The following is a 57110-nucleotide window of genomic DNA, read 5'->3' as shown; positions in this document are numbered from 1 at the left end:
CATCGCGACGACGCTATCGAATTCACCGTCAAAGGCACGAAGGTAGATCGTGTCTGCCGGAAAGGGGCCGCTGCAGGCGATGCCCGTCTTCGCCGCGGCTTCGACCGTCGGCCGGATCATGTCGATCTCCTCACGGCCGAACAACCCGCCCTCACCCGCATGCGGGTTCAGCGCAGCGACCGCAATGCGCGGCGTCGCGATGCCGGATGCCCGCATCATGCGGTCGACCAGAACAATGGAATCGGTGATCGTCTCCGGATTGATGCAGCTCAGCGCCTCGCGCAGCGACTGATGGCCCGTCACGCGCGACATCCATTGCCCGTCGAGAACGTTCATTTCGGAGAAATAGCCCTGATGCCCGAGCAGGCTCGCAAACATCTTGTGCTCATCGGGAAACTTCCAGCCGCCGTCGAACATGGCCCGCTTGTTGAGCGGAGCGAAGGTGATCGCATCCACCTCCCCCGCCTTGGCGAAATCGATGGCACGCGACAGCGTTTCCCCGGTCAGCCGGCCGGATTCGGCGCTGGACTTGCCGGGCGGAAGTCGCGAAGGATCGGTATTCCCGAGATCGACCAGTTGCACGGCACCGCGGCGCCACGATGCCGCGGCAGGCGACGAGATCCGCTCAATGTCGAGATGCACGCCGGCCTGCGCCATGCCCATCTCGAGGACCCGCGCGTCGCCGATGACGACGAAACGGGCAACGGCAGCGAGGTGACCGTCGGCCAGGATTCGCGCGATCTGTTCGGGTCCAATGCCCGTGCAGTCGCCCGGCGTGAGCGCCACCACTGGCAGATCTGTGTTGATATCCATCATCTCACTTTGCAATTTCGAGTTGGGACATTTTCGCCGACCAGGTTCCGCGGTCGAACTCTCCGTCCCACTTCGCGACGACAATGGCGGCGACGGCGTTACCGACGGTGTTGGTGATCGCCCGGGCGAGCGACATGAACCGATCAATGCCGAGCAGCAGCGCAAGCCCTTCGGCAGGCAGGCCGGCCGCGAGCACGGTTGCGGCCAGCGCGGCGAAAGCGCCGCCTGTCACACCCGCGGCTCCCTTGCTGGTGAACAACATGATCGCGAAGATGCCGAGCTGCTGGGTCGACGTCAGCTCGATTCCATAGACCTGAGCGACGAACATCGTGCTCAACGGCAGGGTCAGAGCCACACCGTCCAGGTTGAACGAATAGCCGGACGGAATGACCAATCCCGCCACGGCACGGCCGACACCTGCCGCCGGCAACTTCTCCATCATCCCGGGAATGGCCGTCTCCGATGACGAGGTGCCGAGAACGACCAGCAGCTCCGTGCGCAGCATCCGCAGCAGATCGAGCAGGCGGATTCCGACCATGCGGCAGATCGCACCCAGCACCACGAAAATGAAGAACGCCATCATGGCCCAGGCGGTGCCGACGAGCAGCGCAAGCGCGTAGAGGGTTGCGACACCGAACTTGGCGACCGTGAACGCCATGGCGCCGAAAGCACCGATCGGCGCGAGCGTCACGACGACGTGGACGACACTGAACACGAGCTCGGTGATCCGTTCCATGCCCGAACGCAGCGGCTGGCCGCGCTCGCCCAGCAGCAGCAGACCAATGCCGCACAGCAGTGCAAGCACAAGCACCTGCAGCACTTCACCGCGGGCGAAGGCGCCGACAAAGCTGTCCGGGATCATGTGCTGCAGATAGGCAGACAGCGACTCCATGTGGGTCTGCGAATAGCGCGCGACAGCCTCGGCCTGTTGCGGCGTCGCGCGGGCGACGCCGACGCCAGGCTGTACCGAGCGTACGACAAAGAAGCTGAACATCAGACAGAGTGTCGTGACAATTTCGAAATAGACGAACGCCTTGATGCCGATGCGCCCCACCGCCTTCATGTCGCCGACCTGGGCAATGCCGGTCACGACGACCAGAAAGATCAGCGGCGCGATCGTCATCTTGATCAGCGAGATGAAGGCGTCGCCGAGCGGTTTGAAATCAACAGCGACCGCCGGGAACAGAGCGCCCGCGAGGGCGCCAAGGGCGGCGCCGGCGACGACCAGGACATACTGCTCGCGCCACAGCGGCTTGCGGCGCCGTTCCGATAGAGGCCGCGGCAAGGGCTCGGCGAGCGACGGTGTTGCAACCCGCAATTCGTTTCCCCCAAGGCTTTATGGCGCCATGCTGATAGCGCTTTGTTCTGATTTCTCGAGCCGGGTTACAATGGACCACCGCCCTTCCAGGCGCTAATGCCATATCGGAATGAATTGAGGACAAAACGGCATTATGGACTTGGTCTGGCTCGAGGATTTCCTGGCCGTCGCCGAAGAAGGCGGGTTCTCGCGTGCGGCCGAGCGCCGTCACGTGACCCAGCCGGCATTGAGCCGCCGCATCAAGTCGCTCGAGGAATGGCTTGGCGTTCCGCTCTTCGAGCGCAGCACCCATATCGTCAGGCTGACCTCCGCGGGCGAGAGCTTTCGCCCGGTCGCTGAAGACGTGCTGCGCAGGGTGCTGAACGGACGCAAGGAAGCGCTGGAAGCGGCACGGATCAAGGCCGAGACTATCCACTTCGCTGCAACGCACGCGCTGTCGCAAACCTTCTTCCCCGACTGGATCCGTCGGGTCGATCGCGCCCGGACCGACGCGGCCATTCAACTCGTCGCCTCAAACTTTGCCGGCTGCGAAAAACTGCTTCTCGATGCACAGGCGCATTTCCTGCTGGCGCACTATCACCCTTCGCTCGCCAGCCGGCTCGACCCCGATCGCTTTCAGCGCATTGAGCTTGATCGGGACGTGCTGATTCCGATCACCGCCCCCGCGTCGAAGAAGGCCGGGCGAAGTGCGCTCAAGCGCACACCGGCACCGCGCTATTGGCTGCCCGGCACGGACAATGCGCCTCTTCCGTACCTCACCTATCATCCGGGTTCGGGAGTAGGACGGATCGTGACGTCATTCTTGGCTACGAAGGAACCGGTCGCAGCGCTGTCCCCCAGTTTTTCGGCGCCCGTGATGCTGCTCGTCAACATGGCGCGCGAAGGGCGCGGCATCACCTGGGCGCCGCGCAGTCTGGTTGAGCAAGACCTTCAAAGCGGCCGGCTGGTGAGAGCCGGCACGAAGGATTGGGACATCAAGATCAGCATATGCCTGACACGCGCACGGGCCCGGATCACCCAAGCAGCCGAGGCCTTCTGGAGCACCGTCAGAAAGTCCACGGCGACCTCCTCCGATTGAGGTTCATGCACGTCAGCGAATAGATGCGTCAGTTCGCGCACCGCGCCTCGAGAGCGTCGATGAAAGAGCGATCCCATCGGCCCTCACGCATGGCCTGCATCGTGGCCTCTTCCCGGTCGCGCTGCGCGCCGGCCTTCTCGATCAGCGAGGCCGCCATGTCCGGCGCGAAGGCGAGCAGGCCGTCCTGATCGCCGACCACGAGATCGCCGGGCTGAACCACCATCCCGCCGACCGTGACCGGCACGTTGATCGCGCCCGGGCCATCCTTGTAGGGACCGCGATGATTGACCCCGCGCGCATAGACCGGAAACGTCCGCTCGCGGATTTCCGCCACGTCGCGAATGGCGCCATCGATCACCATTCCCGACAGGCCGATCGTTGCGCCATAGAACGACAGGATGCCGCCGATCACGGCGTTGGTGACGTCGCCGCCGGCATCGATCACCATGACATCGCCGGGACGGCAGAACTCGAATGCGCGCAGGATCGCGAGATTGTCCCCTCCCCGCGTGAGGACGGTGACGGCCGTGCCCACCAGCGGCGCCGGCCGGTGATAGGGCTGCAGTCCGACGGTACCGCGGTTGCGCTGCATATTGTCGCTGAGCAGCGCGACAGGAATGTCGCGAAGCGTCGCGATGATCTCAGCGGAGACCTGAGGTGCTGAAGGATTCTTTCTGATACCGGAGGCCTGCATGTCTTTGTCCTTCTGCATGAGATCAGCACAGCGCTGCGACGGCCCGCGCGATGCGCTCGACGCCGTCGGTCAGGGTTGCGATGTCGGTGGCGATCGAGAGCCTGAAATAGGGCGAGAGCCCGTAGGCCGTGCCGGCGACCAAGGCGACGCCGGCGCTGTCGAGAAAATACAGCACCACGTCGCCGTCGGTGGAGAGCTGTTTGCCGTCGGGCGTCGTCTTGCCGATCAGACCGCCACAGTTGACATAGAGATAGAAGGCACCGTCCGGCGCCTTGCAGCTCAGGCCGGGGATCGCGTTGATCAGCGGCAACGTCGCATCGCGGCGCTGCCGGTAGATCGCAACGCTCTCCGCGACGAAGCTCTGGTCGCCGTCGAGCGCAGCCGCCGCCGCGGCCTGGCTGATCGAGCAGCAGTTTCCGGCCGATTGCGACAGAAAGGTATTGATCGCCTGCACGAGATCCTTTGGACCGGCGATCCAGCCGAGCCGCCAGCCGGTCATGGCGTAGGTCTTGGACACACCATTGATGGCCAGCGTGCGGTCACGCAGTTCGGGGGCGACCGCCAGGAGGTGCGGCGTGGATGCACCGTCGTAGCGAATATGCTCATAGATGTCGTCCGTCATGACCATGACGTGGGGATGGTTTGCAAGCACGCCGGCGATCGCCCGATATTCTTCGGCCGTGTAGCTCGCCCCCGTCGGATTGCTCGGCGAGTTGATAACGAGCCAGCGCGTCCTGCGCGTGATCGCAGCCTCCAGCTGAGCCGCGGTCAGCTTGAAGCCTTGAGCCTCGTCGCAGGGCACGAACACCGGGACGCCATCGCAGGCCAAGGCCATGTCCGGATAGGACACCCAATAGGGCGCCGGGATGATCACCTCGTCGCCGGGCTCGAGAGTTGCGCCGAACGCGCTGTAGATGGCGCTCTTCGCCCCGTTCGTTGCGATGATCTCGTCCAGCGCATAGACGAGCCCGTTTTCGCGCTGCAGCTTCGCTGCGATCGCGCGCCGGAGATCCACCGTGCCGGCCATCAGCGTGTATCGCGTTGCCCCGCGTTCCATCGCATCCGCCGCCGCCCGGCGGATGTGCGCGGGCGTGTCGAAATCCGGTTCGCCGACGACCAGGCTGACGATCTGCCGGCCTTCCCGGCGCAATTCGTTGGCACGATCGGCGGCCGCTGTACTGGGGGACGGCTTGATGCGCCTGATCCGCCCTGCGATACGGGATGAGCTCACGATGTCCCTCGATGGTCGATTGCGGCGGGACGCTAGCCTCCGCTGCGCGGCAAGGCCAAGACGAGTTCGGTCTTACTCGATACAAATCTCTTATGGCTGGCGGGCGATTTGCGGGTATGTTTCTTGCTCGGACGCAGCCGAGCGGATCGTAGAAACGTCGACCGGGTGGTCGGGAGTCATCGGGTGAATCTCAGGCGCCTGCAGTATTTCGTGAAGATCGTCGATATCGGCAGCCTGACCCAAGCCGCCGACATCCTGCACGTTGCGCAGCCTGCGCTCAGCCAGCAATTGGCGACGCTCGAGGGCGAGGTGAAACAGCAGCTGCTGCTGCGGACCAAACGCGGCGTGACTCCGACCGAAGCCGGCAAGGTGCTTTACCGCCATGCCCAGCTCATCCTGCGCCAGTGCGAGCAGGCGAAGGTCGACATGAATGCCGCGGGCGGCGGTCTTTCGGGCGCCGTCTCGGTCGGCCTCGCGCCGGGGACCGCCGCGGCGGGCCTGGCGCTTCCCTTGCTGCGGACGGTGCGCGCGCGCCATCCGGGCGTGCTGCTCTACCTCAACGAAACCTATGGCAGCACGCTGTCCGAACTCGTGATGAACGGACGGATGGATCTGGCCGTGCTCTATGGCGGGCAAACCGCCGTGCACGGGCTGACGTTCATTCCGCTGATCAAGGAGCAGCTGTTCCTGATCGGGTCGCGACAGCTGATGGCGCCGCCCGAGCAGATACCGTTGCACATGATCGGCGAGCTCGAGCTCTTCCTCCCGCGCCCCTACAATGTCGTGCGCCGCATGGTCAACGACGCCTTTGCCGGGGCCGGAATGACGCCCAGGGTCGCCGCCGAGATCGAATCGGCCGGAACGCTGGCCGCCGTCATCGCCGATGGACTTGGCGCCACGATCCTTCCGGAATCGATGGCCCGCGAGATCGCCGCCTCATGCAACGCGTGGCAGTCGCGGATCATCGATCCTGTCATCGAAGCGCCGCTTGCGCTCTGCCAATCCGACCATTTGCCGCTCTCGGAACCTGCGCAGGCGATCAAGGATATCCTTCTCGAGCTCGTCGCGGCGCTTCCCGGCAGCGCGGTCGCCTCTCCGTAGGCGGACGGGGCTGGCGGGCCTGCTCGGCGGGCATCGGCAGCCTCATAAGAGCGCCTTATCGGGACAAAGCGATAATGTCTTTGTGCCGACAGCAGCGCATCGCTAGCTTTTTCGTCGTGGCTTGCGGGTCCGCACGAGGTGCTCAAACTCGGAATACGCCCTTGGAATTGAAGCAGATCAAGGCCTTCATCGACGCCATGGCGTCCTCCGATCTGTCTGAGCTCGAAGCAAGCAAGGACGGCTGGACGCTGAAGCTCGTGCGCCGCGCCGGCAGCACGCCAACGCCGCGTAGTTCGGCTGAGGGCTCGCCATCCTCCGAGCTTCGAGAGACCGAAGAGAGCGCCGCTGCATCCTCCGGCGAATCCGGCACCGAGGTGCGCGCGCCGCTCTACGGCCTCGTCTATCTCGGCCCATCTCCCGAGGCACCGCCGTTCGTCGTGGCCGGGCAGGCCGTCAAGGCCGGCGACATCCTGTGCATCATCGAAGCCATGAAGGTGTTCAACAACGTCTGCGCCGCGCGCGACGGCATCGTCGAGCGCATACTGGTCGAGTCCGGAATCGAGGTCGAAGCCGGACAATTGCTCATGCGCATCGCGTGACGGCATCATGTTCGACTCCGTCCTCATAGCCAATCGCGGCGAGATCGCACTGCGCATTCAGCGCGCCTGCCGCGGCCTGGGCCTCAAGACCATCGTCGTCCATTCCGAAGCCGATCGCGATGCGTCCTACGTGCGCCATGCGGACCAGGCGATCTGCATCGGGCCTGCGCCGGCCAGCGACAGCTATCTCAATCAAGCCGCGCTCATCATGGCCGCCGAGGTCACCGGCGCAGAGGCGATCCATCCCGGCTACGGCTTCCTGTCGGAGAACGCTGATTTCGCCGCGCGTGTCGCGCAGGCCGGTCTCGTCTTCATTGGCCCGAGCGCCGCATGCATCCGCGTGATGGGCGACAAGGTCGCGGCCAAGCGCGCGATGCGCGCGGCCGGGGTCCCTTGCGTGCCCGGTCCGGATGCGGCCTTGCCTGATGATCCCAGCCAGATCCACTATCTCGCGCGCCAGATCGGCTATCCCGTGATCGTCAAGGCTGCGGGCGGCGGCGGCGGGCGCGGCATGCGGGTCGTCGAGCAGGAGTCCGCCCTGCTCGGCGCGCTCGCGGTGACCCGCGAGGAAGCGCGCCGCTCATTCGGCAATGCCGAGGTCTATATCGAGAAATTCCTCGGCCATCCCCGCCATGTCGAGATCCAGGTTCTCGCCGACGGCTTCGGCCATGCGCTGTGGCTCGGCAGCCGTGACTGCTCGCTGCAGCGCCGCCACCAGAAGGTGCTGGAGGAAGCGCCCGCGCCGGGCATCCCGGACCGGCTGCTGGCGGAGGTCGGAGCGCGGTGCGTCGACGCCTGCAGGCAGATCGGCTATCTCGGGCTCGGCACCTTCGAATTCCTGGTCGAGGACGACGCGTTCTATTTCATCGAGATGAATACAAGACTGCAGGTCGAGCATCCCGTCACCGAGATGACGACCGGCATCGACATTGTCCAGCAGCAGATCCGCGTCGCGCGCGGCGAGCGGCTCACAGTGTCGCAGGCCGATATCGGTTGCCGCGGCCATGCCTTCGAGTGCCGCATCAACGCTGAAGACACCGAACGCTTCATGCCGTCACCGGGCGTCATCACGCGCTGGGAGCTGCCCGGCGGCTACGGCGTGCGTGTCGACAGTCACGCCAGCTCCGGCTATCGCGTGTCGCCCTATTACGACTCGATGATCGCCAAGCTGATCGTGCACGGCGATACGCGTGACGACGCCCTGGCCCGCCTGCGCATCGCACTCGACGAAATGCAGGTCGAAGGCATCGCCACCAATCTTCCGCTGCACCGCCGTCTGGTCCGCGACGCCGCTTTTGCCGCCGGATGCGTCGACATCCACCATCTGGAGCAGCGTCTGCAGGAAGGGTCGGGCGCGTGATCTCAGACCAGCCTCGCATCAGTCTGCTGGGGACCAGCGCGCTGCTCTTCGAGGCGCCGGGCGCGACCGAGCTCGCCACGCAACAACGCATCTGGGCGCTGGCCAGAGAAGCGGAGGCCTGGCCGGAGATTCGGGAGGCCGTGCCTGGCATGAACAATCTCATGCTCAGCTTCTCGTCCCCACCCCGACGGTGCGAGCCGATCGAGACGCGGCTGCGCGAGGCCTGGCAGGCGGCGATGCCGCTGCCGGTCGACGGCCGGCTGATCGAGCTGCCCGTCGTGTATGGCGGCGACGGCGGTCCGCATATGGCCGACGTCATCGCTCACACCGGCCTCGACATCGATCAGATCGTCGAGATCCACAGCGCGCCGACCTATGTGGTCTACGCGTTGGGAAGCCACCCCGGCTATTGTTACCTCGGCGGCATGGATCAGCGGATCGCGACACCGCGACGCAAGACGCCGGTCGTCAGCATTCCCGGTGGAGCGGTCTCGATCGGCGGAGCGCAAACCGGCGTGTCGGCGTCGGATGGCCCGAGCGGCTGGAATACGATCGGCACCACGGCGATGCAGTTCTTCGATCCGGCGCGCGACCCGCCGGCGCTGCTTCGCCCGGGCGACGCGCTTCGCTTCCGGATCGCCGAGGTGATCCGATGATCGAGATCGTGACGACCGGCGCGCTCGCCACCGTCCAGGATCGCGGCCGGGACGGCGCGCTCAAATGGGGCGTCGGCTCCTCGGGAGCGCTGGACGATCTCGCGCTGGCCGCGGGCAATATCCTGCTCGGCAACGACGAGGACGCCGCCGGCATCGAGATCCAGATCTTTCCGTTTCAGGCGCGCTTCACGGCAGACTGCGTCTTTGCGATCACCGGCGCCGATTGCGCCGCCACGCTCGATGACCTGCCGCTGCCGCCCTGGTGGCGGCAAACGGCGAAAGCCGGTCAGATTCTGAACCTCGGCCTCCCGCGCCAGGGCGCATGGTCCGCCAGCCGCGCCTATCTCTGCCTCGGTGGTGGGGTCGACGTGCCGCAGGTGCTGGGATCGCGCAGCACCCAAATGCGCGGCGCGTTCGGCGGCCTGGACGGCCGTGCGTTGCGCAGCGGCGACAGGCTGCGGGCGGGCCCGGCGAACAATGCGACGAAGCACGTGAGTTTCGGCCTCAGCCCGCCGGCTCTGGATCTGCCGCTGATGGCGGGCGATCTGCCGGCCGTCAGGGTGCTGCCGGCCGCCGAATATGACCAGTACACCGAGGCCGCGCATCACGCTTTGTGGAACGACGTCTGGCGAGTCACGCCGCAAAGCAACCGCTATGGCTATCGGCTGGAGGGAACGCCGCTGCTTCCCGTCACGCCAATCGAGACCCGCTCCCACGGAATCGTACCCGGGGTGATTCAGGTGCCGCCAAACGGACAGCCGATCGTGCAGATGCGGGATGCGCAGCCCTCGGGCGGCTACCCGAAGATCGGCGTCGTGATCGCGGCGGACCTCTGGCGGCTGGGTCAGGCGCCGATCGGCAGCCGCATCCGTTTCATCCGGACATCCTGGGACGACGCGATTGCCGCCGGAGAGCAGACCGCGCGCTGGCTTGCGGAGGCGCGCCGCCTGGTCGATCTCCACTGCGGCTGGACACGGAGCCACTGAGATGACCTTCGACCAGCTCCACGACATCACAGCCTGGATGGCCGACGCCGGCATCGACGAACTCGAATTGAGCGGCCCATCGTTCTGGCTCCGCCTCGGTCGCGGTCAAACGCAAGCACGCGACGGTCAAGCGTCCGCGCAGCCCCCTGGCGCCTCAAAGCCTCCCTGTCAGGTCGTCACCGCACCTACGGTAGGAGTGTTCCTGCACCGCCATCCTCTACACGCGGCCATGCTGGCGCCGGAGGGCGCGCGGGTCAAAGCCGGACAGGCCCTTGGATTGCTGCGGATCGGCTCCCTCCTGGTGCCGGTGACCGCACCGAGCGACGGAATCGCCGGGGCCATGCTGATCGCCCACGAGACGGTCGTCGGCTACGGAACGGCTCTCGTCGCACTTCATCCCCTCGAACGCTAGGTCAGACGGACGATGGACATCGATCTCAACGCCGACCTCGCCGAAGGCCTTGGCCCGTGGCGCATGGGCGACGACGAAGCGCTGCTCGACCTGCTGTCGTCGGCGAATTTGGCCTGCGGCTTTCACGCCGGCGATCCCCTGATCATGCTGCGCACGGTCAAGCTGGCCATGGCCCGCGGCGTCGATATCGGCGCCCATGTCGGCTTTCCCGACCGTCAGGGCTTTGGGCGGCGCGTCATGCACATCGACCCCGCCGAGCTCGCCGCGATGGTGATCTATCAGCTCGGCGCGCTCGACGGCATCACGCGTTCGGCTGGCGGACGGATGACGCATATGAGCTTCCACGGCGCCCTGGGAAACATGGTTGCAGCCGACAATGCGCTGGCCGCGGTGCTCGTCAGGGCGGTCGCGGACTTCAATCCTCGGCTGGCGATCGTCTCGTCCAGCAGCCGCGCCATCGAATCCGCCGCGGCCGATTGCGGCTTGAAGGTCGCGACGACGTTCCTGGCCGATCGCGCCTATGATGATGACGGCCTGCTGGTTCCGCGCCGGCTGCCAGGCTCCGTGATCCACAACCAGAAGGCTGTGATCGCGCGCGTTCTGCGCATGCTCGACCGCGGCGAGGTTGTGACCTACGGCGGCAACGCTCTCAAAATGCGGCCGCAGAGCATTCTGCTGCATGGCGACACGCCCGGCGCGCTCGAGCTTGCAAGAGCCGTTCGACAGGACATCGAGCGGAGCGGTGGGCGCATCGTCCCGGTATCCCGTCTGCTCGGCCAGGCCGCCGAGCTGCCTCAAGGCATAAGGGCATCTTATCCCGCCACAGACATTCCATCTTAGCGCACGGCTCAGCCGCTCGTTAACCTGCTGTCACAATCTGGACGCTCGCGATGCCTTTTTCCGATTACAAGACGGTTCTGGTCACGGGCGCCTCGTCAGGCATCGGCGCCGCCGTCGTCGAGCGCCTGCGGCGCGAGAACCTCGAGGTTCACGCGCTGGCGCGCAGCGCGAAACAGCTCGCAGACTTGTCGGAGCGCACCGGCTGCATTGCGCACGCGCTCGACGTGACCGACCTCGCCAGCATCACCCGTCTCACGCAGGAGGTGGCGTTCGACATCCTGGTCAACAATGCCGGCGTCGACCGGCCCAATCCGTTCCTGAAAGCCGAGGCCGCGGATATCGATCTCCTGATCGACGTCAATCTGCGCGCGGTGCTGCATCTGTGCCGGCTCGTGGTGCCGGGAATGGTCGCGCGCGATCGCGGACACGTCGTCAATATCAGCTCGATCGCCGGCGCCTATAATTTCGGCGGCAACTCCACCTATCACGCGACCAAGGCCGCCATCAGCATGCTGTCGCGCCAGTTGCGCATCGATGCCTTCGGCAAGCGCGTCCGCGTGACCGAGATCTGCCCGGGCCGCATCGCGACCGATATCTTCGCGCATGTCCATGGCGACACGCCGGAGGTTCGCGAGCGCTTCATCGACGGCTACGAGCTGCCGCAGGCGTCCGACGTCGCCGACGCGATCGCTTTCGCCATCGCAGCGCCCGTGGCCGTCAATATCGGCCACATGGAAATCACTCCGACCCTCCAGGTCCCTGGCGGGCTCTCCACCGCGAAACCGGCGACGCCGGCCAGCAAATCCTCCTGAGCCGGCCATGCAGGGTTTCGACGTCACCGCGATCCTGCTCAATCCCCAGCTTGCCGGGATGCTGGCGGACGGCTTTCTGGTCACGCTCATAATCGCGGCCGGCTCATGGGTCCTGGCGATGAGCCTCGGCATCCTGCTGCTCGTGATCCGCCTGCTGCCGAGCCGGATCGCGGAGCGCGCCGTCCGCGCCTACGTGTCCTATCACAGCAACGTCCCGACGCTGGTCCAGTTGATCCTCTGGTATTTCGGCATCTCCAGCCTGCTGCCGTCAGGTCTTCAGGAATGGCTGAGCGAGCACCACGCCGAGGCGACGTTCGCGATCATCGGCCTCGGCCTCTGCCAGGCGGCCTATTTCAGCGAGGATCTTCGCTCCGGCCTGCGCTCGGTCGCCGCCGGGCAAGAGGAGGCCGCGCGCGCCCTCGGGCACGGCTATCTCAGCGCGATGCGCTACGTCATGTTGCCGCAGGCGTTCCGCAACGCCCTGCCCGCTCTGGTCAATCACTCGGTCTCTCTGTTCAAGAACAGCAGCCTCGCCATGGCGATCGGCGTCGCCGAATTGACCCACGCCGTCAAGGAGGTCGACAACCAGAGCTTCCGCACCTTCGAGACGTTCCTGATCGCAACGATCGTGTATCTCGGCTGCTCACTGATCCTGATGGGGATCGGCGCATGGCTGGGCCGGCGCGCCAGTCCGATCGGAGCACGCTGATGCTGGCGCAGATCTTCTCGATCATCCAGGACGATTGGCTGCTGCTGCTGATCGGCCAATATCCGAACGGTCCGCTGGGCGGCATTGCGGCAACGCTGCTGCTGTCGGTGCTCGGCATCGCGCTGGCCTTCCCGCTCAGCGTCGTCGTCGCCCTGGCGAGACTTTCGCCCTGGCTGATGCTGCGCGCGCCGGCGACGGCCCTCGTCTACATCATGCGCGGCGTCCCTCTGCTGATGATCATCTTCTGGGGCTATTTTCTCGTTCCCCTCGTCATCGGAACGGTCGTGCCGGGTTTCGTCACGATGGTCGTTGCTCTCGTCATCTATGAGGCCGCCTTCCTGAGTGAGATCGTGCGGGCCGGAATCCAGGCGCTGCCTCGGGGACAGATGGACGCCGCCCGCGCGCTCGGCCATAGTCATATCGGCGCCATGCGGTACGTCATCCTGCCGCAGGCGATCTACAACATGACACCGAGCCTTCTCAGTCAGTTCGTCTCCACCATCAAGGAAACGACGCTGGGCTACGTGATCAACGTCCCCGAGCTCACCTTCGCGGCGAACCAGATCAACAATCGCCTGCTGACCAAACCCTTCGAGGTCTTCGCTCTCCTCGCAGCCATCTATTTCGTCGTCTGCTGGAGCCTGACCCAACTGGCGAACTGGCTCGAACGGCGCGTCGCCGCAAAACGGGCCGGCAAGGGTGGCGCCCACGCGCCGGTCAACAACGGCACCCCTCTGGCAGCAGAGCCCTGACCATGATCGATGACAGCGCTTCGGACCAGCCGACCATGATCGAATTCAAGCGTGTCAACAAGCGATACGGCGACTTCGACGCCCTCGTCGACATCAACGCCCAGGTTCGCAAGGGCGAAGTCGTGGTCGTCTGCGGGCCGTCGGGGTCGGGAAAATCCACCCTGATCCGGACCGTCAACCGCCTGGAGGAAATCCAATCCGGAGAGCTGCTGTTCGACGGTCAGAACGTTCATGCCAAGATGACGAGCAAGACCCTCAACAGACTCCGAAGCCGCATCGGCTTCGTGTTTCAGAGCTTCAATCTCTTTCCGCATCTCTCCGCGCTCGACAACATCATGCTGTCGCCGCTCCGCCTGCGCGGGCTGCCAGTTGCCGAGGCGCACGACAAAGCCATGCTCCTGCTCGACCGGGTCGGACTGGCGAGCAAGGCGCATTCGTTTCCGGCGCAATTATCGGGCGGACAGCAGCAGCGCGTCGCCATCGCGCGCGCGCTTGCGATGGAGCCGCCCGCGATGCTGTTCGACGAGCCGACCAGCGCGCTCGACCCGGAGATGGTCGGCGAGGTCCTCGCCGTCATGCGCAGCCTCGCGAGCGACGGCATGACCATGATGTGCGTCACCCACGAAATGGCGTTCGCGCGCGAGGTCGCCGATCGCGTCTGGTTCATGGACGCAGGCCGCATTCTCAGCATGGCGGAGCCGAAGAGTTTCTTCAGCAATCCGGAACACCCCCGAGCGCAACGCTTCCTCGCCGATCTACGCGACCGATGACCTTCGTTTCATTGTCTCTCAGCAGGAGTCGAACCATGTTGTCCCGAACGACCGCCCATCTCTTGTTGGTCGCTGTCAGCATCAGCAGCATCAGCTACGCCGCCCGCGCCGATCAGCTGCAGGACATCCTGCAACGGAAGGAACTGCGCTGTGGCACATTCGCGGACGTACCGCCCTTCGCCGCCCCTGATCCCAAGACCCGCGACATGGTCGGCTTCGACGTCGACCTGTGCGGCGCGATCGCCAAAGCGCTGGGCGTAACCGCCAAGATCACCCCGCTGTCGGTCGATGCGCGCGTGCCGGAAGTCAAATTGGGCCATGTCGACATTACCGTCGCCAACCTCGCTTATACGCTGAGCCGCGCCGAGCAGATCCAGTTCAGCGACCCCTATTACATCGCCAAGGAGATGCTCGCCGTGAAGGCGAGCGATCCCGGCACCAAGAAGGCGGACTTCACCGGAAAGCGGCTGTCCTCGACCAAGGGATCGACCTCCGAACTATCGATCAAGCTCAACGGCTCCGATCCCCTCACCTTCCAGGATACGGGCTCGGCCTTCATGGCCGTGCAGCAGAACAAAGCGGTCGGCATGGTCGCCAACACGATGACGATCACCAAACTGGTCAACCAGTCCAAGACCGGCGGCGTCGAGCTCAAGATGATCGACGAACCGATGATCCTTCAGCCGATCGGCATCGGCATGAAAAAGGACGAGCCGGCACTGCTCGCAAAGGTCAACGCAACGCTGCTGGCGCTCGACAGCAGCGGCGAGATCAATCGCATCTGGGACAAATGGCTCGGGGCCGGCACGGAATACAAGATGGTGCGCACCGACAAGGTCGTGCCGATCGGCGAACTGAAATTCACGCCGATTCCCTGACGACGTCGCGATTGCGACGATGCATGGCACCTTCAGCTGTTCGGCTTGTCAGCAAGGCCCGCGGGTCCGCCGACCCCGCGGGCCGTTTTGATATCCGCTGACGTATCGCGCAAGACGACGGCCGGCTCGCAACGACCCAACTGCAGCCGCATGATCGGGACATCGATCATGACGTAAATGTAGTAGCCGGCTAACACGCCGGGTTCACGATCCCTGCTCCGCATCGCACATTGGCGCGCGATGCGCGCCTCGATGCGGCAGCTTGCTTCCGTGTGGCACGTAGTGACGTCATTCGATGTCGCGCATGTCAATGTGGCTGGACAGTGCAGATGGCGATACGCGTTCAATTTGTCGCATGATTGATCGGCAACGTGATGAGTTCGGCTTTGCGCAATTGACCAACACGTATAAGGTCGGGCGTTACCAGCGTCGAGGAAGCGCTGGGACGTCGGGGACGTGAAACGCGAGCAAGGTGGTTGATGGGCCGACGTGGTCGCCCTCGCGTTCGCACGCGCACATATCTCCCGACATTTTGGAGGAATCAGGTTCGAACGGCTCGGACAATTTGACCGTTGCGGCGTGATCGGTGGCCGGTTTGCCACGACAGGGCATCCACAGCAGGCATTTGATCGCGGGACGTCGTGGGCAGCGGGCATCGACACGTTGGAGGAACCGGAATGGACCAACGGGACGTACGGGCTGCATGGCAAAAATTCGTCGAACGCGGCACCTTGTCGGGCGCGGTGAGATCGACCGTGGCTGCGTCGTGGCAGCGATCGCGGCAGCACAGCGTCACCGTCGATCGCGCGAAGGCACCGCTGGTCGCGGAGGCGGAACTCTTTCGCCAGCGCGCCAAGCATGCCGCGCTGCGCCACGCCGCCCGCTGCGCGCTGCAGAACTCCAAGACGTTCCTGAGCGACGCCGGCTCGATCATGATCCTCACCGATCCCACCGGCCTGATCATCGACACCCAGGGCGACGCCAGGGTCATCGATGCCGGCCGCGCGGTGCATCTCGAACATGGCGGGCGCTGGAGCGAGGCCGATATCGGCACCAACGCGATCGGCGCGGCGCTGGCTGACTCATGCCCGGTCCAGATTCACGGCGCCGAGCATTTCTGCACCGAGGTCCAGCGCTGGACCTGCGCCGCGGTTCCGGTTCACGATCCGAACGATGGCGAGCTGCTCGGCGTCGTCGACATCTCCGGCCCGGCCAGCACCTTCAATCCGCAGAGCCTGGCGCTGGCGGTGGCCGTCGGCCATCACGTCGAGAGCGTGCTGGCGCAATTGGCGCGGCAGGACAAGGAGCAGCTGCTGTGCGACTTCATCGCCAAGCGCGCCTCCTGGGCCACCGAGGAATGCATCCTGCTCGACCGCCGCGGCGCCATCCTCCATGCGACCGAGCGCGGGCTGCGCGCCATGAAGGACAACGGCCTCAACACCGATGGCGAGGCGCCGACGCGGTTCCTGAAAACTGTCGCGTTCGAGGACTGGCCGGCGAAGCTCAGGGAGCTGCTGCCCCATGCGAGCTTCGAGCTCGTCAAGAACGGCAGCACGGGTGTCGGCGCGATCGTCGTGATGCATGCCCGGCGGCGGGCCCCCGGAGATCGCAGTGCCGTGACGACACGCGGGCGCGACGGCACGCCCCCGGCGGCGCCGTCGCGCCACGCGCAGGCATCTCAGCCGCCGACGAAGCCAGCCGCCGCCAAGAGCCCGGGCTTCGTTGCCGAGGATCCGAACGTGCTCGCGATCGTGCGGCGCGTCGAGAGCGCGGCGGCGCGCAAGATGCCGATCCTGATCCGCGGCGAGACCGGCACCGGCAAGGAGCAGCTGGCACGCCATGCCCACGCTGCCAGCGGCCGCTCAGGCCCCTTCATCGCGATCAATTGCGCCGCGCTCCCTGACAGCCTGATCGAGGCCGAGCTGTTCGGCTATGCCGATGGCGCGTTCACCGGCGCACGGTCCGGCGGCGCCACTGGCCTCGTGAAAGAGGCCGATGGCGGCACGCTGTTTCTCGACGAGATCGGCGACATGCCGGTGGCGCTGCAGGGCGTGCTGCTGCGCCTGCTCGACGACTGGACCGTGCGGCCGGTCGGCGGCAGCGCCCTCAAGGTCGACGTCTTCCTGGTGTCCGCGACCAACGCCGCGCTCGACAAGGCGATTGCCGACGGGCGCTTCCGCTCCGACCTGCTGTATCGCCTCAACACGCTCGAGGTGCGGCTGCCGCGGCTGCGCGAGCGCTGCGATTTCGACGCCATTGCGCGGCAGCTGCTGCGCAAGATCGATCCGGGCTGCGGCATTACGGCCGAGGCGCTGGCGCGGCTGGCACCGAACCATTGGCAGGGCAACATCCGGGAGCTCGGCAACATGCTGGCGCGGCTCACGCTCGGCGTGTCCAACGGGGTGATCGACGAGGCCTGCGTGGACGCTATGCTTGGCCAAGTGATCGGCCAAGTGATAGGTCAGCGCCCGCCGCCGGACACTGGATCGCTGCAGGACGTCCAGCGCGCCCGCATCCTGATGGTCTACGCGGAGACCAATGGCAATGTCAGCGAGACCGCGCGCCGTCTCGGCGTCTCCAGGAACACGATCTATCGCGCGCTCGGCCAGCCGCGGCCGTAGTCCGCGGCGCTGCGCTCATGTCGCTACGGACATGGCCTTGGAGTGACCAACATCGAGTGACCAACACGGAGCACCAGAGCCGGGCACGGACACCCGGCTCACCTCCAGCGCAAGCCGGGTGGATCAAAGCCGCTCAGCGCCACCGCCCAGCGCCGGGCCGGCCGTCGGGTCGTAGTCATCCGGCTTCTTCGCGATCAACGTCTGCGTCGTCAGGATCAGCCCGGCGACGGAGGCGGCATTGCGCACCGCGCTGTAGCAGACCTTGACGGGATCGACGATGCCGGCCTTGACGAGATCGACCGAGGCACCGTTGCGCGCGTCGAGGCCATGACCGTTGGCGCCCTTCGCAACCTTGTTGACCTCCGCCTCGGCATCGAGGCCGGCGTTGGACGCGATGTGGAACAGCGGCCGGCTCAGCGCTCGCTGCAGCAGCTCGGCGCCCTGCCTCACGCTGCCGTCGAGGCCTTTGATGAGGTCGTCGAGCTTGGGCGCCGCCTTCAGCAGCGCAAAGCCGCCGCCGGGGACGATGCCCTCCTCGATCGCCGCCCGCGTCGCATTGATCGCATCCTCGATCAGCTGGGTGCGGCGCTTCTGCTCGACGGGCGTCGCTCCGCCTGCAAGGATCATGGCCGTGCCGCCCGACAGCTTGGCGATGCGCTCCTGGAACTTGTCGCGCTCGATGTTCTCAGGCGCCGCATCATATTGCCGCATCACCTGCTCGCGGCGGGCGGCAATCCTGTCCGGATCGCCGGCACCGGCCGTGATCAAGGTCTTGGAGGCGGAGATCCGCACCTGACGCGCGGCGCCGAGATCCTGCAACTCGGCCTTTTCCAACCGGCCGCCGAGATCGACCGAGATGACACGGCCGCCGGTGGTGATCGCGATATCCTCCAGCATCGCCTTACGCCAATGGCCGAACTCCGGCGGATGGATCGCGGCGACCTTGAAGTTGTTCTTCTCGCGGCGCGCCAGCAGCTGCATGATCACGACCGGTGCAACCTCCTCGGCGATGATCAGCAGCGGCCTGCCGCTCTTCTCCACCAGCGAGATCACGCCGGCAAGCTGCTCGCCGCTCTGGATCTTGTGGTCCGTCATCAGGATGAACGGATTGTCGAGCACGACCTGCATGCGCTCGACGTCGGTCACCATGTGATGCGAGAGATAGCCGCGCTCGAACGCCATGCCTTCGACGACTTCGAGCGTCGTCTGGACCGTGTTGCCATATTCGACCGCGACGATGCCGTGGGTTCCTGCGCGCTCGAACGCTTCCGCGACCATGTCGCCGAGCGCAGCATCATTTGCCGCGATGCTCGCGACCGCCCGCAGGCCTGCCGAACCCTGCAGGGCGATTGCCGACCGTTTCAGGTGCTTGATCGTCTCCGCCACCGCCAGCTCGAGGCCCTCGACCAGCTCGACCGGATTGGCGCCGGCCGCGAGGCTCTTCAAGCCGTCCTGCACCAGCACGTCGGCCAGCACCGTGGCCGTCGTGGTGCCGTCGCCCGCGGTGTCGTTGGTCTGCTTCGAGACCTCGCGCAGCACCTGCGCGCCCATGTTCTCGAACGGGCATTCCAGCTCGATCTCGCTGGCGATGCTGACGCCGTCCCGCGACACGATCGGCGTCCCGATCGGACGGTCCATGATGGCGTTCATTCCCTTCGGACCCAGGGTGCCGCGCACCGCCTTGGCCAGCTTGGCAACGCCCCGTCCCAGAGCGGCCCGCGCCGCTTCGTCATGCAGCATGATCTTCGGCATGTCCTCAACCTCCCATTGGCCTGGTCGTTCACCGCCGTCACGGCCGGCGCGACCGTTGTTGTTGTCCCCCGGCCAGTCAGGCCGAGGCGCGTGCTTTCGGAACGAATGGCGTCTCCAGATCGAACCGCACCGACAGCAGCCCGCGGCACAGCGCGCTGTTGAACTCGGCGTTGACGCCGACACGCCGCAGCCCTGAGACGTAGGCTGCAAAGCCGTCGGCGCGCAGCGGCGAGCCCGCAGCGTCGACGAAGGCCGGCATCTCGTCAGTCGCGGCCGACACGACGTCGCGCCGCTCGAGATAGCGCCGCCGCAATCTGTCGCCCTCGTCGTCGACGGGCAGGCTATGCAGCTCCGCCAAGGTGAGCGCCGTCAGCGTCTCCGGCGAATGACCTGTCGCGGTGAGATGATTGAGCAGCGCGACCTGACGGCGCTGGAACGCCTTGACGAGGAACGTCCGGCGCAGATCCTCCAGGTCGCCATCGGCCTCGACGCCGAACGTCTCCTGGAACGACAGGCCCAGCGCCAGCCCTGCATTGATCTTGTCGGCATACATGTGCTCGCCGAGCACCACGCTGACACCCGTCACCCAGTCCAGTGCCATCGCAGCACGACGCATGTCGTCGGCCATCAGGAACGAGAAATTCGCGGCACACCAATAGGTCGGTAGCCTGAATTCGATGTGGACACGGCTGCTCGCGTCCACATCCGCTTTGGTGACGAAGTTGAGATCGACCACGGACTCGTCCAGCTCCGGATCCATGACGCCGTGCAGGCAGGCCCACAGCTCGGCCTGCCTTGCGTCGACCATCCTCTGCTCCGCCTGCCGGTCGTGTGCCGGCAGGCTCCTTGCGCTCCGCCCGCTCATGGCGTTCACGCCGGCACGGGTTCAGACAGATGCGCGTAGCCGCCGCCGGCCCTGATCTTCTTCTTCTGGGCTTCGACGTCGATGCCATAGAGCCGTGCCGCGTTGAGGCCGAGGATCTTGGTCTTGTTCTCCAGGGTCAGCACCGAGCCGGTTTCCTTGGTGAGGTCCTCCGGAATCTCGAACGCCATGAACTTGTCGATCAGCCATTTCGGGGTCCAGATGCCGTAATCGCTGCCATAGAGGATCTTGTCCGGCCCGAGCCAGAACAACAGCTCCGACATCACATGGGCAAAATAACCGGGACGCGAATGGATGAACGGCAGCGCCACGGCGATGCCCGCATAGACATTGGTCTCCTGGGTCGCGATCCAGCAGAAATCATCCAGCCGCGGCAGCCCGCAATGCTCGACGATGAAGTTCAGGTCCTGGAACGAGGTCGCGACGTCGTCGATATCGGCGACATCGAACGCATCACGATTCAGCGGAATGATCGTCGGCCCCTTGTGGACGTGCACGTTCTTGATGCCGAGCTTCTGCGCCGCCTCGAGATATTTATAGGAGTCCTTGTCGGACAGCTTGTAGCCCTTGGACTCGCCGCGCCACTCCGCCGTGTACAGCTTCACGCCCTGGAGCTTATGCTTCTCCGCCAGCGCGTGCAGGTCCTCCAGCCCCTTGTTGCCGTCGCGCGGATCGAACGCGCCGTTGAGAATGAAGCGGTCCGGATGGCTCTTCTTGATCGCCGCGTTGCGCTCGGTGGTGTTGAAGCCGTTCTTGTAGAAATCGGTCAGATAGGTCGGCTGCAGGATCGCCATGTCGTCATAGCCCGACACGAACAGGTCCTCGAACATCGTCTTGGCGTCGTACTTCTCGAACTTCTCCTTCTCCCACTTCTCCGACGGCGGACTGAGGTTGGAGTGGTAGGCATAGAAGCACTCGATGAACTGCTTGCCGTGAATGTTCTTCTGGTTGGCCGGGCTGCCGTCCCAGAAATGGGTGTGCCCGTCGATCACGAAAATCTCTTCGCCCGTAGCTGTCCTGTACATCGCGTTTCTCCCGCTCCCAGACTGAGTGTTATGAGGCCCGGCATTGTTGGCAGAGCCAGGTTGGCCCGGCCGGCGCACGGCCAGCCGGGCGTCCTGCGCAATCCAGCTCAGACGATGTATTTCATCATCTCGTTCATGTCGCCGAACAGCATCACGGTATTGTCGTCGATCATGACCATCCGGCCGTAATGCGTCGACGTCGAAATCTCGAACAGATACGGCGTCATCTCACGACCGAGCTCTTCCGAGATTTCGTCCATCTTGAATTCCATCTTGCCGATGCCGTCGATCCGGATCATCGCCGGCATATAGGTCACGGTGATGTGGTCGTGCCGGCTCATGACGTCGGCGATGGCACGCGCCTCGACGCTGTCATTCATCGTGACCCCGCATTGATGGGACACCGTGTCCTCGAAGGTGATGTCCTTCATCGATTTGAAGATGTTCTCGGCTTCGTGCATCATGGTAACTCTCCTGACGGATTTGGATGAATGGCTTCGGCTACGAGGCAAGAGCGGTGGGGACCGTCAGGCCAAGCTCGGCGGCAATGCCCCTGATCCGGTTCTTGGCTTGCGACAGGGCCTCGTTGAACGAGACGACCTTGACGCGGGGCTGCGACCAGATCGGCTGCAGCCGGTTGGCCGCGTCGAGCGCCAGCTCAGCGTGCTTGGCCAACCACTTGTTGAACAGCGCGATGTTGTTCGCGCCATGGGCTGGGTCCGTGCCGAGGATGTGAAACAGCTCGACCGTGTTGGCGAGGTTGCGCTCGTAGTCGGCTTCCGCCGCCGAGACCACAGCCGGCGTGATGAAGTCGTTCTGCGCCGACGCCGCCTGCATCAGGAACCCGGACCGGAACAGCTCACCGACCAACGGCTCGAACACCACGTTGGTGGCAAAATACTGCTCGAGATAGTCATTCGAGCCCATCACCGACTCGATCGACTTGCGCACGCCCTGCCAGATCGGATCCTCCAGCCAATGCTGCTTGCCCGCATTGACGTCGAAGCCTGGAAGGTCGAGCGCGATCTCGCTCAGATAGAGCGTGACATCCTGGGCGAAGCGCAGCTTGTAGGACGAGTTGGTCAGGATGGCGTTGTTGACCATCTGGGTGTAGCCATAACGCTGCGCCTGCATCGTCGACGTCCCCAGCCCGAACTCCGCATGCTTGTAGGCGCCGAGATGGTTCTGCAGGACCTTCACCCAGGCGGGGTCGAAGCGCGCCGGCGCGCCGGACTTGCGGCCGTTCTCGATCGTGTTCTGCACCATGCCGCAGATCGTCGACTGCCGCTGATAGTGCGTCCGTTCCCATTCCTGATCGACCGCGCGGAACTTGTGCCAGTTGGAACTCTTGGCCGCCGTCCAATCCTTGCTGTAGGTCGGCGTTCCATCGGGGAAGGAGATGATCCAGTCCTGCAGCAGATAGCGCTCAGGATCCGGCTGAACGTCGACCGTCATATCCTCGTAGTGGGTCGCCTTGCGGCCCTTCGGATCGAAATAATTATACTTGCGGCTGTCGGAGCCTGGAAACACCGCCGCTCCCGCCGCCCCCGATTTGGCAACCGTGGGCTCTGCGGTCGCTGTGTTCGCTTGTGCACTCATGACGTCCTCCCTCTTTTGCTGTTGTGTTGCGACGATGTCCGAACGCCGTCATCGCACCGCCGGCGTAAACTTGTCGAAATAGATGTGATCAGGCTCGACGCCGTTGACCTGCAGGATCGGCAGCACCGCGTCGATCATCGGCGTCGGACCACAGGCATAGGCGTCGATCGCCCCCGGCCAATTCTCCTGCCGCAGGTGCCGCGCGACCACCTCGTGCACGAAGCCAGTCTCGCCGTCCCAATGGTCGTCAGCCGTGGCATGCGACAGCGCGGGAACGAATTTGAAATCCGCAAGCTGCGCGCTGATCGCCGCCAGTTCGTCGAGATAGAACAGATCGGCACGCGTCCGGGCGCCATAGAAGAAGCGGATCGGCCGCTGTTCGCCGCTCGCGATATGATCGGCCAGGATCGACCACAGCGGCGACATCCCCGACCCGCCGCCGATCAGCAGCATCGGGCCGGGCCGCTCCTCGCGCCGGAAGCAGGTGCCGTAGGGCCCCTTCACCATGACCAGATCACCGGCGCCAAGGCCGCCGTCGAGCCGCGAGGAGAAGGCGCCATTCGGATATGTCTTGATGATGAAGCAGAGCCGCGTTCCCTCGCCAGGCGCATTGGCCATCGAGAAGGCCCGGGTGATGCGGCCGTCGTCGATCGTCAGGTCGACATACTGGCCAGCCCAGAACTTTATCGGCTTGTCGATCTCGATCTCCAGCCGACGGATGTCCGCCGTCAGCGCCGTGATGGCGGCGACGCGGCCGCGAAACGTCTTGACCGCGATCGATCGCCTGAGCAGATCCTCGTCGTAATTGAGCAGCTCGAAGCTGACATCGCTATAGGCGTGGGTCCGACACAGCAGGACGTGGCCGTTCTCGCTCTCATAGTCCGGCAGGGCGAACGTCGAGTATTTCAAGAGCTCGATATCGCCGTCGACGAGCTTCGACTTGCAGCTTCCGCATTGGCCTTCCTTGCAGCCATGCATCAGCGAGATGCCCTGACGAAACGCCGCATCGAGCACGGTCTCGCCTTCCTCGACCTCCATCTCGATTCCGACAGGCTCGAACCGAACCTTGTGAACCTGCACGTCCGTCACGGCAGCCTTCGTAACAACCGACATCGACAATCTCCCCGACACGCCCAAGCCTAAGATCGCAGGGAGCCGGCCAACCGGCCCCCTGCTCTCGCATCGTCAGTGGCAAGGATTGATGGTGAAGCCCTTGCGATAGTCGGCGACCGCAACCTCGCGCTCGATCGGCGAGAGCGCGCGGAAGCCGCGCAACGGACTGCCGAGCTGGTGGCCGCGCACGTGATCGAGCGTCCACATGTCCTTGGCGTCGAACCGCAGATGCGGCTGGGCCGTCAGGGTCTTGCCGTCCGGACGGACGAAGCCGAGATCCTTGATGGCGTCGGCGATGTCCCAGCCGTGATAGCAGTCTTCCCATTCACGGCGACCGCTGAAGCGGCCCATCGCCGGCGTGGCGCGGCCTTCATACTCGGCGGCAAACGCCACCTTGTGGGTCCAGCGGCAGCCTTCCGAGCAATAGGTGTACATCTTGCCGTCGACCTCGTCGCACACGAAGTCCTCGCGAATCAGGCACGGCACCATGCAGCTCCAGCAGCGGTGCGGGTAGACGTAGCCCACGTCGCTGTTGAAGAGAATGTTGGTCTCGCCCGGCACGCTCAGCTTTGCATACCACTTCCAGAAGTCGCCGAACTCGGCGTACCAGCCAGGATATTTGTGCTCGAACCACTCGAAATCCTTCTCGGTCTGGGCCTCGATGCGCCAGAAGTTCGCCGACCAGCCGACCGCGAAGAATTGCGCGGTCTTGTGGACGTAGTTCTTCTTGACGATCCGGTCCCAGGCGGCGGCGACGTCGTCGTGGTGGATCTTGATGCCGTATTTCTCCAGCGGCAGCATGTAGGTGCGATAATAGTCTTCATAGATCCAGCGGTGCCAGAGCTCCGCATAGGACTCCTTGTTCTTGTCGCGGTTCGTGGTGCCGTACTCGATGAAGGTGCCGATCGCGGCGTCGACGATCGCGTGGTTCTGCCAGAACGCGTATTTCAGGTCGCGCTCGAGCAGCTGGTGGTTCGACGGATCGTTGATCATCGCCATCAGCATCGAATGGCCGTTGCCGATGTGGCGCGATTCATCCGACTGCACCGAGAGGAACACGGTTGGCAGCGCATAATCGCCGTTGCGGGCGGCTTCTGACGGCATCGCCACGAACAGGGTGTTCGTGAAGGCAGTCTCCGCGACCACCGTCAGGTAGACGTTGGCTGCGGTGATCGCGTCGCCCGTCAGGAACCCCTCGGCGAACTGGCGCCCGATCGTAGTGGCGTAGCACTTGCCGAACGCGGCCTCGGTGATGTCGAACCCGGCCGGATCGATGTAGTTCTCCATGTACCACTTCTTGAGATTCATCTGGATCGTCGAGTGCCGGAACTCGTCGACCATCTGCATCGTGAAGCCGGTACGCAGCTCCTCGCCCGGCGCCAGCCGGCCGACCATCGCCATCGACCGCGCCGCGGAGATCTCCGGGAACGGGATGATCGCCAGGAACAGCTTCATCCACTCGACCCAGCGCGGCTCGACATTGCGGAACATGTCGCCACGCAGCGCCGCGTCGAGCGCGCCGTAGACGCGGTTGTCCTTCTCCTCCTGCATCGGGAAGTACGAGCGCAGGACCTGCTTCATCGGGTCGCGGGGAGTCTTCGAAATCTTGTAGTCGGTGGGGAACGTCATCGCCTCCTGGACATAGCTCGGCGTCCAGCCGAGGTCCGCGACGCGATTGGCTGCCTCGGCAATCGTGATGCCCTTCTGGGCGGTAATCTTATTGAGCGTCAGACTTGCAGACATTTCCTTCTCCTTTGAACGTTGCATCAGCTTCTTGGATTCAGGCCTTGATCGTTCGATCGAAGGAGCTTCCGGCAGATGGCGGCTCCCGCGAAGTCTCCTGCAAATTCACGTCTGCCCATCAACTTTGAGGTCCGAAAATTGACTTTGACTCCCGCAATGAATTGGCATTTCAGACCGGCTTGGCGGCGCTCGCCGCCTCGCCTGCTTCGGCGCCGCGGCTGACCAGAGGCCGGCCCTCCGCGACGAACTTCGCCGCCAGCACCAAGGTGCCGATGGCAAACTCACTGCCGTGCTGCGCGATCATCGCCTCGGCGAGTTCGCCGACCTGCGCGAAGAACGCGTCCTTCGAGCGGTCCTCCTCTGTCGGCTCCGCTGGCGACGGCTGTGTTTCACTGCGCGCCGGCGGCACCGCCGAGACAGGCCCGCCGGGCTTTTTGAAATTGAGCCTGCTCATGTCGACCTTGCTCATCATGCATGTCCCGTCCGTTTGTGATCGTCCTCGGTGGGTGTGCTGTCGAATTCCAACAAAGCGTGATTGAGCCATTCGCGCTCGGCGACGAGGCGCGCGTGCTCGTCGCAAAGCTGGCTCAGGCGCTCCGTCACCCTGTGGAATTCGTCCCGCGCTGCGCCTCCGCCTTCCGAGCGTGAGAGGTCGCGCCGCGCGCATTCCAGCTCGATCTCGGCGCCGCCGCGCGCGCTCTCGTTCCTGAGCTGCATCTCGTTGTTGCGAATGATGCCCTCGATCAGCTTGTGCCGGGCGATCATGCGGTCGCGGGCGAGCTGCAGCTGGGCAGCTTCCTCGGCCGTGATCTGTGGTCCATTGTCGCTGGACTTCGTCACCCGCATCACTTTCGTTCGATGATTGGGATGGACACCGAGCACTGGCGGCGCACGCGCTACGGGATCAGCACCGCGCGTCCATGGATGCGCCCATGGTGCAGATCATGCAGCGCATCATTGGCCTCGCTGAGCCGGTATTCCCTGGTGTGAAGGTTCACCAGGCCGCGGTCGGCCAGCGCCATCAGCTCGACCAGTTCGGCATACGTACCGACGAGGTTGCCGACGATGGTCTTCTCGGTCGTGATCATGTCGATGGTCGGCAGGTCGATCTTGCCGCCATAGCCGACGATGTAATAGGAGCCGCCGTTCGCGGTCATCGCCAGCCCCTTGGCGATGGCATCGCCCTCGCCGACGAAGTCGATGACGGCTTCAGCGCCGCGGCCGCCGGTCAGCGCCAGCACGGCTTCGACGTCGCTGTCACCTGCCTTCACCAGGTGATGCGCCCCGCATGTCTTCGCCAGTTCGAGCGACTTCTCGGAGCGGTCAACGACGATGATCTCCGCCGCACACAGCGCCGCCAGAACCTGGATGCCGATATGGCCAAGGCCGCCGGCACCGATCACCACGGCGTATTCGCCCGGCAGCAGATGGCGCGACGCCTTCTTGGCCGCACGATACGCCGTCAGGCCGGCATCCGTGTAGGGCGCGACGTCCTTCGGCGCCAGCGACTTCGGCAGCTTGATCAGCGAGCGCTGCCCCGTCAGCAGATATTGCGCGTAGCCGCCATTGGCATTGATGCCGGGGAAGGAGCTGTCGAGCGCATGCATGTCGTTGCCGCGCCGGCACGCCAGACAGTGACCGCTGGTCACCAGCGGGTGACAGATGACGCTGTCGCCGACCTTGACGCCTTCGACGCCTGGGCCGACGGCCTCGACCCAGCCCGCGTTCTCATGACCCATGATGTAGGGAAGCTTGACGTCGACCTTGGTGCGCCAGATGCCTTCGACGATGTGCAGGTCGGTGCGGCAGACGCCGGCGCCGCCGATCCGCACGATGACATCCATCGGGCGCGAGATCCTGGGATCGGGGACCTCCTCGTAGCGGACGAACTCCTTCGCCGTCAGCTGTTCATCGAATGCATGGAGAACCGCGGCCTTCATTTCACTCCCCCGGATATTTTTTGTTTCGACGTCAACATGACGCAGCCGTCGTTGACCATGGTTGAGCAAGAGCTATGCCAGCGAGCTAACAAGCTGTAATTCCGCGGGTTATCGCATGCGCGAAAACTGCTGTTCGGTCCGCCGCGGATCAATGCCGACGGCGCAACTGTTCCGAGACGGAACAGTTTTCGAAGGCGCGACGCGATGCTCGGCTCTGCCGAGGCAATTTGGATTCCCGCGCGATTGCTCTATGATCCGCGCAGCAGCGACATAAGTAACAACACACAGCTGCGGCGACGGGGACGACGCCAAGCCCTCAGAGCGGGAGGATGGACGATGCTGCCAGCCAGCCGGCGTCTCGATGGCGCGTGGATGAAGCTCGACGATCAGGGGCATCTACCGGCCGATCAGTTGTCGGCCGACATCTACGACAGCTGGATGCGCTGCATCACGCTCGGACTCGATGCGCTGCGTCCGCCCTCGCCTGAGTTCGTCGACGCAGCCGTGCTGCGGCAGGAGCAGCAGCGCTGCTCGCTGGTGCGCGGGCTCGCGCTGGCCGAGATGCACACGCTGCATCAGCAGATCGCCGGCTCCAATTTCATGATCGCGTTTGCGACCGCGGAAGGCCTGCTGCTCGACATCATCTCCGATTCCAGCTTCAGCGACGCGTCGGATGCGGCCTGCATCCGCGCCGGATCGATCTGGACCGAGAGCATCTGCGGCACCAACGGCCTCGGCACGGCAGCCTATCTGAAACGGCCGATCGTCGTACATGGGCGCGAGCACTTCTTCGCCCGCTACAACAATCTGACCTGCGTGGCGGCGCCGATCTTCGCACCCGACGGCGAGGTCGCCGGCATCCTCGATGCGTCCTCCGACTGCATGTCGCGCCAGGCGCACACCCAGGCGCTGGTGGCGATGGCGGCGACGCAGATCGAGAACGGGCTGTTCCGCGAGCAGCATCGTGGCCATATCCTGATCGCCTTCCACAATCGCGGCGAATATCTGCACACGCTCAGCGCCGGCCTGCTGGCGGTCGACAGAGACGGCCAGATCCTCGCCGCCAACCGTGCCGCGCGCGTGCTGCTGCACGGTTTGCCGGCCTCGGCGGGCCGCCGCTTCGGCGACGTGTTCCGCGCGCGCTTCAGCGACTTCGTCGACGAGGGCCGGCGCCACGAGCGCCAACGGCTCGAGGACGACGTCGGCAGCCAGTTCGTCGCGACGATCGAGAACACCAGGCAGTTCCCGATGACGCATCGTGTGCTGACGCCGCGGCCGCCGCCAGCGAAGGACACGACGGCGCCGTTCGTCTCCGCCGATCCGCGGATCGCCGCGATCGTTCAGCACGTCGCCGTCGCCGCTGCGCGAAAAATGCCGATCCTCATTCGCGGCGAGACCGGCACCGGCAAGGAGCAGATGGCGCGGCATGCGCATGCGGCGAGCCGGCGCACCGGATCGTTCGTCGCGGTCAATTGCGCAGCGCTTCCCGACAGCCTGATCGAGGCCGAGCTGTTCGGCTACACCGAAGGCGCCTTCACCGGCGCCAGGAAGGGCGGTTCGGCCGGCCTGTTCAAGGAGGCCGATGGCGGCACGCTGTTTCTCGACGAGATCGGCGACATGCCGGTGACGTTGCAGGCGGTGTTGCTGCGCTTCCTTGACGACTGGACGGTGCGGCCGGTCGGCGGCAGCAAGCGCGAGGTCGACGTGCTGCTGGTGTCGGCCACCAATGCCGATCTCGACGCTTCCATCGCCAAGGGCCGCTTCCGGTCCGACCTGCTGTTTCGCCTCAACACGCTCGAGGTGACGCTGCTGCCGCTGCGCGAGCGCAGCGATTTCGCCGACATCGCGCGCCATCTGATGCAGAAGATCGATCCGTTGATCGCGCTGTCCGATTCTGCCATTCAGCGGCTGGCGCAACGGAGTTGGGACGGCAACATCCGCGAGCTCCGCAATGTTCTGGCGCGGCTCTCGCTCAGCGAGACCGGCCCCGTGATCGGCGCCGCCGCCGTCGACGCCGTCATCGGGCTCGTCAGCCCTGAGCGCATGGCAGCGAAAGTCACGATGGAAGACGGCGGACCGGCCGACCTGCACGAGATCCAGCGCGCCCTCGTGCTCAACACCTTTGCGGAAACCGGCAACAACATCAGCAGGACCGCACGGCGGCTCGGCATCTCGCGCAACACCGTCTATCGCGCACTTCGCGGCAAGCCGGCCTAACGCCGGCGCCGCGAGGATTCACTCATGCAAGGGAGGCCACGATGTTCGAACCGGAGAACAGTCTCGAAGCGCTGATGCAGGCGGCCGGCCGAGATCCCGCGATCATCCCGCGGTTCTACCGCGCGCTGCTCGAGGCCGAGATCTATGTCCTGACACCGGAGGCTCCGATCGAGCCCGGGGAGCGCCGCTCGCTTGCGCGCCAGGAGCGGGTCAACGTCGCGACGGTCGAATTCCAGGGCCTGACCTGGCTGCCGGCATTCACCTCCAGGAAGCGCATCTCCGACTACGTGAAGGAGCCGGAAGCCTGCCTCGGCGCCCCCGCCCGCAATCTGTTTGCGATGCTGCCGAACGCGAACTTCTGGTTCAACCCGCTATCCGAATGCCAGAAGCCGATGCCCGCCAGCGAAATCGCGCTGCTGATGAACGGGGCGATCTTCGAAAAGCTGCAGACCGCGGACGCGGCTCGGCACGATAGCCGGTGACGATGCACACTGGACACCTGAGCTTGCGCACCGTGCGACGATTGCACGCTTGACGCCGCGCATGTGCGTTCAGGGCACCGCGGCGTTGATCCCTCCTTTGCTCCACCTTCCAAGCGTCGGTGGTCGCGCGGAGGCGCAACCATCGATATGGCACCGCCCGCTGTCTCGATGATCGCGCGCACCGGAGCTGAGCGATCCGGACAGCAAGGGGCAATCGCCGATTGCACGAGCCTGAAGGACATCTCAGGCACAGAACATCAATCAATCTGTCATCACGGTGACAACCCGCCGATGGTATCGCGCCGCCTCTTTCGACACATTCGAGGAGGATCGACCCATGACCTTTCGCTCACTGGCGGGCGCCATCGCGCTTGGATGCGCCGGACTGCTCGCCACGCCGCTGCATGCGGCCACGGGCAGCTTCAGCACGCTGACCTACAACGTGGCGGAGACGCCGACCGCCTATAACGGCGGCAGCGACGCGCATTCGCGGCTGATCAGCTGCTATCTGCGCGAGTTCGGCATCGTCAACGTGCAGGAGGATTTTCTCTGGCACGCCGCGCTGTACGACACCTGCGACGATCACCCCTATCGCACGCCGACCTCGGGAACGGCAGGCATCGGCGACGGGCTGAACACGCTCAGCCGGACCTGGTTCGACGATCTCGACCGCGTCACCTGGAACAAGCGTGCCGATTCCGATGCGCTGACGCCGAAGGGCTTCTCGCTGGTCCGCACCCGCCTCGCCGAAGGCGTCTACCTCGATTTCTACAATCTGCACGCTCAATCCGGCACGTCCTCGACCGACCTTGCCTACAGCGAGTCCGACGTCGTGCAGATCCTGAGCTACATCGAGGCGAACTCCGCCGGCAACGCGGTCATGGTGATGGGCGACACCAACACCCGCTACACGCGCGCCGGCCAGAACATGTGGGACTTCCTGCGTCACGGCTTCAGCGACGCCTGGATCGAGACGATCCGCGGCGGCAGCGTGCCACCGATCGGCGATGCGCTGATCTGCGGCGATACCCAGACCGCGCGGCCGGACTGCGAAATCGTCGACAAGGTGCTGTGGCGCAACAACGGCTTCCTCAATCTGCAGGCCTCGTCCTATGTCGACCGGCAGGACGCGCTCGACGCGACCGGCGCGCAGCTCTCCGACCATCATCCGATCGAGGTCAATTGGAGCTTCACGACCGCGGCGAACCGCCGGCTGAGCGATCAGTTCGGCGGCCCGCACGGCACGAGCTACAACGACGTCGCCGCGCTGCCCGCCGATCCCTCCGTCAGCAAGCTCTCGATCCGCACCGGCAGCCGGGTCGACCAGGTCGAACTCACCCTCTCCAACGGCACCGTCTACAGCCATGGCGGCAGCGGCGGCACGGCGCAGAGCCTGACGCTCGGTGCCGGCGAGGTCCTCACCTCGGTCAGCCTGTGCAGCGACCAGTATCAGGGCCACACGCGCATCTTCCGGATCGCGTTCGGCACCAGCGCCGGCCGCACGCTGTCGGGAGGCACCTCGACGTCGAGCTGCACCAGCTACACCGCGCCGAACGGCTGGCAGATCGCCGGCTTCCACGGCCGCTCCGGCGACGGCATCGACAAGCTCGGCGTCGTCTACACGCCGGTCTCCACCGCTGCGGCGTCGCGCCAGCCGTTCCGTATCGTCAACCGCACCTCGGCGCTGTGCATGGACGTCAATGGCGGCACCATGGCCGACGGCGCCGCGGTGATCCAATGGTACTGCACCGGCGCTGCCAACCAGACCTGGAGCTACGACGACGCCAGCGGCATGATCCGCAGCATGCAGGACCCGCATTACTGCCTGGACAACAACGGCACCTATGGCGACGGCGCGCAGTTGATCATCTGGACCTGCACCGGCAACAACAACCAGCGCTTCCGCTACGATGCCGCGGCCGGCACCATCGCTGTGCGCAGCTATCCAAGCGAGGTCGTCAGCCAGAACGGCACCTCGGTCGGCAACCAGCTGCTGACCTCGACGGCGTCGGCGGCGGGCTCGCAGCTGTGGACGCTGGCGCCCTGATCGCACGCCATGATCAGACCAGGGCGGCTGCGGCCGCCCGGGTCGTTCACCGCGGGGCGAGCCGTCTCACGCCGGCCCGGTGAGCCCCGAGAGAACGTCTGTCAAACCACCGTCACGAAACATAAACAAAAGGACATGGTCGCGGCGCGATCGCGGTGCCCCGGACCCCCGATCCCAAGCTCGGTGCTGCCGCCGGCACGGCGATCAGCACGGCACGACGGATCGACAAAACCGCAGGGACCGAGCCTTGACCGAAGCGCTTGATGCAGGCCGGCGCGCGGCCGATCTGATCACGGAGACGCATGGCGGCTCCGGCGCGAGCGCCGCCGGCGGGAGCACGGCGCGCGTGCTGCCGATGCAGCTGCTGATCGCGGCGTCCGGCCTTGCCGGACTGGGCTACGAGATCGTCTGGACGCGCCAGCTCGCGCTCGCGCTGGGCACCGAGATGATGGCCGTGCTCGGGGCCATCGCCGGCTTGTTCGCCGGCCTTGCACTCGGGGCCTTCGTCCTGGATGGGCGGATCCGCCGCGCCGCGCGGCCGCACCGCGTCTACGCCGTCCTTGAAGCCGTGATCGGCCTGTGGGGCGTGGGCGCGATCTGGCTGCTGCCGGCGAGCGGACGCGCGCTCGCGCCGCTGCTGGGCACCGCGCCCTCGCCGCTCTTGCTGTGGAGCGCGAGCTTCCTGCTTCCGACGCTGGTGCTGCTGCCGGCCACTGTGGCGATGGGCGGCACGCTGACGGCGCTGGAGCGCATGATGGCGGCGGCACGGAGCCATGACGCGGTGAGCGCCGGTGTCTACGGCGCCAATACCGCCGGCGCCGTCGCCGGCACGCTGCTGTCGACCTTCGTGGCGATTCCGGCGTCCGGCCTCGCAACGACGCTGCTCTGTCTCGCCGCGGTGAACGCGGCCTGCGCGCTGGCCGCACTTCGGCTCGGCCGGGCGCTGCCGGCCAGGCCGCGCGCCGGCGATCGACGCTCCGCCGGCACGCCCGGCCTCCGCCTGACCGGGACGTTGTTCGTCACCGGTCTCATCGGCATCGCGTTCGAGGTGCTGGTCGTGCGGCTGGCTGCGCAGATGATGCAGGACACCGTATTCAGCTTTGCCTGCCTGCTGGCAGCCTATCTGCTTGGCACCGCCGCGGGCGGGCTGATCTGGCAGCGGCTCGCGCGAAGGGGCCTCGCCCGCAACACCGCGCTGCTCGCCGGCACCGCCCTCGCCTGCCTCGGCACCGCCCTGCTCGCGCCGGTGATGGCCGCCGCTGCCGAACGGGTGGCAAGCCTCGGCGTCGCCGGCGAGCTCGGCGTCGCGCTGCTGCTCTTCCTGCTTCCGTCGATGGCCATGGGCGCGCTGTTCGGAGCGCTGATGCAGGAGGTGCGCGACATCAACGGATCGGTCGGCTGGGCGGTCGGCATCAATAGCCTCGGCGCGGCCATCGCGCCGCTGTTGGCGGCGCAGCTGCTGATTCCGGCACTCGGCAGCTGGAAGGCGCTGGTTCTGGTCGCGCTCGGCTATCTCCTGCTGCTGCCGCCCGGCTGCGCTGCGCTGTGCTGGGCTCTGCTGCCCGGCCTGCTCGGACTCGTGCTGATAGCGGGGCCGGCGCCGACGCTGGTGAAGGTGCCTCCCGGCGGCAAGCTCCTGGCCTTGCGTGAAGGGCCGATGGCGACGGCAAGCGTTGTCGACGACGCATCCGGCGCCCGCTATCTCGAGGTCAACGGCCATTTCCGCATGGGCGGCACCAGCTCGGTGCGCTCCGATTTCCGTCAGGCCATGCTGCCGCTGCTGCTGCATCCCTCGCCGCGCAACGCCCTGTTTCTCGGCGTCGGCACCGGTGCGACCGTGCTCGGCGGCGCGCAGATGCCGGGCCTCGACGTGCGGGCGGTCGAGCTGTCGGCGGAGGTCGTAGCACTGCTGCCATGGTTCGACAATCCGGCTGCAAAGCAGACCATGCCGCCGGTCGCGATCGCCGATGCTAGACGCTTCGTCGTCGCCGATGACGGACACTACGACGTTGTCGTCGCCGACCTGTTCCACCCGGCGCTGGACGGCAGCGGCGCGCTCTACACGCGCGAGCATTTCGACGCGGTCAGGCGCCGGCTGAGCGACGACGGCGTGTTCTGCCAATGGCTGCCGCTGTACCAGCTCGATGCGCCGTCGCTGCGCGCGATCATCAGAAGCTTTCTCGCGATCTTCCCCGATGGCGCGGCGTGGCTGAACCATTACAGCGTGCGCACGCCGATGCTCGCGCTGATCGGCGCGCGCAGCCCAAGGCCGGTCGACCCAGAGCGGCTCGCGGCCAGGCTCGCGGACCCGCAGCTTCGCCCGCTGCTTCTCCCGCTCGGCCTCGACCAGCCGATCGACCTGCTCGGCCAGTATGTAGCCGGCGCTGCGCAGCTGGCGCACTTCGCAGGTCCGGGACCGCACAACACCGATGATTTTCCATTCGTCACCTTCGATGCCCGGCGCAACGTCGGCGCGCTCGCCGCGCCGCCATGGGAGTTGCTGCTCACCGTCCTGGCCCAGGCCAGGACCGATGCGGCCGAACTGATCGATCCGGCCCAGCGCGCGGCCTGGGACCAGCGCCTCGACCGCTACTGGCAGGCGCGCGACCGCTTCATTCAGGCGGGCGCCGCGCTGTCAGGCGAGCCGCGCGGAGCGGCGCTGATCGCGGCCGCGGCCCCTGGCCTCCTCGACTCGATCCGCCTCAGCGCCGAGTTCGAGCCGGCCTATGCGCCGCTGATCAGCATGGCCCGGTCGCTGCTCGGATCGGATCGCGCGGCGGCCGAACGTCTGCTCCAGGCGATCGATGCCGCCGCACCGTCGCGACGCGAGGCGCGCGAGCTGCTGTCGCAGGAGTTCGGACGATAGGCTCGGATTCGGGTCAGGTGCCGAAGCTGACGCGGTAGCCCCAGCAATCGAGATGATCGGGGATCGCGTTGAAGGCGATCGTGATGCGCTGGTCGCCCTGATTGCGCGGCACCTCGTGATAGAGGTAGCTCGGGAATAGCACGAGATCGCCCGGCTCCGCCTCCGGCAGCACATACTTGCCGGCATTGAACGGACCGACCGCGGCGCTGCGTGTATGATGACGGAATGAGAAGTCGCTGCCGCCGGGCGGGCGCACGAACACCGTGCGGCTGCCGGGATGCGACGGCGTCAGATAGAAGATGCCGGAGATGAAGCTGTTGGCATGGGCGTGCAGAGTCTGGTTGCCGCCTGTCTCCAGCATGTTCGTCCACATCTCCTTGACGTTCCATTGCAGCCTTTCGCCGAACAGCAGCTCGCCGAAATCGACCAGCTTCGGCACGGCCAGCGCCGCGATGGTCTGAAACAGGGTGTTGGCGCGGGGGTCGGCGACCTCGGTGTGGAACAGCTGGCCGGAGCGCAGATTGGTCTCGATCTTCGCGCTGCGGATCGCCGCCACGGCGGCGTCCTTCAGCTCCGCATTCAACAAGGCAGGCGAACGCATCAGCGGAATCGGGAAGAGAGCTTCGATCTGGTCCATGCCTTGACTGCCTTGCACGATACTGCCTTGCGCATTTCGGAACGGCGCCGACAATGTGCCGAGTTGGATGACACAAGGATGACAGCGGCGCTCAGCGCGGCGGCAGCTCGTCGGCACGGAGGATGTTCAGCCGCTCGCCAGGCTTCAGGCTGTGCGGCCGCTCCCGCACCTCGAGCGCTGCTTGCTCGGCCTTCTCGACACAGTCGTCGAACTCGCCATTGCCGGCCTCGACCAGCGCCTGCTGGATGTCCCGCTCGGCAAAATAGCGCGACACGTCGTCGGCCGGCAGGCTCGCTGCCAGTGCCCGTGCCTCGGCCACAGCGGCGTCGCAGGTCTCCTGCGTCGGCTCCTCGTCGTGGGCCGAAGCGCTGGCAACCGAGAGAACGAGCGCGATGGCGATCGTACTGAGCAGGCGCGACATCAGATGAATCCGGATCAAGCACGTCTCTCAATGAGACGGCGTCGGCTCGCAAACCGGCGCCGATCGCGATGGCAGGTCCGGCGGGCCGGTGTCGCCCCGCCGGATCAATGCGGATCAATCAGTCGCGGTTGAAGGCCCAGCGACCCCAGTGGCCCCAATGACCCCAATGATCCCAATCGTGCCAGTGGTGATGCTCGAACGCCAGCTTGCGGGCGAGCTCCTTGTTCTTCTCGACCAACAGCTCGGGCGTGCCGTGGGTCCGGATGAAGATCGGGTTAGCGTAGAACCAGACGTTCGACCAGGCCTGCACGTCGTTGGTGACCTTCTTGACGCCGTTGACCGTTCCGAGGTGCGACGGGCACGCCGCATCGGTGCAGCTCACATTGACGTTGTTGAGGTCGAGCAGCGGGTTGCCGGCGCTGTCGGAGACGTTGGGAGTCGCCGGCGGAATGCTGGTGCCGCGAGCGCGGATGTAGAACGGCTTCGCACTGGCGACGAAGGTGGTCTTGAAGCTGAGCCGGGTCGACCCATCACGCAACTTGTAGCTCTGCATCTTGGTCGCCTGGATCTGCTTCGCGATCTTGGCCGACGCATTGTAGATGATGTCAGCACCAGCGGTGCCGCCGGCGTTGGCGACCGCATAGCCCGTGGCTCCCGGCGCGATCGGACCGGTCACGTCACCGGTGATCAGATCGACGTGGTCGAGATAGGGCTTGTTGAGCGGCTGCTTGATGCCGACCGGCAGCAGCAGCGGGTTGTTGAAGCTGTAGGGGCTGTTGTTCGACGCCGGGACGGTCATCTCCATCTCGAGCACGATCTTCTCGCCGGGGCGCACGACCAGCGTCTCGCCCATCGTCTTCCAGTCGTCATCCCACTCGCCCTTGGCGCGGAACACCATGTCGGAGCCGATGAGCTGCGCGTTCACGGAGTAGGAGTTGCCCGAGCGCATGCCGTCGATGATCGACTGCTGGTTGAAGCGGCGCTCGTTCGGCACGTAGAGGCGGGTGTACTCGCCGGGGATGAAGTCCGCGGTGGTGCTGGCATCGCGCGCACCATAGACGCCGCGGCTATGCCAGTCGGAGCTCTGGAACACGAAGATGTTGCGGCCTTCGCCGAGCAGGCCGTCCCACAGGCCGCCGACCTTGGCGGTGTAGACGCCGTGCATGCCGTAGGTGCCGCCGCCGACAGCGTTCGACTTGTACGAGCCGGAGCCGCCGGTGAGGCCGCCTTCGGCCATGTGGCCAGGGGCCTCGATGCCGAATGCGACGGTCGGGCCGGCATTGTTGAAGTCGCGGAAGTGCTCGATGTTGTAGCCTGCCGTGCCGGTCGGGTTGAACGGTCCCTGGCGCTCGGTATGGGTCGGGATCGCGTAGGACTGCAGCGGATAATTCGCCTGCAGCCAGGTGATGCCGGCGAGAGCCTTGCCATGACCGGCAGAGCCGGAGTTGTTGACATTGTCCTTGCCGGTCCAGATCGGATTGCTGCTGGCGTCGACCGGGCCGATCGCGTCGGTGTCGGCGCGGTCGAAGCGATATTCGAACTCGGCCATCTTGTCGGCATTGCCGTAGCCGCGGGGATTCTGGCCGGCGATGACCGCGACGTCACCATGCTCGTGGCCCGGCAGGATCCACTCCAGGCCTTCGACCAGCACCTTGTTGTACGTCGCGCTTCGGGCGACGATGGTCGGGTACTCGATCTCCTGGATCGACTGCCAGCGCCACATCGTGGCGCCCGTGCCGGTGCCGTTCGGGGTGCCCTTCAGGCTCGAGATGGTGATGCCGTCGATGGTCTTGCCGAGCGTCTGGCTCCAAGTGGTGGTGGTGTTGTCACCCGGAATGTTGGCGCTGGCGTCGCTGAAGCGGCAATCGCGATTGCCCGAGCCGCCGTGGTTGCCGAGCGTGAACCAGTCGAGGTCGAAATTGTTGCCGCCGGCCGCCGCGGTGCCCTTGCCGACCGCGCGATCGATCGAATAGCCGGCCGCCACCGAACCGTCGGTGCAGGTGTTGTGGTTATGCATGTCGCCAGCGACATAGGGATTGTTCTTGCTGGTCTCGCCCCAACGCTCCCCGGCGTCGGCGTTCTGCGACAGAGCCAACGACACCGAGGCCGCCGTCAGCAGGATTTTCTTGGCAGATGGAACCATGTCGTCGCCCCTGAAAAAATTCGATCGTGGTCTAACCGTGATGACAAGGCGACTGATGCGCCATCGTCTTATCGCGCGGCGACCAAACCAAAACTCGGAGACAGTTTGTTGAAGGATTTATTTTTCCGGACGTTGCTCCACGACCTTCGCAACCCCGGAGCGCTTGCGAATTTTTTGTGACAGCGCCGATTGCACGGTGACAACGGCAAGGGCGGCGTTGCATATACGCGCCGCGCGACGAGCGCGGTATCAAATGTAACGAAGAGATGTCAGCTCCTGTCATGTCGAACGCGGCGCAGACCTTCGAGAGCGCCTCTGCAGGCTCCCATCCGCGAGATGGACATAGCGAGCTGCACAGCGGGAGCGATGCGGCGTCACGGTCGCGATCCGGCATCCTGCGCAGGCTGGCCGGAGAGCCGCTGCTGCACTTCCTCGTTCTCGGCGGGCTGATCTTTGCAGCGGATGCGATCCTGCATCCGCCGGCCAAGGACGAGAAGGTCATCACCGTCACCAAGGCGCTACGCCAGTCCTTCATCGATACGTTCGACGAGGACAAGCAGCGCACGCCGAGCGCGGCCGAGCTGCAGAAGATGGTGGAAGCCTGGGTGGCGAGCGAGATCCTGTATCGCGAGGGCAAGGCGCTCGGTGTCGACCGCGGCGACGAGATGATCCGCGACCGCGTCGCCTTCAAGCTGCAATATCTGATCTTCGACCAGGTGCGGGTGCCGCAGCCCAATGACGAGCAGCTGCGCGCCTGGTTTGCCGAGAATCATCAGCGCTTCGACGAGCCCGAGCGCGTCAGCTTCTTCATGACCCCACCGACGGATGAAGCGACGGCGCGGCGCTCCCTCGACGACATCAGCGCGCAGCGCGAGTCCGAGGAGCTGCGCGACCAGACGCGCGCGATCCTCGACCGCCCGGTTCCGAGCCTCGCCGATGCCTTCGGCGACCAATTCCGTGACGGCCTTCTCAAGCTGCCGCTGCAGGAATGGGCGCTGCTGCACTCCAAGGAGGGCTGGCATGTGGTTCGTCTCGACGCGCGCAAGCCCGGTGCCCCGGCCAGCCTTGAGGATATCCGCGCCGAGGCGGCCAAGATCTGGCACACTGAGGAGACGCGCAAGCAGGCCTGGGAGGCCGTGAGCCGGCTCAAGGCCAACTATACCATCCGGTACGAGCCGTGAGCGTCTGGCGCGCGCTCATCCTCGTGCTGCTCGTATTCGCCGCGCCGCTGCTGGCGCGGCCGGCGTCAGCGCATCAGGCCACGCTCGGCGTGCTCGAATTCCGCGAGATGCGTCCCGGCATGTATATCGGGCGCTGGACGACCTTGCCGAAGGACGGCGACAACCGAATCGAACTGCGGATGCCCGCGCATTGCTTCCTGCGCCTGCCGGAGCTCAATTGCGGCGACAAGGGCCTCGTCGGCCAGATGACCATCGCCAATCTCGGCGAGGACATGTCGGCGGCCATCATCCGGATCACATCGATCCAGGACGATACCAGTAGCTACACGATCTCCGCGGCCAATCCGGTCGTCACCATCATCGGCACCGGCGCGCCGACGCTCGAGACCTGGCTCGAACTCGCCAAGACCTACGTCAATCTCGGCATGGACCACATCCTGCTCGGCGCCGATCACCTGCTGTTCGTGCTCGGCCTGATCTGGATCGTGCAAGGCGGCTGGCGTCTGTTCAAGACGATCACCGCCTTCACGATCGGGCACAGCGCCTCGCTGGCGGCGACAGCGTTCGGATGGATCGGCGTTCCGGAAGGACCGCTCAATGCCTGCATCGCGCTCAGCATCGTGTTCGTCGGCGTCGAGATCGTCAGGCAGCAGCGCGGCGAGATCGGCCTCACCGCCCGCTATCCCTGGGCCGTCGCCTTCAGCTTCGGCCTGGTGCATGGCATCGGCTTCGCGAGCGCGCTCGCCGGTCTCGGCCTGGAGCGGCGCATCCTGCCCGCGGCCCTGCTCTTCTTCAATGTCGGCGTCGAGATCGGGCAGATCCTGTTCGTGATGCTGGTGCTGGCGCTGATCTCCGCGCATCGCCGGCTCGGTGCTGTCATGCCGCGCTGGAGTGCCGAGCTGCCGGCCTATGCGATCGGCTCGGTGTCGATGTTCTGGTTCCTGGGCCGCCTGGCGCGGGTGCTGGCCGCAGCATGACAAGCGAGGGATCGATCATGATGGGGCGCAGGATGCTGCAGACCGTCGCTTCGGTCGCGCTGCTGTCGGCTGTGAGCATCAGCCCGTCGCTCGCGCATGAGCAGAGCGGCGTCGGCGGCGGGCTGGCCAGCGGGCTGCTGCATCCGCTGACCGGGCTGGACCATCTCATCGCGATGGTCGCGGTCGGCATCTGGGGCGCGCAGCTCGGCGGCGTGGCGATCTGGGTGCTGCCGGTGGTGTTTCCACTGGTGATGGCGCTCGGCGCGGTCGTTGGCATCCTCAAGATCGGGCTGCCCGTCCCCGAGCTGGTGATCGCGCTGTCGGCGCTGATCCTCGGGCTGGCCGTCGCGCTGCGCATCCGCGTCCCCTTCGCTGCGGCGGCTGCGATCGTCGCCGTGTTCGCCATCTTCCATGGTCATGCGCATGGCGCCGAGCTGCCTTCATCGGCAAACCCTCTCGCCTATGGCTGCGGCTTCGTGGTCGCGACCGGGCTGCTCCATGCCTGCGGCATCACGCTCGGCGCGCTCGCGCGCTGGCCGGGCGGCGAGCGCATCATCCAGGGCGTCGGCGCGGCGATCGCCGCGCTCGGGGGCTACTTCCTGGTCACGAGCCTCGGTATGACGGCATGAACCCGCGTCTGAGAACTGCCCTGCTTACGGCCCTGCTGCTGTTCGCTCAAAGCAAGATTGCCGACGCGCATATCGTCTCCGCCCGGCTCGGCGATTTCTACGCCGGAGCCCTGCATCCCCTGCTTACCTTGCAGGACGTCATCATGTGGGCGGCGCTCGGCCTGCTGGCCGGCTCGCTGGGCGCGGCCAGCGGCCGATGGCTCATCCTGGTGTTTCCGCTCGGACTCTGCAGCGGGCTTGCGCTGGCTACGCTATCGAATCTCCCTGCAGTGTCTCCGCTGATCGATGCAGTGACGATTCTCGTGCTCGGATTGCTGCTGGCGACCGCGCTGCGCATTCCCATGACGCTGTTGTGCATCATGGCCTTTGCGCTTGGTGTGATGCGCGGCGCCGTGAACGCCGGCGAGCTGATGCCGCAGACCGACCGGCTGCTCTATGCGGCCGGTCTCGCCAGCGCGGGCTATGTCGTGATCACGCTGATCATGGCGCTGGCGCTCAGCTTCCGGCGCCCGGAGGCCGCGCCAGTCTCGAGCTGGCGCGGGATTGCGGTCCGCGCCGTCGGCGGCTGGGTCGCCGCGATCGGGCTGATGATGGCGGGACTGTCGCTGGCGAGCTGAGCGCATCCATTCTGTTCGGCCTGGGCCGCCGTCTTCGGTCCTCCGGGCCGCCCGACGTGTGTGGATCCTTCCTCAGCGCGCCCGCCGCGCCATCCGGTCGCGTGCAGCCGGCGCCGCCGGCGCGGGCGCATCCTCGGTGAATTGCCCGAGCTGCGGCATCGGCAAGGTCACGATCTCCAGCTCCCGCCGCAGCGTCACCTCGCGCGGCTTCACGGCATCGAGCAGCCATCCCTCATGCGAGGCGCCGACGCGCAGTCGCAGCGACTTCTGCGTCGCAGGATCGACGAAGATGCCGAAGCTCTCCTCGTCACCGATCACCGTGCCCACGAGCTGCAGTGTCGGACGCTCCGGCTCCCTCGGCGGCGGTGGCGGCGCACGCATCACTGTGACGGGAGCCACGACCGGTGGCGGCGGCCGGCGCGACGCCGAGAAGATCGGACGGTCGCGCGTCGCCGACAGCGCGTCGAGCGGAACATCCCATAGCGGATTGGCGCTGCCAGCCGCTGTTCCCGCGGCGGCCGTTCGAGGTGACGTCATCGAATCGACGGTCTGCGGGTCGCCATCATGACTTGCGGACTCGGCCTGCGCCGGCCCCCTCGGCTCGAGCGCATCGCTGTCCTCACCACGGGCGTGGCCGAGCGCACCGCCGAGCACGCAGGCCATCACCAGTGCGACGGCGCTTGAGTTGACGAATGATCGCATCACATCTGTCCTTGCCATTGTCCGGAGACGGTGACCAGCACCCGCAGGCGCCCGGCTCCGCCCGTGGCCTCCGCCAGCGATTGCTGAACATGCAGCTGATCGACGAAGAGGAACGGCAGCCCGGCTTCGAGATCGTAGAGCAGCTGCTGCAGCGCCGGCTGCTCGAGCTCACAATTGGCGACGACGCTGATGACACTCGTGTTGGCCCGCGCGGCCGGCAGATCGACCTGGGTCGACAGCACATTGCCGCCGGCCTTGGCGACCGCCTCCGTCAGGCGCTGGACCAGCGCGGCGCCCGCGATCGTGACGGTCCGTCCTTCGACGAACACCGACCCGCCCGGCGTCGCCACGGCGCCTGCCGCCGTTGATCCCGGCCGTTTGCGCCCAGCGAACTGCGCCAGTTGCGCGCTGGCGTCACTGAGCTGCTCGCGCTTCGCCGCGAGATCGGCGACGGCCGCCGCGCCTGCCCAGATCAGAGCGATCATCGTCACGACATAGAGCAGCGCCGCACCGGCCGGCGAGCCGACGACGATGCGGCGCAAGGGTGTCAGCCAGCTCATGCCCGGTCTCCGAAATAGGCGTTGATGCGCGCCTCGATGTGGAAGCGCTCGCCCGCTTCGCCTGGGGACCGCGTGGTCGGCGCGAAGAACGTGGCGCGGCTGAACTGCGGCGACTGCTCGATCAGCCGGATCAGCGCCGGTGCGTCCTGGGTCAGGCCGGAGATCTGCAGCCGGTCATTCTCGACATGCAGCTCGGTGACGTAGGTGCCGTCGGGCAGGATCTTCGACAGCGTGTCGAGCACGATCACGCTGGCCGGGCTTGTCTGCTTGCGCCTGGCGAGCAGCCCGTCCGCCGCCGAAGCGCCGCTGATCGCGGGCCGCAACGCCGCGCGCAGCCGCGTGACCTGCGCCTGCACGTCTTCGATCTCACCGTCGAGATAGCCGCCGATCAGCGTCGCCGCGACCATCAGCACGGCGGCCGTCGCGGCCAACGAGATCCAGCCGAGCTTGAGCACGCGCCCGAGATCACGGCCGCCCGCGAGCGCCGAGCGCAGCGCGGCCTTGAAGATCTGGATCGGAGCGCCGCCAAGCGAGTCGTCCTCGGCGAGGACGACGATCTTCGCCGCTCCGACTGTATCAGCGAACGCCAGCAACGGCTGGAGCATGGCGCGTGGGGTTGCGGCAAGGGTGAGCGAAATCCGATCACCGGCCGCAGGCTGCGGAGCGCTGAATCCATACAGCGCCTGATCGAGGGTCCATGGCGTGAACCTGCCGATCTGCGCCCGGATCATGCCGTCCAGAAACGGCTCGGCCTGCTTCGGAAAGTCGAGCGGCCGGAGCAGGACGGTGGCGGCAGCCATGCGGATCTCGAGCGCGCAGCCGCGGAGCAGCCGCAGCCATTCGGCCGGAATCTGGCCGCGCGCGTCCGTTGCGGAAAGGTCGACCGTGGCCGGCGGCAATGTCGGCTTGCCCTTCGGCGCCGCCTGCACCGTCAGCACGAGATCGCCAGGCCCATGATATCGGATGCAGACCCGCGAGCGCCGGAGCTGGCGGTCGGCGCCCGCCTCGATCGCAGTCGCGACCGACGCCGTCCAGTCCGTCAGTCCTCGTTCGATGGCCTCGGTCAGCTTCATGGCGTCGATCGCGCCTGCCGCGCGCCCCTCGGTTGCGGTCCCTCGTCCTGCCGTGCGAGCAAGCGGTATGGCTGCTCGCCCTCGCCCGGCACGATCACAGCCGTCGCCGCGTGATGCAGCCCGCCGGCCGGGCCGACGACGATGTGCAGGCGCACGGCCTTGCTGTTGCCCTTGGCTGCATCCTTCGCCGCCGGTCCCAGGATCTTGGCCAATCCATCCGCATCCTGTGACAGCGACGCGCGCGAGCCGAGAAAGTCCTTCAGGATGAGCGGCGTCATGCCCGGCAACGCCGCGACCAATTCGGTCGCGGCAATGGTCGGATCGATGCCGGGCGAGCCGTTGAAGACGGTGACGAGGGGCAGCACCCGATCGACCAGCGACGCCGGCAGGCCGAGCACCAACGCGAGCTCACCGACATGGGCGAAGGGCGCCAGCCGCGGCACCCGTTTCAGCCCGGCCGCGGCGTAGCGCGCCTCTTCCGCCTGGGCCTTCGCAGCGTCCGACGGCTTGGACCGCCACGCCACCACCCGCTCGGCATGCTCCTTGGCGGCATCCCGTTCAGCGCCCACCACGACGAACAGATTCTCCAGCATCTCCTGCGAGGCCGTGTTGAGATCGAGCCGCGCGGCCTCGCTCACATAGCTGACCGCGATGTCGTTGCCGCCGAGCAGGAGGCGGAAGCCGCCCTGCTTCGGCCGGTCCTCCTCCTTCGACAGCAGCAGACGGTAGGCCGACAATTCGATGCCGGCCGAGATCAGCGCGTCGGCCTCGACCGCCTCGTCTTCGAGCCGGAGCAACCGCGCCGAGCTTGCCATCTGCTGCGCCACGATCACCACCAGCGCGGCGAGCGCCGCAAGCATCCACAAGACCGCGACGAGGATGAAGCCGCCCTGCGTAGCGCCCCTGTCGTTCGGCACATGATGAGGACAACGCGGTCGCATCAGTCGATCGGCTCGTTCTTGGGCGGTTGCGGCGATTCGGCTGCAGCCGGCGTCCGGTTCGTAGTGCCACCACCTGCGCTGTCGACGGCGGCGCCGCCGGGCGTATCGACCTGAATGCGCACGGCGCTGACGAGAACGGCGGCACCGCCGCGGCTGTCATCGTGAACGGTCATGCGCACCGCAAACGGCAGCTTGTTCGCATCGCGCCACTCGCTCGTCCACGCCATGGTGCGATCGGCATAGGCGAACGACATCCGGAACGGCGCTGAGAGCAACACCACGGGATCGCCGAACCGGAACCGGTCGGCCGCGGACTGGCCGATCGGCGCCGGCTCGAACGGCGCGCGTGCACGCAGCACGGCCCGTTCGTTGCGCGCGCCGTCGTCGCCGATGCGCACGACATCGAGGCCGTGTCCGGCATTCGGCCCGAGCTCGCCGCGCACGAACAACGCCGAGAATTCCTGGCCGATGAACAGCGGCCCCTTCTGCTCGCGATTGAGCGAAACGAACTGCGCGGCGGCAAAGTCATCACCGGCCCGGCGCAGCGCCGCCGCGACCATCTCGGCCCGCTGCATGCGGTCCAGCCCGCGCTTCCAGGCCGGCAGCCATTGCGCGGTCACCGCCAGCAGCGCCGACAGCACGATCCCGGCAATGGCCAGCGCGCCGAGCGCCTCGATCAGCGCAAAGCCGGCCTGGTGCGAGCGAGCGGATCGGTTGCTCATTCGCGCCGCCCCTGCACCAGCCGGACCGTCTGCACATCGGCGGCCGCGCCGGAGCCGGTCTTGATGCGCAAGGTGACCATTTCCGGAATCCAGCCCTGCTGCCCGGCCGGTTGGCTCCAGTCGCCGCCGAGCGGCGTGATCTGCAGCCCGACCGCGCCGGAGCCGGAGCGCTGATCGATGCTGCCCGGCTTCAGACGGCTGCGATCCGACAACGCCGTCGCCAGCGCCAGCCTGGTGTCGGCGACCAGCGTGACGTGCTGCTCGATCTTGCGCACGCTGGCCGCATTGCGCGCGACCACGGCGCCGATGGCGACGAGCGACACGCTGACCACGGCGAGCGCGACGAGCACCTCGATCAAGGTGAAGCCGGCCTGGCTCCGATCTGCTCCGCCGCGATCAACCATGGGCAGGCCCACGCGGGACGATGTCGATCCTCCCGGTCAGCCAGTTGACCCGGATTTCAAGGCTCAGATCGGCGCGCGACAATGTGAGCGCGCCACCGCAGGACAACCCATCGGGAAAGAAGCTGATCGCGGCCTGCACCGGCCGATGCTGGCAGCTGCGCGGCAGCGTCGCCTGGAACGCGACATCGTCGGGCAGTTGCAGCGCAGCGCCGCTGCCGGCACGGATCAGCCGCCGCGAAATATCGATCCGCGTATCTATTCGCGCCCCGCTCCGCATCGATGCGGCGCGGTCGGATTTCAGCAGCGTCACCGCCTGCAGCGCATAGGCCTGCAGCCGCGGCCGCGACGTCTGTCGCGGCACAAACGGCAGCGCGACGGACGACAGCAGCGCGACGATCGCGAGCACGCAGACCATCTCGAGCAGAGTGAACCCGCGCTGCCGCTGGTCACTCATTGCGCGCGCTCGTCTGCGTTCCCAGCACGATGTCGGCTGCGGTGCCGCTGCCACCCTCCTGGCCATCGGCGCCGTAGGATAGGATGTCATAGGGACCGTGATCGCCCGGCGCGCGGTAGACATAGGCCGTATTCCACGGATCCTTCGGCACCGCCCCGCCCTTCAGATACGGGCCGTTCCACGTGCTCATCCCGGCCGGCCGCTGCGCCAGCGCCGCCAGCCCCTCCGAGGTCGACGGATAGCGGCCGGCGTCGAGATAGAACAGATCGAGCGCGCTGGAGAAGCTCTGCAGCTGAATCCGCGCCGCCTTGGTCTTGGACTCGCCGAGATAGTTGAGAACGCGCGGCCCGATCAGCCCCATGATCAGCCCGATGATGGTGATCACGACCAGCATCTCGACCAGCGTGAAGCCGCGCTCATTGTCGCGCCGGGACGTCGTGGCCGTTCTGGCCTTGATGTTCGAGCTCATGTGATTCTCCTTCAATACCGGGGTCAGCCGACGAGTTGCGTCACCGAGAGCAGCGCCGTCATGATCGAGACGATCAGGCCGCCGACCACGACGCTGATCAGCAGAATGGCGGCAGGGCCGACGATGCCGACCACGCGGTCGAGCGCGCGCTGCAGCTTGGCTTCGTAGAATTCGGCGATGCGTGTCGACAGCGTCGGCAGCTGGCCGGTCTCCTCGCCGAGACGGAGCATGCGCAGCGCCATCGCCGGCAGCATGTTGTCGGCCGACAGCGCCTGGGACAGCTTGCCGCCGTGCCGCACGCGATCAGCCGCGGCCGACCATGGCGCGCGCTGCGAGGTCTCCGCCATCACGTCGACCAGGATGCGCAACGCCGCGCTCAGCGTGACGCCGCAGCCGAGCAGCAGGCCGAGATTGCGACAGAACAGGCTGGTCCGATAGAACATCAGGATGCTGCCGATCCCCGGCAACAGCGCCAGGCCGCTGGTCAGGGCGGCGCGCACCGCGGCCTGCCGCAGCAGCCACCAGCCGGCCGCGAGCAGTGCCGCACAGCCGAGCGAGATCACCGCCGCATGGTCGCGCAGCATGTCGGACAGCGACATGAAGAAGCCGAGCGCCGTATCGGCGCGGCCGCCGAAATCACGCAGCACCGCGGAGAAGTTCGGCAGCACGGCGACGAGGAAGAACAGCATCACGGCGATCGCGGCGAGGAAGACGAAGGCCGGATACTGCATTGCGTCCGTCAGCTTGCGCCGCGTCGCCTCGGAGCGCTCGCGCTCGCCGGCCAGCGCCGTCAGCACCTGGTCGAGCGTTCCGGACGCCTCGCCGACACGCATCAGTGCGACATACATCGGCGAGAACAGCAGCGGCTGCGCAGCGGCGGCGTCGGCAAAGCTCTCGCCGGCCATGATGGCCGCGCGCAGGCGCGCGACCACGGGGCGAAGACGGCCGATGTCTGAATCGTTCGACAACAGATCGAGCGCGTCGTCGAGCCGCGCGCCGGCCTTCAGCAGCAGGGCCAGATCGCGGGTGAAGGTCGTCACCTCGGCTGCGGACGGACCGCCGAACGACAATCCTCCCGCCGCGGCGCCTGCCTTCTTCTCCTCGATCGTTTCGATCGGCAGCAGTTGGAGATAGGAGATGCGCCGTTCGACCTCGCTGCGCGACGGCGCGACGAGGGATCCGACCACGACCTCACCAGATTGCGTCAATGCGCGATAGCGGTAGCTCGGCACGATCCACCTCAACGCGCGACAAGGACACGAAACAGCTCGGACACCGAAGTGACGCCGGCGCGGCATTTGGCAACGCCGTCGTCGAGCATCGTCATCATGCCCTCCTGGATCGCACGCCGGTCGATCGCAAGCCCATCGGCACTATCGGCGATCAGCTCGCGCAGGCTGCTGCTCAGCTCGAGCAGCTCGAACACGCCGACCCGGCCGCGATAGCCGCTCTGGCCGCAGCGTTCGCATCCCGCCGGATGCCAGGTCACCTCGCCGGCGGCGAGGCCGACATGGCCGAAGCGCGGATCATCACGACAGGTCGCCGCGTCGAGCGGCCGCGCCGTCTTGCAATGTTCGCAGAGCTGGCGCACCAGCCGCTGGGCGATGACCGCGCGCAACGTCGAGCGCAGCAGATAGCCTTCGACGCCGAGATCGAGCAGCCGCGGCACCGCCGCCGCCGCCGTCTCGGTGTGCAGCGTGGTCAGCACGAGATGGCCGGTCAGCGCCGCATGCACGGCAACATGCGCGGTCTCGCTGTCTCTGATTTCGCCGACCATGATGACATCAGGATCCTGGCGCACGAAGGAGCGCAACGCACTGGCGAATGTCAGCCCGATGGCGGGCTTGATCTGCGACTGGTTGATGCCGGGGATCTCATATTCCACCGGATCCTCGACGGTGAGGATCTTGCGCTCGGGCGTGTTGAGCATCGACAGGATCGTGGCCAGCGTCGTGGTCTTGCCGCTGCCGGTCGGCCCGGTGATCACGATCATGCCGTGCGGCAGCGTGATCAGGCGCCGCAGCGCCACATCGTCGCGCCCGGACAGGCCGAGCCGGCTCGCCACCAGCTGTGAGCGATCCTTGGGCAGGATGCGCAGCACCGCCGACTCGCCGGCCTGCGTCGGCATGATCGCGACGCGGACATCGATCTCGGCGCGTCCGGCGCGAATCCGGGCGGCGCCGTCCTGCGGCAGGCGCCGCTCGGCGATGTTCAGCCCGGCGACGATCTTGATGCGCGAGATGACCGCCTGCGGCAGCACGCCCACCGGCGCTGCGATCGGGCGCAGCAGGCCGTCCACTCTGAGCCGAACGACGAGCCCGGTCGAGAACGGCTCGATGTGGATGTCGCTCGCGCGCATCTCGACCGCCTTCTCGATCAGATCGTTGACGGCGCGCACGACCGGCGCGCCACTGGCGAGATCGCGGAGACTCTCGATGTCGTCCTCGCGCAGATCCTGCGCCGCCAGCACCTCGGTCTCGCCATCCTCAGTGCCGCCGAGGCGCTGATCGAGGACGACGGCGACGTCCTCGTGCGACGCCACCTTGAAGACCGTGCCAGCACCGAGCACGAGCTCGGCCGCCCGGCGTACCGCCTGATCGGTCGGATCGGCCATCGCAAACGCCGCCGCGCCATCGGGCGTCTGATAGGGATAGCCGAGCACCTCGCGCAAAAAGCGGTCGGAGAACTCGCTGGCCGCGGGCACGGCCGCCATCAGCTCACGCAGCGCGACGCGCTCCAGCCCGGTGAAGCGCGCGGCCTCCTCGGCAAAGGCGTCGGCGCTGAGCCCGAACCGGTCCCAGGGCGCGACCTGGGCGTCGCCTGCGGCATCGCGATCACCCGCCTGCGGATGACGCTGCCGAAGATAATCATGGAACTGGGTCGACAGTGTACCGCTCATGGCGTGATCCGGGTGGCGCCGGTGCCGGCACTTCGTCTCGGCACCCCGCTACTGGCTGCCGACGTTATCGATCGCGAACATGACGGCTGTACGAAAGCCGATCAGTTGACATTTCCGACACACAACCCGTCCAAAGACAGGCCGGGGTGCGCGGATATACATAAGTGTCATATTGCATCGCTATGCAGATCGGGCGGTCCCGACGAAGCGTCCTCTCGTTGCGGCCGGTCAACACGAGTAGATCGGCAAGTCCATGTTTCGTATCGGCAATCGAAGCCACTCCGCTGCGGTTGTCCGTCAAGCCTCGTTGCTTGCGTTCGCCCTGTTGCTCGCCTCCTGCAACATGACGACGCTCAGCTCGCAGGCCAGCGCTCCGGCGGATGTCGACGTCATCGACAAGGTCCGTTCGCTCGACATCCTGCCCCGCGACAACGCGGCGGTCGGCTCGATCCAGGGACGACCGGAGGTCGAGCGCGCGACCGCACGGACCTATCAGGGCACGATGATCCAGGACGTCGCCGAGATCAGGCCGCAGCCGGCGGCCGACGGCCGCGGCTACGACTTGAATTTCGAGAACACGCCGATCGCCCAGGTCGCAAAGGTCGTGATCGGCGACATCATCGGCGCCGGCTATTCCATCGATCCGCGCGTCCAGGGCAGCATCAGCCTGGTCTCGGCCCGGCCGGTGCCGAAATCCGACATCCTGTTCGTGCTCGAAAGCGCGCTGCGCCTGTCCGGCGTCGTCGTGGTTCGTGAAGGTTCCAACTACAAGCTGACGCCGCTCGGCGACGCCATCGGCGGCGGACGGGTGGACAGCGAGGCGGCCCGCGCCGAGCCCGGCTACGGCGTGTCGGTGGTGCCGCTGCAATATGTCGGCGCCCAGACCATCCTGAAACTGATGGACAGCTTTGCCACCCGCGCCGGCAGCGTGCGCGCTGATCCGACGCGGAACATGCTGCTGATCCAGGGCACCGGCGCCGAGCGGCGCTCGGCGATCGAGACGGCGCTGAGCTTCGACGTCGACTGGATGCGCGGCCAATCGGTGGGCATCTTTCCCGTCAGCAATTCCGCCCCCGAGCCCCTGATCGCCGAGCTCGAGAAGATCATGGATACCGGCGAGAACGGCCTCAGCCAGAACCTCGTCAAGCTGCAGGTCGTGAACCGGCTCAACGCGATCATGGTGGTGACGCGCAAGCCGGCGCTGCTGCAGAGCGCGGCCACCTGGATCCGCCGGCTCGACCAAGCCGATTCCGGGCGCACCAGTGTGCACGTCTACCGCGTCCGCTACGGTGACGCGCGTCAGCTCGCCAGGGTGCTGACCGACATGTTCGGTGGCGCCAGCGCATCGTCGTCCGACAGCGCCGACGGGCAGACCGCGCCGGGCTCCGACGGCACGACGACATCGGTCGCCGACCGACTCTCGTTCAACACCAATGCGGCCGGCGCGTCGAATTCCAGCGCCAATCCTTCGAGCCGGACCCAGGGCGGTGGCCTGACGGGCCTGCAGTCGTCGAGCACGCCGTCCTCCGGCAGCACGCCCTCCTCGACCGGGCTCGAGCCGCGCAGCGGCGGTGCCGGCGGGGGCCAGGCCCTGATGCCGAACATCCGCATCACGCCGGATACCGTGAACAACTCGCTGCTGATCTATGCCGACCGCGAGAACTACCGCATCATCTCCAGCACCCTGCAGCAGCTCGACCAACCGGTGCTGCAGGTCGGCATCGACGCGACCATTGCCGAGGTGACGCTCACCAACGAGCTGTCCTACGGGGTGCAGGCATATCTTTCGAGCAAGGTGCTCGGCCTCGGCACCGACAAGGGCTCGATCACCAATACGCAGGCGACCTCGGTGGCCACCGCGACGACATCGGCGGCGACATCGGCCCTGATCAACCGCGCTTTGCCCGGCTTCAACTTCCTGATCGGTCACGAGGCATCGCCCAACATGATCCTCGATGCGCTCCACACGGTCACCAGCGTCAAGGTGCTTTCCAACCCGTCGCTGGTCGTGATCAACAACCAGACCGCCACCTTGCAGGTCGGCGACGTCGTGCCGGTGTCGACCGGGAGCGCCACCGTGCTGTCGTCGAGCAACACCGTCGTCAACACCATCGACTATCGCAACACCGGCATCATCCTGCGTGTCGTGCCGCGCATCGCCGCCAACGGCAATGTCCGGCTCGAGGTTGAGCAGGAGATCAGCAACGTGGCGGCGCAGTCGAGCGCGAGCCTGACGCCGACCGTCTCGCAGCGCAAGGTCAAGAGCGCCATCTCCGTCGCCAACGGCCAGACGGTGCTGCTGGCAGGCCTGATCAGCGAGCAGCAGACCGGCAATCGCAACGGCATTCCCGGCTTCGACGAGATTCCCATCCTCGGCGACACGTTCTCGCACCAGGACAAGAAGGGAACGCGCACCGAGCTGATCATCTTCATCAGGCCGCAGATCATTCGCGACGGCAGCGATGCTCATCAGGTGGCCGAGGAACTCCGTTCCAAGCTCCGCGGATCGGTCGGAGCGAGCATCACGGATGATCTGCGTGTCCACACCAGCCGCTAGCCCCCGCCGAATAGCCAGGCCGGTCGTGCGGCGCCTCGCTTTGGCTCTCACCGCAGCGAGCCTGATGCTCATCGCGCCAGCGTCTCAGGCCCGCGCCGACTCGATCAGTTCGGCGCGCGCGGCCTATGCGCGCGGCGATTTCGTCCGGGCCGTCCGCGTGCTGACCCCGCCTGCGCTGCGCGGCGACGCGCGCGCGCAGGCGATGCTCGGCTTCATGTATGAAAACGGGTTTGGCACGCCGCAGGCCTATGAGGTGGCGAGCGATCTCTATTGCCAGGCCGCCGCTTCAGGCAATCCCTTCGGCCAGGCCATGCTCGGGCTGATGTATGACAAGGGACACGGCGTTCCACAGGACGTCGTGCTGGCCTACAAATGGCTCAACCTTGCGGCAGGGCACGCGGCACCGGCGCAGCGCAGCTATTTCCTGCGGCTGCGCAACGCCGTCGCCTCGAAGATGTCGACCGGCCAGATCGCGACGGGCCAGGCGCTCGCCCTGGACTGGCGGCCCGGACAGCCCTGAGGCTTCAGCAGCGCCCGCACCGGTGTTCGTCTCGACGTCGTTCTTGCTCGGCCAGCGCAAGCTGCGCCGACGCGCGCGCAATTGATGTCACCATCACTCCGAAGCGGGCGCACTGATCACCACCGTCACAAAACCGCATCGAGACCGACACTCCGTTGCAATTTGTTGCCGCGATAGTTTGTCGCAGGCACAGCGCAACAGAACGGTGCGCGTACGCCGGCCACCTCGCACTCCGTCCGGAGATGTCCATGACCAGAACAGTCACACGGTCCAAGGCGCTCGCGCTCGCGACCACTGCCGTCTTCACTGCAACAAGCGTCGCGCCGGCCTTTGCCGGAGCGGCGACAACAACGCCGATCGAGCACGTCATCATCATTGTCGGCGAGAACCACACCTTCGACAATCTGTTCGGAACCTACAAGCCGAAGGCCGGACAGAGCGTCGACAATCTGCTCAGCAAGGGCATCGTCAACGAGGACGGCACGCCGGGTCCGCATTTCAGGAAGGCGGAGCAGCGCATCGGCCGCGACGAGGTACGCTACACCGCGGAGACCGTGTCCACCGCCGCCTACACGACGCTGCCGCAGCCGTACACCACCTATGGAATCGGCCTGCCGCAGAACGTCCTCGACAGCCGTTTCCCGGCCAATCTTCCCAACGGACCGTACCAGATCTCGAAATACGTCTCCTACGCCGCCTACACCGGCGATCCGGTCCATCGCTTCTTCCAGATGTGGCAGGACATCGATGGCGGCAAGCACGACAAGTTCGTGTGGGTCGAGCAGAGCATCGGCACCGGCTCGAACGGACAGCCCTATCCGGCCGGCGGATTCAATCCGATGGAAGGCGCCATCTCGATGGGCTTCTACAACATGAACCCCTTCACCGACGCGTCCGGCAAGGCTCAGCCCGGTGACGCGCCGTTCTTCAAGCAGCTCGCCGACGACTATGCGATCAGCGACAATTATCACCAGGCGATCATGGGCGGCACCGGCGCCAACTTCCAGTCGATCGTGACCGGCCACGCCGCGTTCTTCACCAATCCCGAGACCATGAATGGCGCGCCTGCCGTGCCCTACGCCAACCAGATAGAGAACCCCGATCCGGTCGCCGGAACCAACAACTACTACAAGCAGGACGGCTACAGCGGCGGTTCCTACGTCAACTGCTCCGATCCGTCAGCGCCGGGCGTCGCCGCGATCAACGAGCAGCTGTTCAAGAATGGCGTCCACAGCAACAATTGCGCGCCGAACCACTACTATCTGGTCAATAATTACAGCATGTTCTGGAATCAGACCAGCGCGAAGCCGAATGCGCTCGGCTCCGACAAGTTCGTGCTGCCGCCGCAGAGCGCGCCGACCATTGCCGACGTGATGACGGCGAAGGGCGTGTCCTGGAAATATTACAGTGCCGACCGCGGTGACGATGCCACGACGTTCGCCAAGAGCGTCGACGGCGTGCCGCTGCTGTTCCATTCCTATTGCGGCATCTGCGACCCGCTGACCGGCTTCCTCAAGATCATGACAACGCCGAGCGAGGAAGCCAAGCTGCAGAACTACGGCGCCTTCGTGAAGGACGTTCAGAACAACACGCTGCCGGCGGTGTCGTTCGTGCGCCCGTTCGAAGCGCTCGCCGGACATCCCGCCGATTCGACCACCGACCTCTATGAAAAGTTCCTCGAGGCGCTGATCAATCGCGTCAAGGCCAACCCGCAGCTCTGGGCCAAGACGGCCATCTTCATCACCACCGACGAAGGTGGCGGCTATTACGACTCCGGCTACATCCAGCCGGTGGACTTCCTCGGCGACGGTACCCGCATCCCCTTCATCCTGGTGTCATCGCTGGCGAAGAAGGGCCATGTCGATCACACCTATTACGACCACGTCTCGCTGCTGAAGTTCATCGAGCGCAACTGGCGGCTTCCGACAATCTCGGCGGTCAGCCGCGACCGGCTGCCCAACCCGATCCATGATCGCGACGACAACCGCTATGTGCCGAAGAACCGTCCGGCGATCGGCGACCTGATGAACCTGTTCGCCTTCGGCGACGACGACGGCGATCATGACGGCTGGCACCATCACGATCACGACCATCGCGGCGACGGGGACGATCGCTGATCGATCTGCGGCATCCGCCATCGTCAAGACGTACAAGCCCGCCGCAACCGCGGCGGGCTTTCGTTGCTGCAGCACCGGGGCCGTGCCCGATGTGCATCATCGTCAATCCGTCAGCGGATTGTCAGCGGTCCGTCACGTCCCCGTTAACGGGGCTCCGCATCGTTGCGCCGCCGCTTCCCTGCAAGCGGCGTGATGCAACCGAGGTCTTGGGGGATCTTGCCAATGCGATTTCGACCGTCATTCAAATCAGCCTTTCACGCGCTGCTCGCTTTGTCCGCGACATTGTCGGCGCTCTCGCTCGCCGCTATGGCGCCGAGCCTTGCGCATGACGATCGCGACGACGACGACGACACCTATGCGATCGGCCTGTGGGGCGACCTGCCCTATTCCACGCTGCAGGCCACCGTCGGCGTGCCGAACCTGATCGCCGACATGAACGCGCACAAGCTGAAGTTCACCGTCCACGACGGCGACCTCAAGCAGGGCTCCAATTCGGCCTGCGACGCCGGCCTCTATGCGCAGGCGCTCGCCTTCCTGAACAGCCTCGAGGCGCCAGCGATGTTCACGCCAGGCGACAACGACTGGGTCGACTGCGACCGGCCCTCGAATGGCGGCTTCAACTCGCGCGACCGGCTCGACTACGAGCGCAAGCTGTTCTTCTCGACGCCGTTCTCGCTCGGCCAGCGCAAGCTGCGCCAGGAGGTGCAGACCGACGCGCTCTGTCTCGGCGCCAACGGCACCAAAGTCGGCTGCGTCGAGAACCGCCGCTGGACGGTGGGGCGCGTGACCTATGCGACCCTGAACGTCCAGGGCTCCTGCAACAATCTCTGCGACACCAATCCCGATCCCGACGAATACAACGCCCGCAATGCGGCCGTCATTCTCTGGATGCAGCAGACCTTCGCGGAGGCCAAGAAGCGCAATTCGGCCGCGGTGATGTTCATCTCGCAGGCCGATCCGGGCTGGGACCTCTCGGACGCCACCCGCGCGCCGCTGCGCGATCCCAAGACGCTCGCCGAGACCGATGGCCAGCCCGATGGCTTCGCGAGCTTCCTGTCGGCGTTGCGTAGCGAGGTCGAGGCCTTCCGCAAGCCGGTCGCCTATGTCCACGGCGATTCGCACTACTTCCGGATCGACCAGCCGTTCCTCAATACGACCGGCCAGCGGCTGGAAAATTTCGTCCGCGTCGAGACCTTCGGCGACAACCAGGGCAACGGCAACAACGATGTCCGGTGGGTCAAGGTCACGGTCGATCCGCGCAGCCGCGACGTGTTCTCCTATCAGCCCGTCACCGTTCCCGCGAACCGGACGGCCGTCCCGGCGCCCGAGCGTCATTGACCGCCAACCAGGCAGACCGCCCCGCCAGACATGGTGGGGCGGCGGCGAAAGCGCCGTCCGACCGCGGACGGCGATCCCCACCGGCCTGCGCGGAACGACGATTTTCATCAGCAGATCCAAGCTGATTTGGCCTGTCCAGTCCTTCCGCGAAAAATAAATTACTTTCGTTTTTTCTGAATATGTGATTGTCTAGCGCCATCCCGGCCCGCGAGAGGGGCGCTTCGCGATCGTCACGAGACGTTGGGCTGGGGATGCGGTGGCCGCGAGCCGGCTGCAGCGGGTTTCGTGCCCGCCGACGAACGGCAGCTTGCGGACGTGAAGACGCGTGGTCCTGGCGCCCCGAGGCTGGCGCCAAGTCTTTCGGTGATGATGATCCGGAAGGCGACGGTGGCTAAAGGCCGGACACCGGGGAGAGCGCGACATAAGCGTGAAAACCATCGCGCGGGGAATGC

General features: G+C 66.0%; 53 protein-coding genes (1 of these 53 running past the window's edge). 26 read left to right on the top strand and 27 right to left on the bottom strand.

Translation table 11 applies throughout. The features are described from left to right. Positions 1-813: the 5' portion of a PdxA family dehydrogenase gene (locus QQL87_RS05065; protein ID WP_284416800.1), read on the bottom strand. It extends 222 nt beyond the left edge of the window; 813 of the gene's 1035 nt are visible here — the first part of the coding sequence; the start codon lies at positions 811-813; the stop codon falls past the left edge of the window. Positions 814-817: 4 nt separating this feature from the next. After that, positions 818-2131 carry a cation:dicarboxylate symporter family transporter gene (locus QQL87_RS05060; RefSeq protein WP_284416801.1) on the bottom strand — a complete coding sequence of 438 codons (1314 nt, stop codon included), beginning with the start codon at positions 2129-2131 and terminating at the stop codon, positions 818-820. 133 nt (positions 2132-2264) lie between these two features. Between QQL87_RS05060 and QQL87_RS05055 the strand changes: the two genes are divergently transcribed. Further along, the gene (locus QQL87_RS05055; RefSeq protein ID WP_284416802.1) at positions 2265-3209 is read left to right on the top strand and encodes a LysR family transcriptional regulator; all 945 of its coding nucleotides are present in this window, start codon (positions 2265-2267) and stop codon (positions 3207-3209) included. Positions 3210-3237: 28 nt separating this feature from the next. Here QQL87_RS05055 and QQL87_RS05050 read toward each other — a convergent pair whose 3' ends face one another. Next, positions 3238-3921: an RraA family protein gene (locus QQL87_RS05050; protein WP_284416803.1), complete on the bottom strand. Its 684-nt coding sequence runs from the start codon at positions 3919-3921 to the stop codon at positions 3238-3240. Positions 3922-3925: 4 nt separating this feature from the next. Continuing rightward, entirely contained in the window at positions 3926-5134 is a 1209-nt protein-coding gene (locus QQL87_RS05045; protein ID WP_284416804.1) for an aspartate transaminase, read from the bottom strand. A 183-nt stretch (positions 5135-5317) separates the two neighbouring features. Between QQL87_RS05045 and nac the strand changes: the two genes are divergently transcribed. The 13 genes from nac (at position 5318) to QQL87_RS04980 (ending at position 17630) form a co-directional block, all read left to right on the top strand. Further along, complete coding sequence (nac, locus tag QQL87_RS05040) at positions 5318-6235, top strand: nitrogen assimilation transcriptional regulator NAC (protein ID WP_284416805.1); 918 nt, start codon at positions 5318-5320, stop codon at positions 6233-6235. Positions 6236-6396: 161 nt separating this feature from the next. Next, complete coding sequence (locus QQL87_RS05035; RefSeq protein WP_284416806.1) at positions 6397-6834, top strand: acetyl-CoA carboxylase biotin carboxyl carrier protein; 438 nt, start codon at positions 6397-6399, stop codon at positions 6832-6834. A 7-nt stretch (positions 6835-6841) separates the two neighbouring features. Next, the gene (gene accC, locus QQL87_RS05030; protein ID WP_284416807.1) at positions 6842-8194 is read left to right on the top strand and encodes an acetyl-CoA carboxylase biotin carboxylase subunit; all 1353 of its coding nucleotides are present in this window, start codon (positions 6842-6844) and stop codon (positions 8192-8194) included. Further along, positions 8191-8850, top strand: coding sequence for a 5-oxoprolinase subunit PxpB (pxpB, locus tag QQL87_RS05025; protein ID WP_284416808.1), 660 nt, complete (start codon positions 8191-8193; stop codon positions 8848-8850). Before accC ends, pxpB begins: the two co-directional genes overlap by 4 nt. Beyond that, positions 8847-9836 carry a 5-oxoprolinase subunit C family protein gene (locus QQL87_RS05020; RefSeq protein WP_284416809.1) on the top strand — a complete coding sequence of 330 codons (990 nt, stop codon included), beginning with the start codon at positions 8847-8849 and terminating at the stop codon, positions 9834-9836. The genes pxpB and QQL87_RS05020 overlap by 4 nt, the downstream gene beginning before the upstream one ends. Position 9837: 1 nt before the next feature. Continuing rightward, positions 9838-10248: an acetyl-CoA carboxylase biotin carboxyl carrier protein gene (locus QQL87_RS05015; protein ID WP_284416810.1), complete on the top strand. Its 411-nt coding sequence runs from the start codon at positions 9838-9840 to the stop codon at positions 10246-10248. Positions 10249-10260: 12 nt separating this feature from the next. Continuing rightward, positions 10261-11088: a LamB/YcsF family protein gene (locus tag QQL87_RS05010; protein WP_284416811.1), complete on the top strand. Its 828-nt coding sequence runs from the start codon at positions 10261-10263 to the stop codon at positions 11086-11088. Positions 11089-11138: 50 nt separating this feature from the next. Further along, on the top strand, positions 11139-11900 hold the full coding sequence (locus QQL87_RS05005; RefSeq protein ID WP_284416812.1) for an SDR family oxidoreductase: 762 nt from the start codon (positions 11139-11141) through the stop codon (positions 11898-11900). Between the two features lie 7 nt (positions 11901-11907). Then, positions 11908-12609, top strand: coding sequence for an amino acid ABC transporter permease (locus tag QQL87_RS05000; protein ID WP_284416813.1), 702 nt, complete (start codon positions 11908-11910; stop codon positions 12607-12609). Then, positions 12609-13361 (top strand): amino acid ABC transporter permease, encoded by a 753-nt coding sequence (locus QQL87_RS04995; protein WP_284416870.1) that lies wholly within the window; start codon positions 12609-12611, stop codon positions 13359-13361. Before QQL87_RS05000 ends, QQL87_RS04995 begins: the two co-directional genes overlap by 1 nt. Positions 13362-13363: 2 nt before the next feature. Next, the gene (locus tag QQL87_RS04990) at positions 13364-14131 is read left to right on the top strand and encodes an amino acid ABC transporter ATP-binding protein (RefSeq protein ID WP_284416814.1); all 768 of its coding nucleotides are present in this window, start codon (positions 13364-13366) and stop codon (positions 14129-14131) included. A gap of 35 nt (positions 14132-14166) precedes the next feature. Then, positions 14167-15009, top strand: a complete 843-nt coding sequence (locus tag QQL87_RS04985) for an ABC transporter substrate-binding protein (RefSeq protein WP_284416815.1) — start codon at positions 14167-14169, stop codon at positions 15007-15009. Between the two features lie 677 nt (positions 15010-15686). After that, on the top strand, positions 15687-17630 hold the full coding sequence (locus QQL87_RS04980; protein ID WP_284416817.1) for a sigma-54-dependent Fis family transcriptional regulator: 1944 nt from the start codon (positions 15687-15689) through the stop codon (positions 17628-17630). A 123-nt stretch (positions 17631-17753) separates the two neighbouring features. Here the strand turns inward: QQL87_RS04980 and QQL87_RS04975 are convergent, their stop codons facing one another. The 10 genes from QQL87_RS04975 to QQL87_RS04930 all read right to left on the bottom strand — a co-directional run bounded on the left by QQL87_RS04975 (position 17754) and on the right by QQL87_RS04930 (position 27685). Further along, entirely contained in the window at positions 17754-19382 is a 1629-nt protein-coding gene (locus QQL87_RS04975) for a molecular chaperone GroEL (protein WP_284416818.1), read from the bottom strand. Between the two features lie 76 nt (positions 19383-19458). Further along, entirely contained in the window at positions 19459-20190 is a 732-nt protein-coding gene (locus tag QQL87_RS04970; RefSeq protein ID WP_284416819.1) for an iron-sulfur cluster assembly protein, read from the bottom strand. A 62-nt stretch (positions 20191-20252) separates the two neighbouring features. Beyond that, entirely contained in the window at positions 20253-21290 is a 1038-nt protein-coding gene (locus QQL87_RS04965; RefSeq protein ID WP_284416820.1) for an amidohydrolase family protein, read from the bottom strand. A 107-nt stretch (positions 21291-21397) separates the two neighbouring features. Then, the gene (locus QQL87_RS04960; protein ID WP_231326759.1) at positions 21398-21754 is read right to left on the bottom strand and encodes an MmoB/DmpM family protein; all 357 of its coding nucleotides are present in this window, start codon (positions 21752-21754) and stop codon (positions 21398-21400) included. A gap of 37 nt (positions 21755-21791) precedes the next feature. Continuing rightward, positions 21792-22889, bottom strand: a complete 1098-nt coding sequence (locus tag QQL87_RS04955) for an aromatic/alkene monooxygenase hydroxylase subunit beta (RefSeq protein WP_284416821.1) — start codon at positions 22887-22889, stop codon at positions 21792-21794. A 48-nt stretch (positions 22890-22937) separates the two neighbouring features. Further along, entirely contained in the window at positions 22938-24002 is a 1065-nt protein-coding gene (locus tag QQL87_RS04950) for an NADH:ubiquinone reductase (Na(+)-transporting) subunit F (protein ID WP_284416822.1), read from the bottom strand. A gap of 72 nt (positions 24003-24074) precedes the next feature. After that, entirely contained in the window at positions 24075-25745 is a 1671-nt protein-coding gene (locus QQL87_RS04945; protein WP_284416823.1) for an aromatic/alkene/methane monooxygenase hydroxylase/oxygenase subunit alpha, read from the bottom strand. Between the two features lie 169 nt (positions 25746-25914). Beyond that, a complete protein-coding gene (locus tag QQL87_RS04940; RefSeq protein WP_284416824.1) occupies positions 25915-26214 on the bottom strand; it encodes a hypothetical protein in 300 nt (99 codons plus the stop codon). Next, positions 26214-26591, bottom strand: a complete 378-nt coding sequence (locus tag QQL87_RS04935; RefSeq protein ID WP_284416825.1) for a hypothetical protein — start codon at positions 26589-26591, stop codon at positions 26214-26216. Before QQL87_RS04935 ends, QQL87_RS04940 begins: the two co-directional genes overlap by 1 nt. 50 nt (positions 26592-26641) lie before the next feature. Then, positions 26642-27685, bottom strand: coding sequence for an NAD(P)-dependent alcohol dehydrogenase (locus QQL87_RS04930; protein WP_284416826.1), 1044 nt, complete (start codon positions 27683-27685; stop codon positions 26642-26644). Between the two features lie 336 nt (positions 27686-28021). On the opposite strand from QQL87_RS04930, the gene QQL87_RS04925 reads away from it, so the two are divergent. The 4 genes from QQL87_RS04925 (at position 28022) to QQL87_RS04910 (ending at position 35297) form a co-directional block, all read left to right on the top strand. After that, positions 28022-29902, top strand: coding sequence for a sigma-54-dependent Fis family transcriptional regulator (locus QQL87_RS04925; protein WP_502871137.1), 1881 nt, complete (start codon positions 28022-28024; stop codon positions 29900-29902). Between the two features lie 41 nt (positions 29903-29943). Then, a complete protein-coding gene (locus tag QQL87_RS04920) occupies positions 29944-30384 on the top strand; it encodes an SseB family protein (protein WP_284416828.1) in 441 nt (146 codons plus the stop codon). Between the two features lie 337 nt (positions 30385-30721). Beyond that, positions 30722-32431, top strand: coding sequence for a jacalin-like lectin (locus QQL87_RS04915; protein ID WP_284416829.1), 1710 nt, complete (start codon positions 30722-30724; stop codon positions 32429-32431). 355 nt (positions 32432-32786) lie between these two features. Next, on the top strand, positions 32787-35297 hold the full coding sequence (locus QQL87_RS04910; protein WP_502871136.1) for a spermine/spermidine synthase domain-containing protein: 2511 nt from the start codon (positions 32787-32789) through the stop codon (positions 35295-35297). A gap of 13 nt (positions 35298-35310) precedes the next feature. Here QQL87_RS04910 and QQL87_RS04905 read toward each other — a convergent pair whose 3' ends face one another. From QQL87_RS04905 to QQL87_RS04895, 3 genes are all read right to left on the bottom strand, one after another. Further along, a complete protein-coding gene (locus QQL87_RS04905) occupies positions 35311-35934 on the bottom strand; it encodes a 2OG-Fe(II) oxygenase family protein (protein WP_284416831.1) in 624 nt (207 codons plus the stop codon). A gap of 91 nt (positions 35935-36025) precedes the next feature. After that, entirely contained in the window at positions 36026-36355 is a 330-nt protein-coding gene (locus tag QQL87_RS04900; protein ID WP_284416833.1) for a hypothetical protein, read from the bottom strand. A gap of 118 nt (positions 36356-36473) precedes the next feature. Continuing rightward, positions 36474-38498 (bottom strand): hypothetical protein, encoded by a 2025-nt coding sequence (locus QQL87_RS04895; RefSeq protein ID WP_284416834.1) that lies wholly within the window; start codon positions 38496-38498, stop codon positions 36474-36476. Between the two features lie 266 nt (positions 38499-38764). Here QQL87_RS04895 and QQL87_RS04890 point away from each other — a divergent pair, with 266 nt between their 5' ends. The 4 genes from QQL87_RS04890 to QQL87_RS04875 are packed head-to-tail and all read left to right on the top strand — an operon-like array spanning position 38765 to position 41902. Then, on the top strand, positions 38765-39679 hold the full coding sequence (locus tag QQL87_RS04890) for a peptidylprolyl isomerase (RefSeq protein ID WP_284416835.1): 915 nt from the start codon (positions 38765-38767) through the stop codon (positions 39677-39679). Further along, positions 39676-40656, top strand: a complete 981-nt coding sequence (locus tag QQL87_RS04885) for a HupE/UreJ family protein (RefSeq protein WP_284416836.1) — start codon at positions 39676-39678, stop codon at positions 40654-40656. The genes QQL87_RS04890 and QQL87_RS04885 overlap by 4 nt, the downstream gene beginning before the upstream one ends. Positions 40657-40673: 17 nt before the next feature. Then, positions 40674-41285, top strand: a complete 612-nt coding sequence (locus QQL87_RS04880) for a HupE/UreJ family protein (RefSeq protein WP_284416837.1) — start codon at positions 40674-40676, stop codon at positions 41283-41285. Continuing rightward, positions 41282-41902 carry a HupE/UreJ family protein gene (locus QQL87_RS04875; RefSeq protein WP_284416838.1) on the top strand — a complete coding sequence of 207 codons (621 nt, stop codon included), beginning with the start codon at positions 41282-41284 and terminating at the stop codon, positions 41900-41902. Before QQL87_RS04880 ends, QQL87_RS04875 begins: the two co-directional genes overlap by 4 nt. A gap of 72 nt (positions 41903-41974) precedes the next feature. Here the strand turns inward: QQL87_RS04875 and QQL87_RS04870 are convergent, their stop codons facing one another. Genes QQL87_RS04870 through QQL87_RS04825 form a run of 10 tightly spaced genes read right to left on the bottom strand, consistent with a single transcriptional unit; the run spans position 41975 to position 50126 of the window. Continuing rightward, a complete protein-coding gene (locus tag QQL87_RS04870) occupies positions 41975-42604 on the bottom strand; it encodes a general secretion pathway protein GspN (RefSeq protein ID WP_284416839.1) in 630 nt (209 codons plus the stop codon). Continuing rightward, positions 42604-43164, bottom strand: coding sequence for a type II secretion system protein GspM (gene gspM, locus QQL87_RS04865; protein ID WP_284416840.1), 561 nt, complete (start codon positions 43162-43164; stop codon positions 42604-42606). The genes QQL87_RS04870 and gspM overlap by 1 nt, the downstream gene beginning before the upstream one ends. Next, positions 43161-44237 (bottom strand): PilN domain-containing protein, encoded by a 1077-nt coding sequence (locus QQL87_RS04860; RefSeq protein ID WP_284416841.1) that lies wholly within the window; start codon positions 44235-44237, stop codon positions 43161-43163. The genes gspM and QQL87_RS04860 overlap by 4 nt, the downstream gene beginning before the upstream one ends. Further along, the gene (locus QQL87_RS04855) at positions 44234-45178 is read right to left on the bottom strand and encodes a type II secretion system protein GspK (protein WP_284416842.1); all 945 of its coding nucleotides are present in this window, start codon (positions 45176-45178) and stop codon (positions 44234-44236) included. The genes QQL87_RS04860 and QQL87_RS04855 overlap by 4 nt, the downstream gene beginning before the upstream one ends. Then, a complete protein-coding gene (locus QQL87_RS04850; RefSeq protein WP_284416843.1) occupies positions 45178-45900 on the bottom strand; it encodes a PulJ/GspJ family protein in 723 nt (240 codons plus the stop codon). Before QQL87_RS04850 ends, QQL87_RS04855 begins: the two co-directional genes overlap by 1 nt. Beyond that, positions 45897-46304, bottom strand: coding sequence for a prepilin-type N-terminal cleavage/methylation domain-containing protein (locus tag QQL87_RS04845; protein WP_284416844.1), 408 nt, complete (start codon positions 46302-46304; stop codon positions 45897-45899). The genes QQL87_RS04850 and QQL87_RS04845 overlap by 4 nt, the downstream gene beginning before the upstream one ends. After that, positions 46297-46758 (bottom strand): prepilin-type N-terminal cleavage/methylation domain-containing protein, encoded by a 462-nt coding sequence (locus QQL87_RS04840; protein WP_284416846.1) that lies wholly within the window; start codon positions 46756-46758, stop codon positions 46297-46299. The genes QQL87_RS04845 and QQL87_RS04840 overlap by 8 nt, the downstream gene beginning before the upstream one ends. Beyond that, a complete protein-coding gene (gspG, locus tag QQL87_RS04835) occupies positions 46751-47227 on the bottom strand; it encodes a type II secretion system major pseudopilin GspG (protein WP_284416848.1) in 477 nt (158 codons plus the stop codon). Before gspG ends, QQL87_RS04840 begins: the two co-directional genes overlap by 8 nt. A gap of 23 nt (positions 47228-47250) precedes the next feature. Beyond that, positions 47251-48459, bottom strand: coding sequence for a type II secretion system F family protein (locus QQL87_RS04830; protein ID WP_284416849.1), 1209 nt, complete (start codon positions 48457-48459; stop codon positions 47251-47253). 8 nt (positions 48460-48467) lie between these two features. Next, positions 48468-50126 (bottom strand): GspE/PulE family protein, encoded by a 1659-nt coding sequence (locus tag QQL87_RS04825; RefSeq protein WP_284416850.1) that lies wholly within the window; start codon positions 50124-50126, stop codon positions 48468-48470. 253 nt (positions 50127-50379) lie between these two features. On the opposite strand from QQL87_RS04825, the gene gspD reads away from it, so the two are divergent. The 4 genes from gspD to QQL87_RS04805 all read left to right on the top strand — a co-directional run bounded on the left by gspD (position 50380) and on the right by QQL87_RS04805 (position 56658). Beyond that, positions 50380-52683, top strand: coding sequence for a type II secretion system secretin GspD (gene gspD / locus QQL87_RS04820; RefSeq protein ID WP_284416851.1), 2304 nt, complete (start codon positions 50380-50382; stop codon positions 52681-52683). Beyond that, on the top strand, positions 52655-53203 hold the full coding sequence (locus QQL87_RS04815; RefSeq protein ID WP_284416852.1) for a tetratricopeptide repeat protein: 549 nt from the start codon (positions 52655-52657) through the stop codon (positions 53201-53203). The genes gspD and QQL87_RS04815 overlap by 29 nt, the downstream gene beginning before the upstream one ends. Positions 53204-53451: 248 nt before the next feature. Then, a complete protein-coding gene (locus tag QQL87_RS04810) occupies positions 53452-55320 on the top strand; it encodes an alkaline phosphatase family protein (RefSeq protein WP_284416853.1) in 1869 nt (622 codons plus the stop codon). Positions 55321-55542: 222 nt separating this feature from the next. Beyond that, on the top strand, positions 55543-56658 hold the full coding sequence (locus QQL87_RS04805) for a hypothetical protein (RefSeq protein WP_284416855.1): 1116 nt from the start codon (positions 55543-55545) through the stop codon (positions 56656-56658). Positions 56659-57110: the final 452 nt, after the last annotated feature.

Source organism: Bradyrhizobium sp. SSBR45G (genome assembly GCF_030159255.1).
Taxonomy (GTDB): domain Bacteria; phylum Pseudomonadota; class Alphaproteobacteria; order Rhizobiales; family Xanthobacteraceae; genus Bradyrhizobium.
Note: the sequence above shows the minus strand (reverse complement) of the source record. Positions and strands in the feature narration are given on the sequence as shown.

Bases quoted from the DNA above. Each gene is read 5' to 3' on its own strand.
- QQL87_RS05055 (WP_284416802.1), top strand. From the start codon at position 2,265: ATGGACTTGGTCTGGCTCGAGGATTTCCTGGCCGTCGCCGAAGAAGGC.
- QQL87_RS05050 (WP_284416803.1), bottom strand. From the start codon at position 3,921: ATGCAGAAGGACAAAGACATGCAGGCCTCCGGTATCAGAAAGAATCCT.
- accC (WP_284416807.1), top strand. From the start codon at position 6,842: ATGTTCGACTCCGTCCTCATAGCCAATCGCGGCGAGATCGCACTGCGC.
- QQL87_RS05020 (WP_284416809.1), top strand. From the start codon at position 8,847: ATGATCGAGATCGTGACGACCGGCGCGCTCGCCACCGTCCAGGATCGC.
- QQL87_RS05015 (WP_284416810.1), top strand. From the start codon at position 9,838: ATGACCTTCGACCAGCTCCACGACATCACAGCCTGGATGGCCGACGCC.
- QQL87_RS05010 (WP_284416811.1), top strand. From the start codon at position 10,261: ATGGACATCGATCTCAACGCCGACCTCGCCGAAGGCCTTGGCCCGTGG.
- QQL87_RS05005 (WP_284416812.1), top strand. From the start codon at position 11,139: ATGCCTTTTTCCGATTACAAGACGGTTCTGGTCACGGGCGCCTCGTCA.
- QQL87_RS05000 (WP_284416813.1), top strand. From the start codon at position 11,908: ATGCAGGGTTTCGACGTCACCGCGATCCTGCTCAATCCCCAGCTTGCC.
- QQL87_RS04995 (WP_284416870.1), top strand. From the start codon at position 12,609: ATGCTGGCGCAGATCTTCTCGATCATCCAGGACGATTGGCTGCTGCTG.
- QQL87_RS04990 (WP_284416814.1), top strand. From the start codon at position 13,364: ATGATCGATGACAGCGCTTCGGACCAGCCGACCATGATCGAATTCAAG.
- QQL87_RS04985 (WP_284416815.1), top strand. From the start codon at position 14,167: ATGTTGTCCCGAACGACCGCCCATCTCTTGTTGGTCGCTGTCAGCATC.
- QQL87_RS04980 (WP_284416817.1), top strand. From the start codon at position 15,687: ATGGACCAACGGGACGTACGGGCTGCATGGCAAAAATTCGTCGAACGC.
- QQL87_RS04975 (WP_284416818.1), bottom strand. From the start codon at position 19,382: ATGCCGAAGATCATGCTGCATGACGAAGCGGCGCGGGCCGCTCTGGGA.
- QQL87_RS04970 (WP_284416819.1), bottom strand. From the start codon at position 20,190: ATGGTCGACGCAAGGCAGGCCGAGCTGTGGGCCTGCCTGCACGGCGTC.
- QQL87_RS04965 (WP_284416820.1), bottom strand. From the start codon at position 21,290: ATGTACAGGACAGCTACGGGCGAAGAGATTTTCGTGATCGACGGGCAC.
- QQL87_RS04960 (WP_231326759.1), bottom strand. From the start codon at position 21,754: ATGATGCACGAAGCCGAGAACATCTTCAAATCGATGAAGGACATCACC.
- QQL87_RS04955 (WP_284416821.1), bottom strand. From the start codon at position 22,889: ATGAGTGCACAAGCGAACACAGCGACCGCAGAGCCCACGGTTGCCAAA.
- QQL87_RS04950 (WP_284416822.1), bottom strand. From the start codon at position 24,002: ATGTCGGTTGTTACGAAGGCTGCCGTGACGGACGTGCAGGTTCACAAG.
- QQL87_RS04945 (WP_284416823.1), bottom strand. From the start codon at position 25,745: ATGTCTGCAAGTCTGACGCTCAATAAGATTACCGCCCAGAAGGGCATC.
- QQL87_RS04940 (WP_284416824.1), bottom strand. From the start codon at position 26,214: ATGAGCAAGGTCGACATGAGCAGGCTCAATTTCAAAAAGCCCGGCGGG.
- QQL87_RS04935 (WP_284416825.1), bottom strand. From the start codon at position 26,591: ATGCGGGTGACGAAGTCCAGCGACAATGGACCACAGATCACGGCCGAG.
- QQL87_RS04930 (WP_284416826.1), bottom strand. From the start codon at position 27,685: ATGAAGGCCGCGGTTCTCCATGCATTCGATGAACAGCTGACGGCGAAG.
- QQL87_RS04925 (WP_502871137.1), top strand. From the start codon at position 28,022: ATGCTGCCAGCCAGCCGGCGTCTCGATGGCGCGTGGATGAAGCTCGAC.
- QQL87_RS04920 (WP_284416828.1), top strand. From the start codon at position 29,944: ATGTTCGAACCGGAGAACAGTCTCGAAGCGCTGATGCAGGCGGCCGGC.
- QQL87_RS04915 (WP_284416829.1), top strand. From the start codon at position 30,722: ATGACCTTTCGCTCACTGGCGGGCGCCATCGCGCTTGGATGCGCCGGA.
- QQL87_RS04910 (WP_502871136.1), top strand. From the start codon at position 32,787: ATGCAGCTGCTGATCGCGGCGTCCGGCCTTGCCGGACTGGGCTACGAG.
- QQL87_RS04905 (WP_284416831.1), bottom strand. From the start codon at position 35,934: ATGGACCAGATCGAAGCTCTCTTCCCGATTCCGCTGATGCGTTCGCCT.
- QQL87_RS04900 (WP_284416833.1), bottom strand. From the start codon at position 36,355: ATGTCGCGCCTGCTCAGTACGATCGCCATCGCGCTCGTTCTCTCGGTT.
- QQL87_RS04895 (WP_284416834.1), bottom strand. From the start codon at position 38,498: ATGGTTCCATCTGCCAAGAAAATCCTGCTGACGGCGGCCTCGGTGTCG.
- QQL87_RS04890 (WP_284416835.1), top strand. From the start codon at position 38,765: ATGTCAGCTCCTGTCATGTCGAACGCGGCGCAGACCTTCGAGAGCGCC.
- QQL87_RS04880 (WP_284416837.1), top strand. From the start codon at position 40,674: ATGATGGGGCGCAGGATGCTGCAGACCGTCGCTTCGGTCGCGCTGCTG.
- QQL87_RS04875 (WP_284416838.1), top strand. From the start codon at position 41,282: ATGAACCCGCGTCTGAGAACTGCCCTGCTTACGGCCCTGCTGCTGTTC.
- QQL87_RS04870 (WP_284416839.1), bottom strand. From the start codon at position 42,604: ATGCGATCATTCGTCAACTCAAGCGCCGTCGCACTGGTGATGGCCTGC.
- gspM (WP_284416840.1), bottom strand. From the start codon at position 43,164: ATGAGCTGGCTGACACCCTTGCGCCGCATCGTCGTCGGCTCGCCGGCC.
- QQL87_RS04860 (WP_284416841.1), bottom strand. From the start codon at position 44,237: ATGAAGCTGACCGAGGCCATCGAACGAGGACTGACGGACTGGACGGCG.
- QQL87_RS04855 (WP_284416842.1), bottom strand. From the start codon at position 45,178: ATGCGACCGCGTTGTCCTCATCATGTGCCGAACGACAGGGGCGCTACG.
- QQL87_RS04850 (WP_284416843.1), bottom strand. From the start codon at position 45,900: ATGAGCAACCGATCCGCTCGCTCGCACCAGGCCGGCTTTGCGCTGATC.
- QQL87_RS04845 (WP_284416844.1), bottom strand. From the start codon at position 46,304: ATGGTTGATCGCGGCGGAGCAGATCGGAGCCAGGCCGGCTTCACCTTG.
- QQL87_RS04840 (WP_284416846.1), bottom strand. From the start codon at position 46,758: ATGAGTGACCAGCGGCAGCGCGGGTTCACTCTGCTCGAGATGGTCTGC.
- gspG (WP_284416848.1), bottom strand. From the start codon at position 47,227: ATGAGCTCGAACATCAAGGCCAGAACGGCCACGACGTCCCGGCGCGAC.
- QQL87_RS04825 (WP_284416850.1), bottom strand. From the start codon at position 50,126: ATGAGCGGTACACTGTCGACCCAGTTCCATGATTATCTTCGGCAGCGT.
- gspD (WP_284416851.1), top strand. From the start codon at position 50,380: ATGTTTCGTATCGGCAATCGAAGCCACTCCGCTGCGGTTGTCCGTCAA.
- QQL87_RS04815 (WP_284416852.1), top strand. From the start codon at position 52,655: ATGATCTGCGTGTCCACACCAGCCGCTAGCCCCCGCCGAATAGCCAGG.
- QQL87_RS04810 (WP_284416853.1), top strand. From the start codon at position 53,452: ATGACCAGAACAGTCACACGGTCCAAGGCGCTCGCGCTCGCGACCACT.
- QQL87_RS04805 (WP_284416855.1), top strand. From the start codon at position 55,543: ATGCGATTTCGACCGTCATTCAAATCAGCCTTTCACGCGCTGCTCGCT.